A 56,860-nucleotide genomic window follows, 5' to 3' on the forward strand; every position below is an offset into this window, starting at 1 on the left:
GAGAATATCGAGTGAGCCCAGCGTGCGGGCGGCGCGTACGGTAATCAGGTCAGATGCCCCCGGCCCGGTGCTCAACGCATATAATTTCCCCGTCATGCGGCTTCTCCCAGGGTTTCGTTAAGTGCCTGATGCAGATGCTTCACAAACATCGCCCGCACCTCCGGGTTTTCACCCAGCCCACACAACCACGGTGTGGCGGGGATCCCGGCGGCGTTAAATAAGGTTTTCCAGGAGTCTTCTTCATCAGAAGCCATGTCGTTAATCGCATGATCGCCCGCGACCAGCATCAGCGGCATCAGGTGAACCGCACTCACGCCTTCGCGTTGCATGCTGGCAATCAGACCGTCCACTTCCGGGTAACTCTCAACCGCGCCGACGCGCGCAGGAAATTGCTGCGCGGTCATCATATGGTCGAGACAGGCATAGGCGGCAAAGGCATGGTGGCTGGCACCGTGGCCCATAAAGACGACTTTCTCTTTCGCGGTGAGCGCGGGCATTTGCAGGCGTAACGCTGACATCAGCTCAACGTAGTCATCGTGAGTGCTCAGCAAAGGCGCGCCCAGCGTCAGGCGGGAAAATAGCGGGCGCAGAGATTGCACTTCGCTGGCAATCTTTTCGTACTCATCACCGTTGATAATATGCAGCGATTGAATCGCCACATCCTGATATCCCTGCTCTGCCAGTTTTTGCAACGCCTGTAACGGGGTGTCAATTTCGATGCCGTCGCGCTGTTTCAGCTTGCGGATAATCATCCCGGAAGTGAAGGCGCGAAACAGGTCGCGATCCGGGCAACTGGCGGCGAGCTCACGCTCGCAGGCTACGATATTTTTCTCGCAGGTTTCGGGATAGCTGGTGCCGAAGCTGACGACCAGAAGGGCTTTTTTCATCGATTCTCTCCTTCCGCCGTCGCCAGCCAGCGTACAATACGCCGCTGCACATCGGCGCGGTTTTCCAGTAGTTCCTCCCCCGACACCAGCGGTGCCGGGCGCGTAATCACGATGCAGGGAATGCCCGCATCCAGACAGGGCTGTACTTTTTCCTGATAACCGCCCTCAGCGCCTGAGGATTTGGTAATCACCACATCGGCGTGGCACTGGCGGTAAAAAGCGGCGTTAAACTCCGCACTGAACGGGCCGCAGAGAGCGAAAATCTCGCCCACACCGAAACCCAGTTCGACACACTGGTTTATCACTTCAGGCACCGGTAATACGCGGGCCAGCAGCGTTTTCTCCGGCAGGCCTGCGCGCCACAGCGCTAAATCTTTACTGCCGGTGGTGAGCACTACGCGCTCGCCAAAACGCTTCGCCACGTCGCACGCCTGGCGGATATCTGGCACAAAATGAAGCAACGGATGGGTGAGATCGCGGAGCTGTTCCGGGCGCTGATAGCGGCTCAGCACTACGCCCGCCGCTTCGCAGGCGCGCAGTACGTTACGGCTCACGACTTCGGCGTAAGGATGCGACGCGTCGATCACCCAGCGCGTGTTGTTTTCCTTTAACCACGTCACCATCTGCGCCAGCTCCAGCCGCCCGCAACGTACCTGGCCGCGAATATCGCCCGCCAGTTGCTGCCCGGTTGGCGTAGCAACGGAAAGGGTGTAATGCACATTCGCGGCATCCAGCAGCAGGCAGATCATCCGCGCATCGCTGGTGCCGCCAATGACCAACACATCGCCGAAACTCACAGCACATACCCTCGCGGCGTGATCATCAGGCCATCCTGCACATAGGTGGTTTTATTGCCGACAATCACCAGGCTTGTCATATCCACCGGCGTGAAATCCATCTCGCCAAGCGTGGTCACCCATTTTTCCTCTTTCTTACGCCCCGCCGATTTCACTACCCCCACCGGCGTGTCGGCACTTTTACTGCCCGCCAGCAGCTCAAACGCACGCGCCAGATGCCCTTCGCGGCCCCGGCTGCGCGGGTTATAGAAGCAGATAACAAAGTCAGCCTCTCCGGCGGCGATAATGCGTTTTTCAATGACCGGCCACGGTGTCAGCAGGTCGCTCAGGCTGATGTGGCAGAAGTCATGCATCAGCGGCGCACCAAGCAATGATGCCGCCGCAATACTGGCGGTCATGCCGGGAATCAGGCGCACTTCCACATCACATTTCTGTTTGCTGACCAGCTCCAGCACCAGCCCCGCCATGCCGTAAATACCGGCATCGCCGCTGCTGATAAGCGCCACTTTGTGCCCCGCTTGCGCCAGGTCAATAGCTGTCTGGCAACGCTCAATCTCTTTGCACATCCCGGTTTTGATCACCTGCTTTTCACCGGTAAAGGCTTTCACCAGGTGGGTGTAGGTTTTGTAGCCGACGATGATTTCTGCGGCCTGCAAGGCTTCCACCGCTTCCATGGTCATCATTGCCTGCGATCCAGGGCCAATTCCAATAACGGTTAACATCAGTGTGCTACTCCCAAAGTGATGGTGACGCCCTGTTCACGCAGGGTCTCTCCTGAGATATTTCCCTCGCTCAGCAACCAGGCCGACGGGCCAGAGACGCTGCCGACGCCCACCGTCTGGCGGACAAAATCAGAGGAGGTAAATCGGTGTTCGTGTTCGCGCAACGCCTCAGCGCTGAAGGTGTAAAACGGCACGCGGTATGCGGTAGCCAGCGCATTGAGCGCCGGTTCCTCTTTTTTCAGTGAGATGCTGCCAATCGCCTTTAGCGCCAGCGGGTCAACACCGTACGCCGCCATCTGGCGGGCGAATAACGTTGCCAGCAGCGCCGAATCGGTATCGCGACGACAGCCAATGCCCGCTACGATCCGCTGCGGTACCAGCTTCCAGTGCGCAATGGCGATGTCGGGAAGCTCGCGTGCCAGCGTAATGCAAACCACCCCGTCCAGCGGCGGTAGCGACTGCAACGACGCCACGGGGATAAACCCGCGCACATCACACTGATTAAGCGCCTCGCGAAATTCCGGCTCGCACCACAACCCCACGCGTTTTCCACTAACCAGCATCTGATTAACCGTTTTTACCGCCGCGCGAAAATCCTTCATGCGCGCATTCAGCGCAACGGCCAGCGTGTCGAGTGCAGCCAACTCGTTAACATCGGTTGCAGTGGTAATGACCGGGTCAGCCCCCAGCAAACCCGCCAGCTTACGCGTCAGCGCGTTCGCCCCACCCATGTGACCGGAGAGCAGGCTGATCGCGTGCTGACCGCGCTCATCAATGACGACCACTGCCGGATCGCTGAACTTATCTGCGATCGCCGGGGCCAGCACGCGCACGGCAATGCCGGTCGCGCCGATAAAAATCAGTGCGGAATCGCGCGCAAACGCCGTACGCGCCGCGTGGGCAAAACCGCCGTCAAAGGGCAAAAAACCCGGTTCCAGCAATTCGTCGCGGGTAAAGCAGGTCATCGGCAACAGGGCCGACAGCCGTTTCGCCAGTTCAACACCGCCGGGCGTCAGGCAAAACAGCGCGATGGATTCAGGCTTTGCGGTATTCATGGCTGAATTCCGCGTCATAGAGTTTTGAGTAGTGATACTCCTCGCCCAGGAACGCGCCCACGAGGATGAGCGCCGTTTTGCGTATATCCGCTTCGCGCACTTTGTCCGCAATATCCGCCAGCGTACCGCGCACGGTCTGGCTTTCCGGCCAGGTTGCTTTGTAAATCACCGCAACCGGGGTGCTGGCAGGATAGCCGCCCTCAATCAGGCGCTCGGCGACGCGATGGATGCGCTGAACGGAGAGATAAATCGCCATTGAGGTCTGATGCTGAGCAAAAGATTCGAGCTGTTCGCGTGCGGGTACCGGGGTACGGCCTTCCAGGCGCGTGATAATCAGGCTTTGCGAGACTTCCGGTACCGTATATTCGACGCCGAGTTCCGCCGCCGCGCCAAGAAATGCGCTGACGCCCGGGACAACCTGCCAGGCGATACCACGGCGGGTGAGTTCTTCGCCCTGTTCGCGCACCGAACCATACAGCGAGACATCGCCCGTTTGCAGGCGCACCACGGTTTTGCCCGCTTTTATGCCCGCTTCCATCACATCGAGAATTTGCGCGAGATGCAGTTCCGCGCTGTCGTAGTACTCCGCTTCCAGTGGGCAGTACTCCAGCAGTTCGGTGTTAATCAATGACCCGGCGTAAATCACCACCTGCGCCTGCTGTAACAGACGATAGCCTTTGAGGGTAATCAGTTCCCGGTCACCAGGGCCTGCGCCGACAAACCAGACGCAACGGGGATCGAATGTTTCAGACATGCGCTTCTTCCTTCTGACAGGCGATGACATAGACGGGGTTGTTGGCTTTGAAATAGTGGCCGCTGCCGAGCGGACTCAGGGCCGAAACCTGAATCTGTTGGCAATCAAGCGGAGCAATGCCGCGCTGTTGCAGATGTGCCAGCGCGCTATTGAGGTTTTCCTGCAAAATAAAGGTCATCACCAGACGCCCTGCGGGATGCAGCTGTTCAAGCGCCCAGTCAATCAGCAACGCCAGGTTCCCGCCGCTGCCGCCGATAAAAATAGCGTCGGCTTTTTCGTCCACCACCACAGGCGCATCGGCCTGAATGCGCACAATATTTTCGCAAGCAAAATGGCGGCAGTTTTGCGCCATCAGTGCCAGCGCCGCCGGGTTGCGCTCGATAGCGGTCACCTTTAACGCCGGAAAGTGCAACGCGGCTTCAATGGAGACGCTACCGGTGCCCGCCCCCACATCAATAAAATGGCGCGCGTGATGTAAATCCAGTTTCGATAAGGCCAGCGCACGCACGGCCTCTTTGGTCATTGGCACCTTCTCGCCGCGCAGAAACAGTTCATCTTTCATCGAGGATCACCACCGTGTTCATGCCGTAGTCGGCATTGACCTCACTGACGCGCAGCCAGTGGATCTGTTCATTTTCCATCGCCAGATGTTCCCCAATCACCATCCAGCGGTGCCCTTTTCCTCTTGCCGTAAGCTGTTGCGCGATGTCGCGCGGGCCACAGCGGCTATCGGTCACCATCGCCACTTTGCGGTGTCGGGCCAGTTCATCAAACGACACATCGCGCCCGTGGCTACTGGTGAGCCACATCTCATTCATGTCTACTCCTGCGCGGGCGCACAGGTATTGCACCGCGCTGATCCCCGGCACGATGCGCACGTTTTCGCGGCCAAAGTAGGCCACCATTCGCGTGCCGATGCCGTAAAAAAGCGGGTCGCCGGAAGCCAGCACCACGATATTTTTATGCCGATGCGCGGTTATCCACGCCAGCAACTGAGGGATATCGGCATCAAGCAGACGCTGCTCGCCCTTAAACGCAGGAAACTGCGCCAGATGGCGTTTGGCCCCGACCAGCACCTGCGCCTGTGCGATAGCCTCGCTTGCCAGCGGGGTGATAAGCGTTAACCCGGCAGGCCCCATCCCCACGACCGTTAACATTGCAGCGCCTCCACGATCTCTTCGACCGGGCGATTGCTCCCCAGCACCTGGTTGTCAAAGGCAAACATGATGGCGTCGCATACGGGCGGCGTTTTGGTAAAGCGCAGTTTTTGCTGCACGCGAAGACAAATACGTTCGGCAAGATGGTTGTAGATGCGCTGATAACCAAAGGCGTCGATGTGCTCCATCGCCGCCTCGGTGGTATCGCAATCGCTCACCTGCGTCAGCAGATCCAGCGGCGCGCCAAGCAGCGCCAGATGCGCCACCAGCGTTTCCATCCGCGCATCGGCAATATGGCTATGGGTATGGAAAATCCCGGCGGCAATTTTGATCAGTTTTCCAGGGTGACCAATCAGCACAATGTGCCGGAACCCAAGGCGCACGGCCTCATCCAGCATATAGCCGACAAAGTTGCTCATGGTGACCACCACGTCGCTATCGATGCCGAGTTGCTCGCGGACAAAACGTTCACCATGATTGCCCGGCACCAGTACCACGCGGGTGAGGCCCGCAGCGCGCTTGATTTCCAGTTCCAGCGACAGGGAGCGTTTCCAGCTCTCCTCCGACATGGGCGTGACGATACCGGTCGTGCCAAGAATCGAGATCCCGCCCAGAATACCGAGCCGGGCGTTGTAGGTTTTCTGCGCCCGCGCTTCGCCTTCCGGGGCAAAAATCTCGACCTCTGCGCCGCGCGCCGGGCCAATCGCCTCGCGAACGGCAGCTTCGATGGTCTGACGCGGGGTGCGGTTAATCGCCGCGCTGCCGAGCGGCAGGCCCACGCCTTTGCGAGTCACGGTGCCCACGCCTTCCCCGCCGCGTAAGACAATTTCGCCGCTGTCGTTGAGCGTCACGCGGGCAAAAATCAACATGCCGTGCGTGGCGTCAACATCATCGCCGCCGTCTTTACGGATTGCCGCCACAGCCTGTTGCCCTTCAATTTGCGGCAATTCAACGTTCAGATTGAGCGTCACGCCAGAGGGCGTCACGATCGAGACCTGATGAATAATGTGCTGACGCAGCACCATCAGCGCCGCCACTTTCGCGGCGGCAGTGGCGCAGGAACCGGTGGTGTAGCCTTTGCGCAGCGGTTTACCGTTGTGCCAGACCGGGGCGTCAAACGCGGCGTCGCTCATTTTGCATCCCGCAAGTGGTAGAGAATGGCGTTCACAATCGCCGCCGCCACGTTACTGCCGCCCTTACGCCCCAGCGCGGCAATGGCGGGCAGTGCACTATGAGTCAGCGCGTCTTTGGATTCCGCGGCACCGACAAAACCAACCGGTACGCCAACCACACCGCTGACCGGCACGTTCAGCTCCAGCAGGCGGAACAGCGCGGTCGGCGCGTTGCCGAAGACAAAGACTTTCTCACCCTCTTCGCGCACGGCGATATCCACGGCGGCCATCGAACGCGTCATGCCCTGCGCTTTGGCTTCGCGCACCACGCGCGGGTCGCTGATGTAGCAGCGGCATTCGCCGCCAAAGCTTGCCAGCAGCGGTTTGTTAATCCCCGATAGCGCCATGGTGGTGTCGGTGTAGAGCGTGCAAGGGCGACTCAGGGCTGCCGTCAGACGCGCCAGCGCATCCGGAGAAAACCACAGAATATCCAGCCACTCGAAATCAGCAGTGGTATGAATGACGCGCTTGACGATGGCTTCGTGTAGCGGACTGGCAAACTGACAATCGGGCCGCGTTTCGCGAATAATCTCGCCGATAATGTCAAAGCTTTTAGCCTCAATGGCCTGCGGCTGGCGAATGTAATCCATGTGCTACTCCTCAGGCCGCGCCCATCACCAGCCACCGGACTGCCATAAACAGCACCAGCGCCAGCGTGGAAGCAACCCACATCAGTCGAATCGTTCGGGAAATATCGTCTACGGCAATGTCGCGTTGCTCGTCACCGATCCACGGCTTCTCAACGCGCTCACCAAAATAGTCATTCGGCCCGCCCAGGCGGATGCCCAACGCCCCGGCGACGGTCGCTTCAGACCATGCGCAGTTGGGGCTGCTGTGGTTATGGCGATCGCGCCAGCCAATGCGGAACGCGGCAGCGGCGTTGTCGCGGCAAAGCAGAGCGGCGGCGCTGAGCAGCAGCCAGCTCAGGCGCGCGGGAATGAAGTTGGCGACGTCGTCCAGCCGGGCGCTCACCATACCAATCGCGCGGTATTTTTCATGTTTGTAGCCGACCATGGAGTCCAGCGTATTCACCGCTTTATAAGCCATCGCCAGCGGCGCACCGCCGAGCAGCAGGAAGAAGAGCGGCGCGATGATTCCGTCGACGCTGTTTTCGGCGACGGTTTCAACCACCGCACGGTTGATTTGCGCAGGTTGAAGTTGCGAGGTATCCCGCCCCACAATCCACGACAGTTTTATCCGGCTTTGTGCTAAATCACCCGCGCGTAGCGGTTGTTCAACGTCGCGGGCCGCATTCGCCAGACAGCGCCCGGCCAGTACCGTGAAGATCATCCAGACCTCCACTGCCCAGCCTAGCCACGGATGTATCGCGTAAGCCAGCGCCAGTACGCCCCAGGCGACAGCCCAGCTCAGACCGACCACCACCAGCCACATCACACCGCCGCCAATCCGCAACGCGCGGTCACTGTGGCAATAGCGGCGCACCGTTTTTTGTACGCGGGTGATAAGGGAGCCTATCCAGCGCACCGGGTGAGGCCAGCTTTGCGGGTCACCAATAAGCAGGTCGAGTATCCAGGCGATACACCAGGCAAGCAGGGTCATTGGGCGCTCCTTGCCGCATTCAACCAATGCGCGAGCATCATCGGGCGCTGGGCGAAATGAATATGCAGATAGCTGGCGAAGGTGTTACCCACCTGCCAGCCACCGGACCAGGTTTGCAGGATTTTCCCGTCGCGTACTTTGCGGCAATCCAGCACTGCCGGCGTTTCCGGCGTGAAATCGGAGTAGTGAAATTCGTGCCCGCGAAGCCATTCCCCCGCCGCCGCCAGCAGCGTATTTTCCCGCGCCTGCGCCTCGCAGTAGCCAAAGCGCGTCAGCCGTTTGCCCATTTTGCTGTGACCGGGAATGATATTCGCCATGAGATGAGTTGTACCCTGCGCATCTTCCAGCGAGCTGCCCAGATACATCAGGCCGCCGCATTCGGCGTAGATAGCCACGCCGCGTGCATGTGCCTTGCGCAACTGATTGAGCATCGGCTGATTTGCCGCCAGCGCCTTCGCGTGGATCTCCGGATACCCGCCGCCGAGCCAGATCATCTGGCATTCCGGTAGCACGTTATCGTGAAGTGGGCTAAAGCGGACGATGTCGACGCCTGCACGTTTAAGCAGCGCAATGTTGTCCGGGTAGTAAAAATTGAAGGCTTCATCATCGGCCAGCGCAAGCGTCAGACGCTCACCTTCGCCCACCGAGGGTATTGGCGGCCATTCGCCCTGCGGCAGGGTTTTCATCTCGCTCAGGGTCAGCAGTTTTTCGATATCGAGCGTGCGTCCCAGCGTGTCGGCAAAATCTTGCCACGGTTGCTGTTCAACAACCGACTCCCGCGCCGTCACCAGCCCGAGATGCCGCTCCGGCAACGCGACGCCCGCCACGGTGGGCACATAACCCATGACCGGCAATGTGCAGTAGCGCTCAATGGCGGATTTGAGAAGCTGGAAATGGCTGTCGCTGTTGACGCGATTGACAATCACGCCAGCGATATTCAGAGAGGGATCGAAGTGCTGAAAACCCAGCACGGTTGCCGCAATCGAGGTTGAGACCGCTTTGCCGTCCACCAGCAAAATGACCGGGCAACCGAGCTGTTTTGCCATCGCAGCGGTGCTGCATTGATTGGGGTCGATACCGAGGCCATCGTACAGCCCCATCACGCCTTCAATCACCGCGATATCGGCATGCTGCATCTGTTCGCTGAACAAGGCGTTCAGCGCAGGCGCGGGGATCATGAAACTGTCGAGATTACGCGACGCCACGCCGGAAATCGCCGTATGCCAGCCGGTGTCGAGGTAATCGGGCCCGACTTTCCACGGCTGCACTCGCCATCCGCGCTGTTTCAGCACATTCAACAAGCCAAGCGTTACCGTGGTTTTACCACAGCCGCTACCGGTGCCTGCCAGAATAAATGCGTGATGCTTTGCCGCCATGCCCTGATCCTGCTCAGGGTGGTAGGGGTACGTCGAGATGCGCGTGTTCCCGGTCTGCCGACCGCACGCTTCTGAGCAACCCACTTCCCACCGAAGTTGTTGAGATGTACCGACAGGCAGGTCTTCTGGCTTAGCGTCGTTCTCGCCCGTCCTTCCCAATCTCACGATCAGTGGTATTTACGGGTTCGTCAGCATTACAGCAGCGGGGGCTGCGAGGGATTTACACCCTCTTCCCTGACACATTACGTGTCTGACCTATCGGCTTAATTACGGAGTCAGTGTAGCGCTCATACTCCGTTGCAATTTTGCGCTAAAACAATCTATTGCGCCGCAGCGGTTTATTCAATTTATAATACCGACCTGGAAAATAGGGCTAATAAGGTGACAGCGTGGCCGTTGCACAATGCCCCGCATCCTGCGGGGAACTGATTCAGGGCTGGATCCAGGGAAGTGAGAAATTAATCTCCTGCCCGGTTGGGCTTTACAGCACCGTGGAAGTTAAAGCCGGTAAACCGGCTGATGATGAACGTCCGCTGACGCGCGCAATGGTCAATCAGTTGCTGGCTCTGTGGGAACTTCCGGCGGAGTGGAGCCAGCAGTTGCGCATTAATCTGCACTCATTCATTCCGGTCGCCAAAGGGATGGCCAGCAGTACGGCAGATATTGCCGCCACCGCTGTCGCCACCGCGCGCTATTTTGATAAAACACTCTCTGAACAGACGCTGGCACAGCTTTGCGTTAACCTTGAGCCCACCGATAGCACGCCTTTTCGCCAGTTGACGCTGTTCGATCATAATCAGGGCCATGCGCAAACCGCCGGTTCGCAACAACCGCAGCTCGATATTCTGGTGCTGGAAAGCCCACATACGCTACAAACCGCAGACTATCACCGCCTCGACAGGCATGCGGCACTGCTTACCGGCGCACCCCAACTGGAGCAAGCCTGGCAAAAAACCCGTCAGGCATGTGAAACAGGCTGTGCCAGCCTGCTGGGGGAAGCCGCGACGCTTAGCGCTATCGCCAGCCAGTTAATTTTACCGAAACCGGGTTTTCAGCGCGTGCTGGATATTGTGGCGCGTTTTTCACTGTATGGCGTGAGCATCGCACACAGCGGAAGCGTGATGGGATTAATGCTCGACAGGACGAAACACGATGTAGATGCCGTGATGGTTGAGCTGGAGAGAAACGAGGGCAATACGTTGTGGCCGAAAAAGTATTTGCTGCCCATGGTGGAAGGCGGCGTCAGATAGCATTCAGGCGGCACGGAGGCCGCCTGATGAAAAAATTACTCAGCTTTCGGCTCAGCAACCTTCTGTTCGCCCATCGCTTTCAGCTTTTTAGAGATGTCGCGACGTTCTTTAGAAATTTCGGCATTTTTGATGATGTAATCATCAACGCGATCTTCGTAATCGCTCTTCATGCTGGCAATGATGCCCTGAATCGCTTCAACGCTCATGCCCGGTTTGATGTAGTCGCTAAGGTTGTCCAGCAGCAGTACGCGCTTCTGGTTGTCACGGATCTTTTTCTCAACGTCCTGAATTTCACGCTGCAGTTTGTTTTTACGACGGAACAGACGAACAAACTCCAGTACATCCTGAAATGAAGGCTTAGTTGTTTCCATTTTTACACCCCTGATATTTGAGACTCGGATTCGTAAATACAACGACTATAAGACTATATATACGTATAGGCGCTGCTAATGACAATGGTTTTTACCTGTCCCTCATCATAACCCTAAACGCTGCTGAATCGAAACAACCCAAGGTCAAAGGTGTTGCATTCGTCGCTTATTTACGCAGCGCACGGCAGATAAGCAGGGATAATAGCTCAAGCTGACGCGCCAGCTCCATGCTTAGCCAAACGTAGCCATGAATGGGCGTTTCCACCAAATGAGTGCTTTTATGCTCTGTCAGCAACTGGCGTAGCTCATCGACGATCTCGTTGAGTTTTTCCGTGTTCGCTTTAACCGGCTGGGGGTTACCCTCGTACAGCGCGTGGGCGATGGTTAAGAGCGTTTGCTGCGTCATCTGCTGCGTTTCGCGCAGCGTATGGGCGTTAAGCATTAAAAAGTGGCTTTCGCGAGACGCCCAGTGCGCGTTGATTTGCAGCTCGAGCATGCAAACGAGGTTGCGGCTCACGGTCTGAATACCTTCAAATACCGATTTCTGGATATGTGTTTCTTTGCTGGCAGGTGTAATCAGCCCACGGATTTTCACCACATCGTTGAGCACCGTTTGCAGGTGCTTTTCCAGATGCGGCCGCTCCACCAGGTTGGGTGAAAACCCGGCCTGATAGAGACGATTAAACTGGGTCACAAATGTCGCCATCTGGATGCGCCAGTGGATAAACGCCCGCTGCGGCCAGACGCCAGTGAAAAGCATCGCCAGCAGCGAACCGAAGATAACGTCGCCGCTTCGCCACAATGCAGTGTGCAGGTCTCCCGGCGGCGCGCCGACGACCACGCCCAGCGTAATGCCAATCAACAGTGCCTGATAGGGCCGTTTCCCGAGCGTCAGCCAGCCGCACAGGAACATTGCCCCGGCGCACCACATCAGCATCAGCGGTAAAGAAATGAGTTCAAGCTTAAGCGCAATCAAACCCAGCGCCGAGCCGAGGATAGTGCCGCCAATACGCTGGAAGGCGCGCGGCACCACGTTTCCCCAGAACGAGATGGGCCCCATGATAACCACGAGAGTAATCAGCGGCCACGACCCTTCCGGAATGTCAAAAATACGTACAATCAGAAAGGCCAGCACAAATGCCAGGGCGATACGAATGCCGTGCACCACACGATAATTGCGGTATAGCCGAATTTCAAAAGGACTGAGTGACTTATCAGGACGCAAACCGGTTCTCCGGCAGAACGAAAGAGCGCAATTGTACCTGCTTTTGCCCGGCTCGCATCATGGGGCGAAAAAAATCTTTCACCTTCATTTTCAGGCCGCGTTTCGCGCCACCGCAACGTACATCTCAATATCCCAGTAGCCGTCCTGATTGCCGTCGTTGAGATAGCGTTCGAAGCAGGGCTTGCCATCAATGTGATACGCATTGTCTTTCAGCAACGCGTCAAAGAATTGCAGCCACGGCGTGGAAAAATCATGCTCAACCACCCGGGCGCTGGCAACCGCGTACTCGCCGCCATCAATATGGGTGAGGATGACGCCCTCGCTATTGGGCGGCAATGTGAAGTCGTCAGCCACCGTCACTACCGTATTGCAGCGCAGTTTTTCAGGCGGCACTTCATCGGGGTTATCAAAATAGACCGCTATCCACTCCTTCGCCGGAATTGACTGGCCGTCTACCCACATCATCAGTTGCTCAAAACCTTGCTTAACGGTGTCTTCCCACGGGCCAACCATATGGAAACCGGCGACGGTACGGGCATGAACATGTTCGATACTGTAGTGCATAGATCCCCCTGAGACGGAATTTACTGTATATAGATACAGTAAAATATAGCAGTGCCTTACCTGATAGTATGTGCACTGCTTCACATTGTCGCCAGGGGAATGACGGTGATGTCAGCGTTACGCTTTGTGATGGAAATAGTCGCTCAGGCGCGAGAACATCCCGCCCTTTTTGACGCTTTCCAGCGTGACCAACGGCCAGTGGGCGACGATCTTATCGCGGTCGTAAAGCTGAATTTCCCCCACGCGCTGATGCGCGGCGATAGGCGCTTCCAGCTCTTTGCCGTCCAGCACGTATTTCGCCTTAATGTTGGGAATTTCCTTCTTCGGCAGCGCCAGCCAGAAATCCTGATCGGTGCCGAGCTCAATCGTCTCTTTATCACCGTACCAGATGCGTTCAGTGCCCACTTTTTTACCGTTTTGCAGCACCTGCACGGTGTCGAAATTCTGTTGTCCCCAGTGCAGCAACGTGCGCGCCTGTTCTTCACGCCCTTTCGGGCTATCTGCGCCCATGACCACCGCAATCAGCCGGCGTTTGCCGTCTACCGCCGAGGCGATCAGGTTAAAGCCCGCGCCGGAGGTATGCCCGGTTTTCAGGCCATCAACGTTCATGGTTTTATCCCACAGCAGCCCGTTACGGTTCTGCTGCGTGATACCATTCCACGTCAGGCTTTTCTCGCTGTACATGTGATAAAAATCAGGCTCGCCGTGAATGATCGCACGTGACAATACGGCAAGATCGTAAGCAGAACTGTGCTGCCCTGGCGCATCCAGGCCGTGAACCGTTTCAAAATGGGTATCGCGAAGTTTCAGCGTTTCCACATAATGATTCATCATGGCGACGAACTGCGGCTGGCCTCCGGCGATATAATCCGCCAGCGCGACGCAGGCGTCGTTCCCGGAATCGACAATCAGGCCACGACTCAGATCGTGCACGCTGACGCGATCGCCCTCTTTCAGGAACATCAGCGACGAACCATCAAATACCGGATTACCTTTCGCCCAAGCATCACGGCCCACGGTGACGATGTCATCCGGCGTAATGCGGTGGCTGTCGATGGCGCGATCCACCACATAACCGGTCATCAGTTTGGTGAGACTCGCCGGATTGCGCTGCTGGTGCTCATTTCCAGCGGTCAAAATTTGTCCGGTGGTATAATCCATTAATACCCAGGAACCGGCTTTAATCGCCGGCGGCGTGACGGGAGGAACCGCGCTGTCAGTAGCAAAGGCGCAAGAAATACTCGAAGCGAGCAAAGATACAGCAATAAACAAACGGGCTTTCAACAGCAAATCCTCAGCAATTTCAAAATCGTCGTCCTTTTTACGGAATCTCCCACTTTCATACAGCCATTAATTGCAAGAAAATATGACATAACCTGAATCGGCCTCGAAAAACCGCCCTTCTGATGGCCCTGTAAATCGTTTACCATGGTGTTAATTCGCCCGCTCGCTTATCAGGGATTACGTTAAGACCATGCAAGAACCTGCCAACACCCCCGGATTCCTTTTCCACGATTACGAAACCTTCGGCACCAGCCCGTCGCTGGATCGCCCGGCTCAGTTTGCCGCCATTCGTACCGATAACGATTTTACTATCGTCGGGGAGCCCGAGGTCTTTTACTGTAAACCGGCAGACGACTATCTGCCGCAGCCGGAAGCGGTGCTCATTACGGGCATTACCCCACAGGAAGCGCGCGCGAAGGGCGATAACGAAGCTGCGTTCGCTCGCCGCATTCACGATCTGTTCACCGTCCCAAATACCTGCGTGTTGGGCTATAACAATGTACGGTTCGATGATGAAGTCACGCGTAATATCTTTTACCGCAACTTCTACGATCCTTACGCCTGGAGCTGGCAAAACCATAACTCGCGCTGGGATCTGCTGGACGTAATGCGCGCCTGTTACGCCCTGCGCCCGGAAGGGATCAACTGGCCAGAGAACGCAGACGGCCTGCCGAGCTTCCGCCTGGAACATCTGACCAAAGCCAACGGTATCGAACACAGCAACGCTCACGACGCGATGGCCGATGTGTATGCCACCATCGCCATGGCGAAACTGGTGAAAACCCAGCAGCCGAAGCTGTTTGACTATTTATATGCCTATCGCAGCAAGCAAAAACTGACCACACTGATTGACGTGCCACAGATGAAACCGCTGGTGCATGTGTCGGGGATGTTTGGCGCCTGGCGCGGTAATACCAGTTGGATTGCCCCGCTGGCCTGGCATCCGGACAACCGCAATGCGGTGATCATGGTGGATCTGGCCGGCGATATCTCTCCGCTGCTGGATCTGGACGCCGATACTCTGCGTGAACGCCTCTACACGCCGAAAGCCGAGCTGGGTGATACCTCACCGGTTCCGGTGAAACTGGTGCATCTGAATAAATGCCCGGTGCTGGCCGTCGCGAATACCCTGCGCCCGGAAGATGCTGAACGCCTGGGCATTAACCGCCAGCACTGTCTGGATAATCTTAAAGTGCTGCGCGAAAACCCGCAGGTGCGCGAAAAAGTGGTGGCAATCTTCGCCGAAGCCGAGCCGTTCGTGCCCTCACCGAATGTCGATGCGCAACTTTATAACGGCTTCTTCAGCGATGCCGATCGGGCCGCGATGAAAATTGTGCTGGAAACCGAGCCGCGCAACCTGCCCGCGCTGGACCTTACCTTTGCCGATGCGCGCATAGAGAAACTGCTGTTTAACTATCGGGCGCGTAATTTCCCCGGTTCGCTGGATGAGCAAGAGCAAATGCGCTGGTTAGAGCATCGCCGCGATGTCTTTACGCCGGAATTTTTGCAGGCCTATATGCAGCAACTGGAAGCGCTTTACGCGCAGTATGAAGGGAACAGTGAGAAACTGGCGCTGCTGAAAGCGCTTTATCAGTACGCGCAGGAAATTGTTTAACGAAACGCCCCGCACTTGCGGGGCGCACTCTATCAGGCTTTCTGAACGGTGATGCTCCAGGCGGCATCGCCCGCCTGCTGGAAATCAGTCACGGTGTGCCCCTCTTCCGCCGCCCACTGAGGAATCGCTTCCGTCGCCTGGGTGCAGTCGAATTCAATCACCAGCTGGTCGCCGCTGGCCATTTCTGCCATTGCTGCTTTTGCTTCAATCAATGGGAACGGGCACACCTGGGTGACCACATCGAGTTTTTTTACCGTCATCTTTTTTACTCCTGTTATGCCGTAGCGGTTTTCAGCTTCGCTTTACGCTGCGGACGCACATACAACATCCACGACGCGGTCCACACGCCGAGGATCATAAATACCAGGCCAATCCAGCCCTGCCAGGTCATCATCGCGGTCATCACCAGGCCGTTACCGATCGAGCAACCGCCCGCAATGCTGGCGCCGAAGCCCATCAGTACGCCGCCGGAGGCACTGCGCAGCGTGGTGCTGGCATCGGCGGCACGCACGCGGAACTCGCGGCTACCTTTGGCTGCGATAAAGGAACCGAGGAAAATACCCAGCACCAGGAAAACGCCCCAGTTAACGTATTTGCTTTCACCAGAAACGAGGAATTGCAGAATGTTGGCGGTCGGCGAGGTGATGCCCAAACCGAACATACGCCCGGTGGCTTCGCTCAGCGGCCATGCCAGCAAAGCAATAAACCCAATCAATACGGCGGTGACAAACGGATGCCAGCGTTTTTCAAACAACAAATGCGCCAGCCCCGTACGGCGTGACGGCAGTGACGCAACCTTCAGCTTCGGCTTGCGTAACTCTTTGCTGACCAGCCAGAGGGTGGCGATCAGCAGCACCGCAATCAGCGGCCAGACGGAGATATTAAGGGTTTCCGCAATGCCGTTATGCGCAGTGGTGTGCTGCCCCAGAAACGCGTTCAGACCGGCTGCGTGCGGCGAGCGCATCACCGCGCTCATCACCATATAGGTGACCAGCGCAATCCAGCTGCCAATCAGCCCTTCCCCGGCGCGATACCAGGTTCCGGTCGCACAGCCGCCCGCATAGACGATACCAATACCAAAGACAAAACCGCCCACCACGGTGCCGAGCCACGGGAACGCGCCCGCGTCATACTGCACCAGCCCGGTTTGAATCAGCGCGAAGACGCCAAGGCTTTGTACCGAAATGGCAATCAGTAAGGCATAAAACATGCGATTGTTTTTCGCGATATACATATCGCGGAAACCGCCGGTCAGGCAGAAGCGACCACGCTGCATCACAAACCCCAGCAACGCGCCACAAATTATTCCGCTCACGATCATCTGCAACATAAAAATTAATCAACCTGGAAAATATCAGTGCGTAAATTATTCCAGTCACACCTGCCAGGAACCAATAACCAAAACCTCTATGATATTCCGTTTGGTTATTTATCGATTATTTTTAGAAACCGCGTGAAATTAGGGCATAAAAAAACCGGAGGCATTTAGCCTCCGGTTTTCAGCGAATCTTAAAGATTACGCAACGTCTTCATACTGCGGAACCGGGTTGCGGAAGCTTTTGGTCACGCACGCCAGGTAGATCAGGCCGATAGCCGCCCAAATCAGCCCCAGAACCATTGAGCTCTCTTCCAGGTTAACCCACAGAGCGCCAACGGTCAGCGCGCCACAGATTGGCAGGAACAGATACTGGAAGTGGTCTTTCAGCGTTTTGTTACGTTTCTCGCGGATCCAGAACTGTGAAATCACGGACAGGTTCACGAAGGTGAACGCCACCAGCGCACCAAAGTTAATCAGCGCCGTTGCCATGACCAGGTCGAAGTTGATTGCCAGCAGAGCAATCGCGCCCACCAGGATGATGTTCATCGCCGGAGTACGCCATTTCGGGTGTACATAACCGAAGAAGCTTTTCGGGAACACGCCGTCACGACCCATAACGTACATCAGACGCGCAACGCCTGCGTGCGCCGCCATACCGGACGCCAGAACGGTAATGGTGGAGAAGATCAGTGCGCCAACCTGGAACGCTTTACCTGCTACGTACAGCATGATTTCAGGCTGTGACGCATCCGGATCTTTAAAGCGAGAGATATCCGGGAAGTAAAGCTGCAGGAAATAGGTGGAGAAGATGAAGATCAGGCCACCGATCAGCGCAGTCAGGAAAATCGCTCGCGGAATCACACGCTCAGCGTCTTTCGTCTCTTCAGACAGGTTGCTGATGCCGTCAAAGCCGGTAAACGAGAAGCACAGAATCGTTGCCCCGGTAATCATCGGGATCACGTGCGCATCGCCAGACCAGAACGGACGCGTGCTGGTCAGCGTACCCGCGCCTTCACCGTGGAACAGACCATAAATGATCATGCTCAGGATAACGGCAATCAGCACCACCTGGAACACCACGATAACGGTGTTGAAGTTGGCGACAGATTTAATGCTGCGCAGGTTAAAGGCGGTCATGAAGGCCACCAGCGCAATCACGAATACCCACGACGGGATAGACGGCACCAGTGCTTCAAAATAGATTTTCGCCAGAAGGATGTTGATCATCGGTGCGAACAGATAGTCGAGCAGCGACGACCAGCCCACCATAAAGCCTACGGTCGGGCTGATGGATTTCTGGGCGTAAGTATAGGCAGAACCCGCAGACGGGTAGCGACGTACCAGCTTGCCATAGCTCAGCGCGGTGAACAGAATCGCCACCAGTGCAAAGCCGTAGGCAGTCGGCACATGACCGTCTGTCAGACCAGATACGATACCGAACGTATCAAACAGCGTCATTGGCTGCATATAGGCAAGGCCCATCATGACAACCGGAATCAACGTAAGCGTTTTACGTAATTCCACGCGAGAGGTGTTTGGAGTAGCGTTATGCGACATGGTTATTCTCCTTACGGGTGAAAACCGTCGCAAAAACAAAAAATTGCCCCATTTTTTTGATTTCCTCAGCGACAACAACTGTCGTTTTTTAAGTAAGTATCTATCCGGTACGAAGCCCGGCCTCTTTTATTGAATGATTTGTTTGATGCAAAAAAATAACCGACGCGTATTAAAACGTCGGTTAGTCTCATATTTTGCAAGCGGCACATTCTGCATCAAATTGACATAAAAATACAAGAGAATGTGAAGCCGATCGGCCAACTTCGCTATCTAACCGATTGATTATTCAACAGCGGTCGAATTATAGACCGCAGCTATAGCACTATTTGCTAAAACAGCATCCCGCCACCATGCACTGGCGAGCCCGGAGGTCTGTTCATTCCAGCCAATCCAGACCGGTTCAAAGAGGATATGGGCAACGACAGATTTTTCAACCAGCGCCCCACTTTCGAGGAAGCGTTGCGCGAGATATCGGGGTACATAACCACACCCTAACCCACTGATTTGTAACTCAAGTTTGGTTTTGAAATCGAAGACCGTGATCGCTTGCTGATCGTCAAGAAGTTGCTGAAATGTGGCGCATTCTGGAGAGGTGTTATCACCGACAACAATCGCGCGAAAACGCTTAATGGTGCGACGTGATAAAGGCTCTGGCATTTGCGCCAGCGGATGATGCGCCGCGACGACAAAAATCTGCTCCAGTTGACCAAGCGGCAGAAAGCCAAAACCACTCTGCGGCGGCGGTTCACGTAATGCGCCGACGATAATATCCGCGTTGCCTTGAATTAATGCCTGCCATGAACCACCCAGTACGCCATTAATAAATTTCAGCCGGGTAACACTGTGATGTTGATAAAAGGTTTCAATTAATGGCGCCAGCAGTGAAAAAGGAAATGTATCATCCACGCCAATCACCAGTTCATTTTCCCACCCTTCATGCAGTTTAACCGCCTGCTGCTCCAGCTCGCGCACCGTGTGCAGCACTTCCCTGCCTTTTTCCAGCAGCATCTGTCCGGTGCGGGTGAACGTCGCCCGGTGGCCACTGCGGTCGAGAAGTTGAATATTGAGGTCGCTTTCCAGCTTATGAACGGTGTAACTGAGGGCTGACGGCGTTTTGTAGAGCTTTGCCGACGCCGCGGCAAAGCTCCCTTCTTTATCTAATGCATCAAGAATAATCAGCACATCGAGCAAAGGCTTCATTGTCGTCCCCTTGCATCAGGCTGAACGCCGAGGTGGGTTATTCCATCGGCATTAACAGCGGATCAGGATGCTGGTATTCGAAACCCAGCTCATGGCAAATACGGTTGCCATCAATAAGTTTGCCCGTGCCGCTGCCCGCATGCTGCGAAAACACCGGCGTCTCCAGACCCAGCTCGCGCGCCATTTGCGGATAAAAAATTTCGCGGGCCGGATGGAGGGGCGCACATATATTATAGATATGTCCACCTTTCGGAGCCTGCAATAGCAGCGTAATCGCTGAAATCACATCCTCCAGATGCACCAGATTCACGCCATGCTGGCCGTCCGGCGCGGATTTCCCGGCGAAGAATCGGCCAGGATGACGCCCCGGCCCCACCAGCCCCGCCAGACGCAAAATATCAACAGACGTCCCCGGCAGATGATGCAGCCAGTCTTCCAGCTCTTTCAGGACCTTGCCGCTCGATGTGACGGGGTCGCGCGGCGAACTCTCTTTAATCGTCCCCTGCGCGTTACCGTACACCGAGGTTGAGCTGGTAAAAATAATGCGCGGGATATGACGCGCGAGCGCGGTATCCACTATCTCCTGCACCGCCTGGCGATAAAAATCCTCACCCTCGCCGCTGCGACGCGCCGGTAAGGTAATGACCAGTGCGTCAACATTCATCAGCGCGTCTAAATCTTCCGCTTCGCAAACCAGTTGCGGTTCAAGGCGTAACGGGTAGCTGTCAATCCCGCACATCCGCGCCGCTTCCACCCCATCCTGCGTCGTTTTGCTGCCGGTAACCTGCCACCCACGCGCCGTCAGCGCCAGCGCCAGCGGCATGCCCAACCAACCTAATCCGACAATCGCGACCTTTTTCATGCCTGCTCTCCTGGTTTCTGGCTATCCTTCTTCTATAAGGCTACGCCAGCCTGCGGGAACTGACAATTTATAGTGTGAATATGAAATGATTTAAAGATTGAAAAAACCCCTTGCCTTCAACGGTAAAAGTGGGCTAGGTTAAAAGACATCAAGTGAATACTCATTCAACGAGAAATTAATTATGTGCGTTCAATTTAAACACCACCATCATCACCATCATCCTGACTAGTCTTTCAGGCGATGTGTGCTGGGAGACGTCTAGATCTTCCAGTGGTGCATGAACGCAAGAGAGCCCCCGGAAGATTTCTTCCGGGGGCTTTTTTTTGAACTAAATTCAGCAGGGTAAGAGGAAATCAGAATGTTAGATAACAGCCGTTTACGCATAGCTATGCAGAAATCAGGTCGCCTGAGCGATGATTCACGCGAATTACTCGCCCGTTGCGGCATTAAAATCAATCTCCACACCCAGCGCCTGATCGCGATGGCGGAGAACATGCCTATCGATATTCTGCGCGTGCGTGACGACGATATTCCGGGGCTGATTATGGATGGCGTGGTGGACCTCGGCATCATCGGCGAAAACGTGCTGGAAGAAGAGCTGCTGAGCCGCCGCGCGCAGGGCGAAGATCCGCGCTACTACACCCTGCGTCGTCTTGATTTCGGCGGCTGTCGTCTGTCGCTGGCTACCGCCGTGGACGAAGCCTGGGACGGCCCTGCCGGTCTGGACGGCAAACGTATCGCCACCTCTTATCCGCACCTGCTCAAACGTTATCTCGACCAGAAAGGTATTGCGTTTAAATCGTGCCTGCTGAACGGTTCCGTTGAAGTCGCCCCGCGTGCTGGCCTCGCCGATGCGATTTGTGACCTGGTCTCCACCGGCGCAACGCTTGAAGCCAACGGCCTGCGTGAAGTGGAAGTGATTTACCGCTCCAAAGCCTGTCTCATCCAGCGCGATGGCGAGATGAGCGAAGCCAAACAACAGCTGATTGACCGCCTGCTGACCCGTATTCAGGGCGTGATTCAGGCACGCGAATCGAAATACATCATGATGCACGCCCCAACCGAACGTCTGGATGAAGTGATCGCCCTGCTGCCGGGTGCCGAACGCCCAACCATTCTGCCGCTGGCGGGGGACCAACAGCGCGTGGCGATGCACATGGTGAGCAGCGAAACCCTGTTCTGGGAAACAATGGAAAAACTGAAAGCGCTGGGTGCCAGCTCGATTCTGGTGCTGCCAATTGAGAAGATGATGGAGTAACGACCATGAGCTTTAACACCCTGATCGACTGGAATGGTTGTAATAAGGAAGAGCAGCAGGCGCTGCTGATGCGCCCGGCAATTTCGGCTTCCGACAGCATTACGCGCACCGTCGCGGAGATCCTGGATAACGTTAAGCAAAACGGCGACCGTGCCCTGCGCGAATACAGCGCGAAGTTTGATAAAACCGAAGTGACGGCGCTGAGAGTCACCGAAGAGGAAATAGCCCAGGCCAGCAGCCGCCTGAGCGATGAACTGAAAGCCGCGATGAACGTCGCGGTAAAAAATATCGATACCTTCCACACCGCGCAAATTCTGCCAGGTGTGGATATCGAAACCCAGCCGGGCGTGCGCTGTCAGCAGGTTACGCGCCCTATCGCCTCGGTGGGCCTTTATATTCCGGGCGGCTCCGCGCCGCTTTTCTCCACCGTATTAATGCTGGCGACACCGGCGCGTATCGCCGGTTGCCAGAAAGTGGTGCTCTGTTCTCCGCCGCCGATTGCTGATGAAATTCTTTATGCCGCACAGCTATGCGGCGTGAAAGAGGTGTTTAAAGTGGGTGGTGCGCAGGCCATCGCCGCGCTCGCGCTCGGCACCGAATCGATTCCGAAGGTGGATAAAATCTTTGGGCCGGGCAACGCTTTTGTGACTGAAGCCAAACGCCAGGTTAGCCAGCGCCTTGATGGTGCAGCGATCGATATGCCTGCTGGCCCGTCCGAAGTGCTGGTGATTGCCGACAGCGGCGCGACGCCGGACTTTATCGCCGCCGATCTTCTTTCGCAGGCGGAACACGGCCCGGATTCGCAGGTGATCCTGCTGACGCCGGATGCCGACATCGCGCGTGGCGTGGCGGAAGCCGTGGAATGTCAGCTTACGGAGTTATCCCGTGCCGACACCGCGCGTCAGGCGCTTTCTGCCAGCCGTTTGATTATCGCTCGCGACATCGCTCAGTGCGTGGAGATTTCCAACGCCTACGGCCCGGAGCACCTGATCATTCAGACCCGCAACGCCCGTGACCTGGTGGACAATATCACCAGCGCAGGCTCCGTTTTCCTCGGCGACTGGTCGCCGGAATCGGCAGGCGATTACGCCTCCGGCACGAACCATGTGCTGCCGACGTACGGTTACACTGCAACCTGCTCCAGCCTGGGGCTGGCGGATTTCCAGAAACGCATGACCGTGCAGGAGCTCTCCCGCGACGGTTTTGCGTCTCTCGCCGCCACCATTGAAACGCTGGCCGCAGCCGAACTGCTGACCGCCCACAAAAATGCCGTCACCCTGCGCGTAAACGCCCTGAAGGAGCAAGCATGAGCATTGAAGAATTAGCCCGCGAGAATGTGCGTAATCTGACGCCATACCAGTCCGCTCGCCGCCTGGGCGGCAAAGGCGATGTCTGGCTCAATGCCAACGAGTTCCCGACGCCGGTCGAATTTCAGCTTACCGCGCAAACGCTGAACCGCTACCCGGAATGTCAGCCTAAAGCGGTGATTGAAAACTACGCCGCCTATGCGGGCGTAAAGCCGGAACAAGTGCTGGTCAGCCGTGGCGCAGATGAAGGCATCGAACTGCTGGTGCGCGCGTTTTGTGAACCGGGTAAAGATGCAATTCTTTACTGCCCGCCGACTTACGGCATGTACAGCGTGAGCGCGGAAACCATCGGCGTAGAGTGCCGCACCGTTCCGACGCTGGAAAACTGGCAGCTCGATCTCCCCGCCATCGCTGACAAGCTCGACGGCGTGAAAGTGGTTTACGTATGCAGCCCGAACAACCCAACCGGGCAGCTGATTAACCCGGAGGATTTCCGCACGCTGCTGGAGATGACGCGCGGCAAAGCGCTGGTGGTTGCCGATGAAGCCTACATTGAGTTTTGTCCGCAGGCGACGCTGGCGGGCTGGCTGAACGAATACCCGAATCTGGTGATCCTGCGCACGCTCTCCAAAGCCTTTGCGCTCGCCGGTCTTCGTTGTGGTTTTACCCTGGCGAACGAAGATGTTATCGCCCTTCTGTTGAAAGTGATTGCCCCTTATCCGCTCTCCACGCCGGTTGCTGATATTGCCGCGCAGGCGCTGGCGCCGCAGGGCATCACCGCGATGCGCGAACGCGTGGCGCAAATTCTGGCCGAGCGTCAATACCTGGTGGCGAACCTTGAGGGTATTCCGTGCGTGGAGCAGGTCTTCGACTCTGAAACCAATTACATTCTTGTGCGTATTAAAGCTTCCAGCGCGGTGTTTAAATCTTTGTGGGATCAGGGCATTATCTTACGAGACCAGAATAAACAACCTTCTTTAAGCGGCTGTTTGCGTATCACCATCGGCACCCGCGAAGAGAGCCAGCGCGTTATTGACGCTTTGAATGCGGAGAATGTATGACCCAGAAGTTTCTCTTTATTGACCGCGACGGCACCCTGATTGCAGAGCCGCCAAGCGATTTCCAGGTTGACCGTTTCGAGAAGCTGGAATTTGAACCGGACGTTATTCCGACGCTGCTGACCCTGCAAAAAGCAGGTTATAAGCTGGTGATGGTCACCAATCAGGATGGGCTGGGCACAGATAGCTATCCGCAGGCTGACTTCGATGGCCCACATAATCTGATGATGCAGATTTTCACCTCGCAGGGCGTTAACTTCGAAGACGTGCTGATTTGCCCACACTTCCCGGCGGATAACTGCGACTGCCGCAAACCGAAAACAAAGCTGGTCACCGCCTGGCTGGCCGAAGGCGTGATGGATAAAGCCAACAGTTACGTAATTGGCGATCGCGCCACCGATATCCAGTTGGCAGAAAACATGGATATCATCGGCCTGCGCTATAACCGCGAAACGCTGAACTGGGCGACGATTGGCGAGCAACTCACCCGCCGCGACCGCTACGCGCACGTTGAGCGTAAAACCAAAGAAACGCAGATCGACGTCAAAGTATGGCTGGACCGTGAAGGCGGCAGCAAAATCAGCACCGGCGTCGGTTTCTTCGACCACATGCTGGACCAAATCGCCACCCACGGCGGCTTCCGCATGGAGATTGCCGTGCAGGGCGACCTGTACATCGACGATCACCACACGGTGGAAGATACCGGGCTGGCGCTGGGCGAAGCATTAAAAATGGCGCTCGGCGACAAACGTGGCATCAACCGTTTCGGCTTTGTACTGCCGATGGACGAATGCCTGGCACGCTGCGCGCTGGATATCTCCGGGCGTCCGCACCTCGAATATAAAGCCGAATACACCTATCAGCGCGTCGGCGATCTGAGCACCGAGATGATCGAGCACTTCTTCCGCTCGCTCTCCTACACCATGGGCGTGACGCTGCACCTGAAAACCAAAGGCAAAAACGATCACCACCGCGTGGAGAGCCTGTTCAAAGTCTTTGGTCGCACCCTGCGCCAGGCGATCCGCGTGGAAGGCGATACCCTTCCCTCCTCAAAAGGAGTGCTGTGATGAACGTCGTTATCCTCGATACCGGCTGCGCCAACCTGAACTCGGTGAAGTCCGCTATCAGCCGCCACGGTTACGATCCGGTCGTGAGCCGTGACCCGGACGTGGTACTGCGCGCCGACAAACTGTTTCTGCCGGGCGTCGGCACCGCGCAGGCGGCGATGGACCAGATTCGCGAACGTGAGCTGGTCGAGCTGATTAAAGCCTGCACCCAACCGGTGCTGGGCATTTGCCTCGGGATGCAAATCCTCGGCAGTCGCAGCGCAGAAAGCAACGGCGTCGATCTGCTGGGCATTATCGACCAGGAAGTGCCGAAAATGACCGACTTCGGCCTGCCCTTGCCACACATGGGCTGGAACCGCGTCTACCCAAAAGCGGGCGACCGACTGTTCCGGGGTATCGAAGATGGCGCGTACTTCTATTTCGTCCACAGCTACGCCATGCCGGTGAACCCGTACACCATCGCGCAATGTCATTACGGCGAACCGTTCACCGCAGCGGTGCAGAAAGATAACTTTTACGGCGTGCAGTTCCACCCGGAACGTTCGGGTGCGGCCGGGGCGCAACTGCTGAAAAACTTCCTGGAGATGTAATGATCATTCCAGCTTTAGATTTAATTAATGGCACGGTAGTGCGTTTGCATCAGGGCGATTACGCCCAACAGCGCGACTACGGTAACGACCCGCTACCGCGTTTGCAAGATTACGCCGCTCAGGGCGCACAGGTGCTGCACCTGGTCGATTTAACCGGCGCGAAAGACCCGGCGCTGCGCCAGATCCCATTGCTGAAACAGCTGGTTGCGGGCGTGAACGTGCCGGTACAGGTTGGCGGCGGCGTGCGTACAGAAGAAGATGTTGCCGCATTGCTGGAAGCCGGTGTTGAACGCGTGGTCGTCGGATCGACGGCGGTAAAATCCCCGGACATCGTCAAAGGCTGGTTTACCCGCTTTGGCGCGGAGCACCTGGTGCTGGCGCTGGACGTGCGCATCGACGAACAAGGTACGAAGCAAGTCGCGGTTAGCGGCTGGCAGGAAAACTCCGGCGTCACGCTGGAAGAACTGGTTGAAACCTATCTGCCGGTTGGCCTGCAACACGTACTGTGCACCGATATTTCGCGCGACGGCACGCTGGCGGGCTCTAACGTCTCGCTGTATGAAGAAGTCTGCTCCCGCTACCCGCAGGTGGCATTTCAGTCTTCCGGCGGCATTGGCTCGCTGGCTGACATCGCCGCCCTGCGCGGCACCGGCGTGCGCGGCGTGATTGTCGGCCGCGCGCTGCTGGAAGATAAATTCACCGTAACGGAGGCCATCCAATGCTGGCAAAACGGATAATCCCCTGCCTGGACGTGCGTGATGGTCAGGTGGTCAAGGGCGTGCAGTTCCGCAATCACGAAATCATCGGCGACATCGTCCCGCTGGCAAAACGCTACGCCGACGAAGGCGCGGACGAATTAGTGTTTTACGATATCACCGCCTCCAGCGATGGTCGCGTGGTCGATAAAAGTTGGGTTTCCCGCGTCGCGGAAGTCATCGATATTCCCTTCTGCGTGGCCGGTGGCATCAAATCCATCGACGACGCGGCGAAGATCCTCTCCTTCGGCGCGGACAAAATTTCCATCAACTCCCCGGCGCTGGCCGACCCGGAGCTGATCACCCGCCTGGCGGATCGCTTTGGCGTGCAGTGCATCGTGGTCGGGATCGACACCTGGTTTGACGCCGACAGCGGCAAATATCACGTCAATCAATACACTGGCGACGAAAGCCGCACCCGCGTCACCCAATGGGAAACCCTCGACTGGGTGCAGGAAGTACAAAAACGCGGTGCGGGTGAAATCGTCCTCAACATGATGAACCAGGACGGCGTGCGTAATGGCTACGACCTGGAACAACTGAAAAAAGTGCGTGAAGTCTGCCACGTTCCGCTGATTGCCTCGGGCGGCGCGGGCACAATGGAACACTTTCTCGAAGCCTTCCGCGATGCGGATGTCGATGGTGCGCTGGCCGCCTCGGTATTCCACAAGCAAATTATTAATATTGGTGAATTAAAAGCGTACCTGGCCGCACAGGGCGTGGAGATACGGGTATGTTAACTGAACAACTGGACTGGGAAAAAACCGACGGACTGATGCCCGCCATCGTACAACACGCGGTCTCCGGCGAAGTATTAATGCTGGGCTATATGAATAAAGAGGCGCTGGCGCAAACCCAGTCGTCCGGAAAAGTGACGTTTTACTCCCGCACAAAAGAACGCCTGTGGACCAAAGGCGAAACCTCCGGCCATTTCCTGAACGTGGTGAGCATCACGCCCGACTGCGACAACGACACGCTGCTGGTGCTGGTCAACCCGATTGGCCCAACCTGCCACAAAGGCACCTCCAGCTGTTTCGGCGACGCCAGCCACCAGTGGCTGTTTTTGTATCAACTGGAGCAACTGCTGGCCGAGCGTAAAACGGCTGACCCGGAAAGCTCTTACACCGCGCGCCTGTATGCCAGTGGCACCAAGCGTATCGCGCAGAAAGTGGGTGAAGAAGGCGTAGAAACTGCGCTGGCAGCAACGGTGAAAGACCGCTTTGAGCTGACCAATGAAGCTTCTGATCTGATGTATCACCTGCTGGTGCTGTTGCAGGATCAGGAACTGGATTTAACCACTGTGATTGAGAACCTGCGAAAACGTCATCAGTAAATTTTCAACAGGCGTAAAAAAACCGGGCGAGCCCGGTTTTTTATTATCTGGCTTAAGCGTTATGCTTTGGCTTTATAGTTACGCAGCGCGTTGCGGCCCAGCACAACACCGGCACCAATCATCCCACCCAACAGCACCGCCAGCACCAGCGTCAGGCCACGTTTAGGGCTGTCACGACGGATTGGCAGCGTCGGCTTCATCACGTAGCGGTAGACGTGAATGGTTTTTGGGTCGACTTTCAGTTTCTCGATATCGAGCAGATTTTTCTTCAAACCGTAGTAGCCCGCACCAAAGGTCAGTGGTCGGCTAGCTTCGTTGGCTACCATTGCGCCCAGCGCTTCGGTACCTAACAGGAACATGGTTTCCTGGGTAACATCTTGCGTTTGCTGAAGCTGCGGTTTGGTGACGTTACTTTTCTGCGCATATTTCAGGGATTCGGTGATCTGCTTAATACGCAGGTCTTTTTGTTCCTGAGCAACGGTTTCCTGGTTTTCCAGGTCATCCTTAATGTTCATCACACGCAATTTAATGGTGTCGTTAAGGTCAAGCTCAAGTTCATCGGCGATTTGCTCGTCGATTTTCTGGATGTATTCGGCTACGCCGCGCTGGGCGGACTGCGCTGTATCACTCACGTAAGTTACGGTAAGTGGCAGTTGCTGTCCTTTAACAGACGGCTCAATAGTCAGTTTTTCAGGCTCTTCCTGATTATCCAATGCTTCCGTCAAAGCAATAAATGCGGAGTTGAAACGGTTTATCACCTGGTTTTGAACATCGGACAAGGTAATCGAAGAATCCAGCGTGTTTATCGCGTTATGGTAGGTCGCTATCTGCGCGGCATCCGGACGCGTGATTGTCGCGGTCGAGGTCCATTTCTCTTTCGCTAAAAAGACATAAGCCAAAGCAATAGCTATAGCGACGATGACACATACGATGATCGTCAACTTGCCACGCCAAAGTTGCATCAACAAATCGATAAGGTCGATCTGCTCCGGCTCACGCTCATACCCATTGCGCCCGTTATTGTTATCTTGAATCATATAAACCTTAGTGACATCCGAACAGAAATACCCACGAGGGCATCAGTTTACCTGGACCATTCCGAATTTCTATAGGATTTTCACCAAAAACAGAGAAACCTGAAAAGAATAAGAAAAAAGGCTGAACGCCCGTCGCGTAAGGCATTCAGCTTGTCAATAATTTGAGTTAGTCGTTGCCAAAAAGATCGCGCGTGTAGATTTTCTCTGCTACGTCCGTTAACTCTTCGGCCATACGGTTAGAAACGATAACATCCGCTTCCTGTTTAAACGCCTCCAGATCACGAACCACGCGTGAGCTGAAGAATTCATCCTCCTTCATCACCGGTTCGTACACAATCACCGTTATCCCCTTCGCTTTCAGACGTTTCATGATGCCCTGCACGGAGGAGGCACGGAAGTTATCGGAGCCGCTTTTCATAATCAGGCGGTAGATACCGACAACTTTCGGTTTACGCGCCAGAATCGCATCAGCGATAAAGTCTTTACGCGTGCGGTTAGCGTCAACAATCGCGGAGATGATGTTGTTAGGCACCGACTGGTAGTTCGCCAGCAGCTGCTTGGTATCCTTCGGCAGGCAGTAGCCACCGTAACCAAATGAAGGGTTGTTGTAGTGATTACCGATGCGAGGGTCCAGGCAGACACCTTCGATGATTTGGCGGGAGTTGAGGCCAAGGCTTTCAGCATAGCTATCTAATTCATTGAAGTAAGCTACACGCATTGCCAGATAGGTGTTGGCAAAGAGTTTAATCGCTTCAGCTTCCGTCGAATCGGTAAACAGCGTAGGTATGTCTTGCTTAATGGCACCCTGCTGGAGCATACGAGCAAAGCGTTCCGCACGCTCTGAACGCTCACCAATCACGATCCGCGAAGGATGCAGGTTATCGTAAAGCGCCTTACCTTCACGCAAAAACTCTGGCGAGAAAATAATATTATCGGTGGCATATTTTTTCTTCACCGAATCCGTAAAACCAACCGGTACCGTTGATTTAATGATCATGACGGCCTGCGGATTAATCTCAATGACATCCTGAATAACCGACTCAACGCTGGACGTATTAAAATAGTTAGTTTTAGGGTCGTAATCCGTTGGCGTCGCGATAATAACGTAATCAGTATTCTGATAAGCAAGGTATTTATCAGTGGTCGCGGTGAAACGCAGCTCTCCTGAGTTCAGATACTGCTGGATCTCCTTATCCACAATAGGCGAGACACGCTCATTGAGCATATCCACACGTGAAGGAATGATGTCCAACGCCACGACGTCGTGGTGTTGCGCAATCAGCAGGCCGTTCGAGAGGCCGACATAGCCTGTACCAGAGATGGTAACTTTCATTGTACTCTCTCAGAATAAACTTAATTATTTATAATGTGATATCACATCAATACGTTTAAAATTTTTTAACTCGTAAGCGCATTCACTGCAATAGAATTACAAACAATTCGGACTTTCTTCAGAAAGAATAAACGGTTGATATTAAGTTAATATTAAGACGGGACCATAAAGCAATAAGAATTTAGCGCAAAAAAAACCCGGCATCGCCGGGCTTTCCATATTAATTTAGGATTAGTCCAACCATTCGGTATGGAATACGCCTTCTTTATCAGTACGTTTATAAGTATGCGCACCGAAGTAGTCACGCTGAGCCTGAATCAGGTTAGCCGGCAGTACCGCTGAACGGTAGCTGTCATAGTAGGCAACCGCAGCGCCGAAAGTCGGCACCGGAATACCGTTCTGTACAGCGTAGGCAACCACATCACGCAGCGCCTGCTGATACTCATCAGCGATATTTTTAAAGTACGGCGCCAGCAGCAGGTTTGCGATACCGGCATTTTCAGCGTAGGCATCGGTGATCTTTTGCAGGAACTGCGCACGAATGATGCAGCCAGCACGGAAGATCTTCGCGATTTCACCGTAGTTCAGATCCCAGTTGTATTCGTCAGACGCGGCACGCAGCTGAGAGAAGCCCTGCGCGTAAGAAACGATTTTACCGAGATACAGCGCACGGCGTACTTTCTCAACGAACGCAGCTTTGTCGCCAGCCAGTTCCGCTTTCGGGCCAGAAAGCACTTTAGAGGCTGCAACACGCTGATCTTTCAAAGAGGAGATATAGCGCGCGAATACGGACTCGGTGATCAGGGACAGCGGCTCACCGAGATCCAGGGAGCTCTGGCTGGTCCACTTACCGGTGCCTTTGTTGGCTGCTTCATCAAGAATCACATCAACCAGATAGTTACCGTCTTCATCTTTTTTGGTGAAGATATCTTTAGTGATGTCGATCAGATAGCTGCTCAGTTCGCCTTCGTTCCACTCGGTGAAGGTTTTCGCCAGCTCGTCGTTAGACAGGTTCAGGCCACCTTTCAGCAGAGAGTACGCTTCTGCAATCAGCTGCATATCACCGTATTCGATGCCGTTGTGAACCATTTTCACATAATGGCCAGCACCATCAGCACCAATGTAGGTCACACACGGCTCACCATCTTCCGCAACTGCAGCGATTTTGGTCAGGATTGGGGCAACCAGCTCATAGGCTTCTTTCTGACCACCAGGCATGATGGATGGGCCCTTCAGTGCGCCCTCTTCACCGCCGGAAACACCGGTACCGATGAAGTTAAAGCCTTCAGCCGACAGCTCGCGATTACGACGAATGGTGTCCTGGAAGAAAGTATTACCACCATCAATGATGATGTCACCTTTATCCAGATACGGTTTCAGAGAATCAATAGCGGCATCGGTACCCGCACCGGCTTTCACCATCAACAGGATACGACGAGGGGTTTCAAGAGATTCGACGAATTCCTGTACCGTGTAATAAGGAACAAGTTTTTTGCCTGGATTCTCGGCAACAACTTCTTCAGTTTTTTCACGGGAGCGGTTGAAGATGGAGACGGTATAACCACGGCTTTCGATGTTGAGCGCCAGATTGCGCCCCATCACTGCCATACCGACTACGCCGATCTGTTGCTTAGACATTACATACTCCTGTCAGGTGTGGTCACCGCGAGATATGCGCGGCTTGAATGTTATCAGATATTAACTCAGTTTGCGCATGGGGAGATAGCAGAAGATGCGAAAGATCTCTCAACTATATTAGATAGGATAAAAAGAGAAATGTTATAAAAACTGCACTATCACTTTTTACTCATACACTTTTCCATGATATAGCGTGCAATGTCAGAACAATTCCCTGAAGCTTGTGTGTTTGTAATAGTTCTTATTTTTAACCTTTCCTGCCGGTAATCAGTATTATCTGCTAAAATAAAATCTTCCAAATCTTTTTCATTATATATTTTCGGCCCCGGTGTGAAATCATTATATGGATAACAAAAACCCACATTTTTTTCATATAGAGAGTAATCATATGGAATGAAGGCCATCTTATTATCGGTAACTAAATAATCAATGTAAATACTTGAATAGTCAGTAATCAGGCCATCAAAACTAGCCAAGTAATCACATATTTCTGGAGCAATATTCGAGTTAAATATAATTATATTTGCTAAAGACTGAATTTCATCTGAGAGATGAGATGGATAGAACGGGTGAGACCTTACAAAAATGTATGTATTAGTTGATGTTAAGAGCTCTTCAAATCTTTGGAGATTAACATTAAAAGGAAAAAAAAGGGTTGTATCATAAGGTCGCCATGTTGGTGCATACAATATAAATTGTGCATCAATAGCAGCACCTGATATCTTTGACAAAAAAGCACGAACAGATTTGTCATTACTGTTTAGATTGTCATTTCTTGGTTGCCCTAAAAAAAGGTAATTCGCTTCTTTATTTGCGAACGTTTTGATCATGTTATTTTTTAAATGATCAGAATAACTAACTATATCTGTAAACTGTCTGGTTCTTATTAGCCTATTTATTTTTTTAAAAAAAGATATATTTTCTTCGTTGAGACCAATTTTTTTTAACGGAACACCATGACCAAGATGAAGTACGGTGCGTCTGTGATCTTTAATTAAAGAGTTCACGGGGATCTCGAAAGTTGAACTTACCCAGCATACAGCATCAAGACAAAAAAAAGCTCCAACTAATGACTTCGACTCGATAAAATGATCTTTACTATATTTCTCGTTTAATATTTTACGCTTCTCATCATCATTTATGACATAGTAAATATCATAATCTTTCCAATCATTATTACTAACTAAGTAATCGAAAAGATATTTACTATTGAAATTGAATGAAACATTATGAGTTGAAGTTATGATAACCTTTTTCTTATTTATTCTTTTTATTAAAGCAAAAGAAGCTAATAGTGTGTTGATACAAATATTAAAAAACTCAGTAATATATGTCATTTAAACCCTTAATTTGATATAGGATTTTACATCTTGGTCCAGACCAATTTTTAAAAAATAGTCTACGGTAAATTATAAAATACGAAAATCATTACCCTCTTTAGATAAATTCGCTTAAAGAGAAGTGATATATTGCTTCTGCTACACTACGAGATTCAACCTAGAAGTATAAATCATAATATCCCGCTGGGGATATATCAAGTTCTCATCAAGACAACATGGATTATTCTCCTGACATGCCAGGCATTTAAACATCAGAAGCATTCTCTCCCTTGACTTCTTCTAAACCAATATTATCTGTAATACTAATTTTATTTAGTGTCGGTTGAAAAAATTGATAAGTTAATATTATATCCCCACTTTTCTTTTGTTCTATCACTCATATTAAAAAAAGAAAGGAATACCACAGAATCACCTAATCGCTACAATTTTTTCTTTAAATATAAACCATTCTATCTTTCGATTATTTTTTTGACAATAAAACAAACCGCTTTTATTGCCAAAACTGGGTGTTTGCATAAGGTTGTAAAATATTTAATTATACCCTTAAAATCAGCTTGTTGAACGCTGAGGAATAATAAAGTTATTGCCCAATTATTAGTGAACTTGTGTAAAATCAGCTCTTTTTCGATATTATCATATGTATACGAAAGTGTATGATACACGTTTTTATAGTAAGTAGAATCTCGATTACGACTCACGCTATTACTACCGGAGTGGTCATAAACATATGTGGGAAAAGTAATTTCGTGATACGAGGCTTTTTCCAGGAATTTGCGCCAAAATAGCATTGCGTCCCCCCATCTGAAATCTGCATTGAACCCTTTTGAATCAATAAAAGCCTTCCGTTTGAATATATAGGTTGGTTTCCCAGGATAGTGTAATGGATATTGAAGTATATACTCATATAAACTATCATTCATTTTTTCGTGACCAATTGAAAAAACCTCTGTTTCACTCTCATTTTTTTTTATTATAACACTCTTTGAGAAAATGAAATCATAGCTTTGAGTAGCTTTTTCTTTAATAAAATCTAATAATTTATCTACATTGATTAAATAATCGTCACTATCGAGAAATATAATATAATCACCACAAGCATGCATTGCGCCGTAATTCTTAGCATCTCCCGCCCCACCATTTTCTTTATAAAAATACCTGACATTTTTATTACTCAGGTATGAAGATATTTTTTCTAACGGGTTATCATTTGAACCATCATCAACAATAACAATCTCCACGTTATTTTCTTTGGCAATGTCGATGACGCTGTCAAGAGCTCTCACGACCAATTCTTTTCGATTATATAAAGTTATGATTATACTTAAAATCATTATTATCTATCCATATCTATAGCACGATCGATTCGTAAGTCACCCTTGTATTCAGGCGAAATACTATTTTCGCTATTAAGAACACTGTTATAGGGTATAAAGACAGTTCTATTAGAATCACTTTTAAATATATTTATGTAACTGAAAAGGGAATATGCGCAAATCACAAAATAAACAAACAGTTTATCAACGGATCTGAAATAATTAAATATAGCTAAGTAAACAAATACATTCAATGCTACGAAGTAAAACCTTAACCTATCATATAAAACAGTTATTTCATAGAAAGCAAAATAGATAAAAATATAAAAAATAAAAAACCTCAAAAGTATTAGGTTGTTATTACTTTGAGTCTTTTTATAAATATATAGCATCACAATAAACGTCACTATTTTTTCTATTACACCAATACCAATATCGCGACTTTTACCAAATCGCTCACTATCTAGATACATGTTTATCTTATAGGAAATTTCATGTGGGAATAATGGTGAAACAATTCCAAATGATGATTTAAGCCAATGGATTTGAGCAATATAAACAAGCAAAGCCCCCCCAACTACCACATAAAATATTTTATTAGAGATTTTGTTTTTATTTGAAACAAGCAATATTGGGAGCATAATTATTAGCGAAAAGTGGAACAAACAACCTATCAAAAGATATATAACTGAACTCTTTTTCTGATTATCAAACAATGAGGAAACAGCCATATATAAGAATGCGACAGCAATTCCTTGACGAATTACTGACATGTTTAAAAAAAGATAACAAGTAGAAAAATATACAAAAACAAACAGCAATTTTGAATTTTCTTTTCTAATCGCTTTATTAATGATAATTAAACATATTAGCGAAACAATAAATTGAAAACCATAGAAGTCCAACCCACATGATTTTGATAACATCATCAACAGCTTGAATCCTGGCTCAAAATAAATAGATTGAAAAACCTCAATATTGCTAAAATAATTATCAATCGTTGGCATTAAATCGTAATAATAGTTATATCCCTTATAATCCCAACCAGTGTCAAATCTCAAACCTGCAAACAATATTAAGATTATCATAGCAACGAAATAGAAATATTTATCTAGAATAAGTATCGCGCTTTGATCTTTTCTGAGTAAATCACTAATTGAAAATATCAGAAGAATGAATAGTATACTAAAATATATCATGTCATTTCCAAAATTTATACTTCATCAATAGGCAACAAAAATAAACTCTCCCTTTTATACTGAGAGGTAAAAACAAAATCTGTGATACTCTAAAATATCTTCTATTTTCTCTAATCGAATCAATAATTATTTTTTTGTCATATTTATTTGTTTTATTCAAATGCTTAAGGGTTTGATAGAGGAAAAACTCCATATACATCCGTTCAATCATTCTTTCTTTATTCTTCATACCGGAGAACAGAGTTTCGATTCGTTTAATTACAGCTAATCTACTGAGTAGATTCTCAGAGTTATAGGATTTTGTTACTGACGAACTATTCTGTTTATAATAATAAAAACCAGAGTTAATTATTGTTATTGATAACCCACACAAACACAATTTTATATTAAAAAGAAAGTCTTCTGCAATTTTAAATTTTTCAAAATAGATTTTATTACGCGTTATAAAAGTACGTTTGTATAACTTCCCCCATACGTATTTCATCACTTTATTGCCAATCGCAAAATTCAAATCATTCGCGCTATCTATATGAGCAATCTTCGGCCATTCAACTTTATGTGTTCCATAGTCGTCGACAACACCATTAATTATGACCATCGAAAATGGATTAAATCTTTTTTTCGTTATATCGTCTTCTAAAAAGTCAAAGTAATCATCTGAAATAGAATCATCGGCATCTAAGAAAAAAATCCACTCACCTTTTGCATGTGCTATTCCTTTATTTCGTGCGACTGAAACACCTTGGTTTTTTTGATCTATTACGGTATACCGATAGTCTTCAGACGTTTCTCTAAGCAGCTTGTGGTAGGTATCATCTGTGGAACCATCATTGATGATGATGACTTCATAATCTTTGAAATTTAATGATCGAATAGCCTTTAAAAGGCTATCGACAAATATGCTACCATTATAAATTGGGACAATAATGCTTAGTATAGGTTTCATATGCGCGACTTTGTTCTTATGGTCGTATAAATTTTATTGATGACACTACGAAAATCTTTCGCTGCTAAAAATATAATTGTAACTGAGATGATAACAAAAAATGAAGTTATACAAGTGTTAAATGTCCACTGAATAAAGTTTTCTGGCTTACGCCAGTATTTTTCACAACAGATTACAATTAAAATTGATGTGAGTGTAAGAGTAGTCGGTAAAATCATTGATTTTAAATATTCTGTATAATTTCTCTTAAGGACTCGTTTGTATAAATACATAGGTTTAGCTAAACATATAATTACCACATTTGAAATTGTGGTTCCTATGATGACACCTAAAAATCCAATCTTAGTTACAAGTATTACTGAAATTATAATATTAATTACACCCTCAATAATGGGTAAATAAATATCACCAAACTCACCTGATGCATTTTTTAAAATATCTAATGATATGCGACTTATCAGAATAAATAAATTAAACATCATGAAATATAATGTGACATTATTTACTATATATGCATCCCCAATCCATAAACTAACAAAATCTACAACAGTAATCATTGTTATGAGAGTTATACATGTAGAAATATAAAAAAAGAGAATTATGATAGAATTCCATAATTTTATTTTTTCATTTATGTTTTTTTGGGTTAAATAATCACCTACACTTGCAGTTACTGAATTCCCTAATATGTTGACTATCATTACAAGAGCTTGATATATCATCATATAGCTAGAATATAATGTAACTGTTGATAGTGTTAAGAATTTAGAAATTATTATATAATCAGTATTAAAAACAAGGACTGCGCCAATTTTATGAAAAAACACGTTTTTGATTCTATTTTTTACTTTTCTAAATTCTTCTCCAATCGGGGGGGGTGAAATTTCAAATAAATATGAGTATTCTTTTTTTATTTTATTGTTAAACAATAAATATTGAATCATTAAAGATAATGATTCACATAAAATATAAATATAGAAGTTTTTATAGACAAAAATAACAATTAGCTGGGTAATTATACATCCTATTTTCACTCCACCTTGAATTGCACGTGTAGAATGATATTTCTGATCCGCTGTCAACAATATTAAGTACTGGGCAAACAAATATGAGGCAGCAGTATTAACAACATACATCAGCCAAAATATTTGTGCTCCTTTTATTTCAGAAACAGACGTAACTGATTGGTAGACAATTACTCCAGTTATAATCCCTATGATAAACACTATAAATGAAATATACTTATATATCTTTGCAGCACTTGCTATTATTTTACGTACAGATGAAAAATCATTATCGCTAAGAGGCTTATATAATAAACTTGCTGTTGCAGTCCCTACCCCCATTTCAGCGATATTTATCATTCCGATTAGTTGCACAAATAGTAACATAAGCCCAGTAAAATCGGCACCCATGTAGTCAATGAATACTTTTCGTGAAATAAAGCCTAATGCAACAATTGAAAAAGTTATTAAAAGATCTACCCTGATATTTCGTAACGTTTTTTTACTTCGCATTTAATTACCTACTTTTGACTACTTCAATTATTTCAGTCGTCGAAATCGAAGGCGTCCTTGGTAAATAAATAACCTCACACTCATTTTTCACCCAATCGAAGCGACCTTCCCAATCATCGCCCATAACAAGTAAGTCGGCATTATATTTCCTTATATACTCAAGTTTTAATTCCAAAGATTCCTCTAGAAAAACCTCATCAACAAATTTTAATGAACTTATTATTTTAAGCCGATCGGTTTCTTTATATATTGGATAACGTTTTTTTTTACTATAATTCAGAGCATCAGAAGACACTCCTACAATAACGTAGTCGCCAAGTTTTGACGCGCGTTCAATCAAATTAATATGACCAACATGGAAGACATCATACGTCCCAAATGTAATTACTCTTTTCATCTACTTTAACTCTCGTTGTGTTTTATAAATAAATCTCAAAATTGGTGCAGGTAATAATCTAGGAATAGCGCGCATACAAAATACAGCAACATTGCCAATGAGTGGTTGCAATTTTAATTCTCTTTTTAATTTGAATAATTTATATTCACTTCCTATGTAATTTATGCCGCTCCGTCTTCTAAGCATTGATTCACCTGCACGTGCTTTAACAAGTACAGCATCCAAATTATTAACGAAATAATTGCTGGCAATCATTCGTAGCCATAGGTTGTAATCCTCCATCAAAGCATGATGCTGATAACCACCAACAGACACAACTGCCGATTTTCTAAAAGCCACAGTCATGTGATTGAATGGACTCTTCATGATGGCTCTTTTTCTTATTTCTTCATTACCAATTGGTACCATTCTTTTACCAAGTAAAAGATCAAAACTTTCATTGTATTCTTCAATATGTCCACCCAATAACATTAACTTTTCATCTTCTTCAAATGCCTGTAATTGAAGAGCAAATCTGTTGGAATAGCAAATATCATCAGTATCCATTCTGAAAACCAAATCATAAGTACAGACTGATAGTCCTTTATTAAGTGCTTGGCCCAATCCAACATTTTTTTCAAGTTGCAATGTTTTTATTGGCAAGCAATTCCTCCAATTGTCAATTACTTTGTGAAGGCTATCTCCTACTGGGCCATCAATAACGATAACGACTTCACTTGCCTGTATGCTCTGATCTTTTATGCTTACTAAGCATTGCTCAAAATATTCAGCATTTTCTTTATAATATAATGACAATAGAACGGTGAACTTCATAAAAATCTCTTTAACTTGTAATATAAAGTCAAAAATTATCTGTTAATATTTTAATGCTATTATTCCAATAGTCACAATTGGATAAAATATATTACAATCATCGCATCTGTAATAAGCGATAAGCAGTATCGGCATTTTAAAATTATAATTAAATAACTAAAAACCAATTTCTTAATCGAGAACTTCTAATGCGATTTTGATCAACTTGATAATTTAGATATAACTGAAATTTAGGCACGCTACCGCCCCTGGCTCAACAGCTACCAGAGCACTGCTCAGTATCCATAGTGCGGCAATAAAACACTCGCATAGTCTTGAGTTTACGATGCCTCTAACGCTCTATTTTGGGCGCAATCCCTGTGTAAGACAAGGAAAAATCCGGCATTTTTTGTCAAAAAACACCGCGCAATCACTAATTTTAGTTGTTGTTTTTAAAAGCAAAAACGGCAGCTGCTGTGAAATGAGATGTTCCTCAACCACAATCAACTGCCGTTCTGTTACATCACCAACATTCCGTGTTGTTGCGTAGAGTCTTATTCCGAAAGCAGTTTCTCAATTCCTTTACGGAACTTCGCGCCTTCTTTCAGGTTGCGCAGCCCGTACTGGACAAACGCCTGCATGTAACCCATTTTCTTCCCGCAGTCGTAGCTGTCGCCGCTCATCAGCATCGCGTCAACGGACTGTTTCTTCGCCAGCTCGGCGATAGCATCCGTCAGCTGAATACGTCCCCAGGCACCAGGGGCAGTTTTTTCCAGTTCGGCCCAGATGTCAGCGGAGAGCACATAGCGCCCTACTGCCATCAGGTCGGAATCCAGCGTTTGCGGTTGGTCCGGTTTTTCGATGAACTCGACGATACGGCTCACCTTACCTTCTACAGTCAGCGGCTCTTTGGTCTGAATAACCGAGTATTCAGAAAGATCGCCCGGCATACGTTTCGCCAGCACCTGGCTGCGGCCCGTTTCGTTATACCGTGCCACCATCGCAGCAAGGTTATAACGCAGTGGGTCGGCGGATGCGCCATCGAGAATGATATCGGGCAGAACAACCACAAACGGGTTATCGCCAACGATCGGTCGCGCGCAAAGAATTGAGTGGCCCAGGCCCAGCGGCTGTGCCTGACGCACGTTCATGATAGTTACGCCCGGTGGGCAAATGGACTGAACCTCCGCCAGCAGCTGACGCTTAACGCGTTGCTCCAGCAGAGCTTCCAGTTCGTAGGAGGTGTCGAAGTGGTTTTCCACGGCGTTTTTAGAGGCGTGGGTGACCAGGACGATTTCTTTGATCCCTGCAGCAACAACTTCGTCGACGATGTATTGGATCATCGGCTTGTCAACGATCGGTAGCATCTCTTTAGGAATGGCCTTGGTGGCAGGGAGCATATGCATGCCCAGCCCGGCTACCGGAATGACTGCTTTCAAATTAACCATTATCGTGTCCACCTATATACGGTTGATGAATTATAGCTATTAAACATGTTTGATCCACTATGTTTTCTCATAGTATCGGGTAAATACCGCTAAATCTCTGGATACAATCCGAGAATGCGTCTGAAGAGGTGGATTCGGCTAAAAATTCAGCGTTTAGGCAGGGTGAAATTCAGCGCATCAACATTGACAACGTGCTGATCAATACGGTCAATATCCACCGATTGCTGGCCGTTTTCATTGATCGCATGAATATTTGACATCGAGAGCAGCGTCTCCTGTTTGGCCATAAACTTCCCGCGAACATCCTTGCGTAAGTCGAAGTGGAGCTGTAGCGCCGGCCCGCGCGAAGAAGGTTGTATCACCTTGATATTACGCATAAAGATGTGCTGTGGTTTGTTGTGAATCTCCAGCGATGAGTGGTTAAGATCGAGGTTGGTCAGCGCAACAAACGACGGCGCATTCCCCGAGGAGATCTGTATCCCACGAAGCTTTAGCGTTAATTGGCGATTATCCATCCGCACATTATTTACCCTGAAGTTCTGCGGTATCGACAGATATTTCCCTTTGATAACACCATAGCCAATTAGCATACCAGCGCTATTAACCATATCCACACCATCGATAACGAAATTATCACATCCATATATTGCTACCGTGGCGTTATCAATTCCTGCTTTCTTACTGTATTCCGGGGTGATATTTCGTGCCTTAATATTACGGATAATAAAATGTTTACCGTTTTCGACGTGAACCAGCTGTCGGCAGTGGCTGCCGGTGATATTGGCGACGACAAAGTTTTTCACCGCCTGGTGCTCCGGATAGTCGTTATCGTAGGTGCTGCCTGCGAGCCCAATACCGATGCCCCAGTTGGTCTTGCCATTGGTGCAATCGATATGGTCAATCACATGATCGGAGATGAGGATATTCTTGTCGTTAATCGCGACGTTCCATTCAATGGCATCGCCCTGAAGATGGCTAAATTTACTGTGGGTGATTTTTACCCCGTCGAGTTGATTATGGAATCCCTGGCGTAAAATACCGTAGTTGGCCTGGCTGACATTAATCCGCGTGATGGTGAGATTGCGCATCGTCCTTTTTTCTTTGCCGCCGATGTAAATTTGCGCCACAGGGCCAAAGCCACTCATCGCCAGCCCTTCGATGGTGCAGTCAGATCCGCGCACGTCGAGGGTAATATTATTGAGGCTCCCCTCCCCCACCACTTTACAGCCATCCTGCAACGCAAAACGCCCACGACCATTGCCTTTCAGGCTGCCGTTAACCTGCAGCGTTTTACCCGGCGGCATGATGATGCCGGTGTTGATATTGTCGCAAATCACGCCTTTGGGGACGTCGATAATGTCGGCGTCGTCAAACGCCTGACGAAATGCGCGGATCCAGTCATTACCGACCAGATAGTTGCGGATATCGACGGCGTTATTGCGCCCCAGCGCACGAGCGGCGGGGCTGTGGAGCAGAGGAACAGCGGCAAGCGCAGCGCCTGCCGACAGGAAGCGACGTCGGGAGAATTTTTTATCCATGCAACCTCAATAGCAAAGGGTTTGCAGCAGGCTCGCGAGCTGGCGGTTAATCACCTGCTGATTGAACTCGGTTTCAACTTTTTCGCGAGCGCGTTGGAGCACCGGGCGCAGCGCTTGTTCATCAAGATGGCGCAGTTCGCTGAGTTTGCCCGCCAGTGCCGGGGCATCGTTCTCCGCCACCAGCCAGCCGGAGGCATTGGCGTCTATCAGTTCCGGAATACCGCTATGCTCGGTAGAAAGCACCGGAATGCCCACCGCCATCGCTTCCATCAGCGCCACGGGAATGCCTTCCATATCGCCATCCGCGCCGGTAATTGACGGCAGCAGGAACACATCCGCGTCGTCGAGCATCGCTTTTACCTCGTGGCTGGGCTTGAAGCCCGGCATTTCCACGAACCCTTCCAGTTGATACTGTTCGATCAGCGTGCGCAGGCGGCGTTCCCACGGGCCAATGCCGAGGATGCGGTAATGAAATGCGACCCCGCGCTCTTTCAACTGGCGGCAGGCTTCAATCGCCACGTGCAGACCTTTTTTCTCGGTCAGGCGGGCCACAGAGATAATTTGCAGCGTCTCGCCCGGCGCTTTCGTTGGGCGCAAGGCGAAGCGCTCCATGTTGACGCCCATCCGCGAGACGGCGATTTTGGCGCTCGGGCAGCCCATGCCCTGTAATCGTTTCGCCCACAAATCACTGATCGGTAACATCAGATCGCCCCGCCGGAACAGTTGCTGATATTCCGGCGTATAGTGGCTGAGAACATCGCGGCTGGAGATATCAATCCCGTGAAAAACGGTGGCAATTTTTCCGCGAATCACGCCCAGTTCGCGCAGTTTCGCTGCTGTTACACCCGCCGGGCCGAAGTGGGCGATAAAGACATCGGCGCTAAACGGCTGTGCGTTATTGCCGCAAATGGCCGAGAGGATCAGGTTGCGTGCTTCGTGGCCGTAGCGCTTCATATTGAGCGCCTGCCACGTTGCCGGGCGATGTAACCCGCGCAGCGTGCTGACTGCGCGATGACGAAACTTCGCGCCCGTACTCACCGGTTCATCCTGTAACCAGCGGGTTTTCGCCGCGAGGTCATATTGGGTGTACGCCGCGTGGGTGTTGGTCATATCGCCCTTTTGCAGGGCGATAATTTCGACCTCGTGGCCCATTTCGATAAAGGCCACAATCTGGTTAAGCACAAACGTTTCAGACGACAACGGGAATTTCAGTAAGAAGAAACCAACCTTCATTTTCCCTCCCCGATGCGCGTTAAGACCGATTCCACCATCGCCAGCCCCGCCGCACGTTCCCGCGCCACCGCCTCGTTCAGGCGCGGCACCAGGGTGGAGAGTTGGCCCAGGGTGTCTGCCGCCATCGCTTCCAGGTCGCCGTTCAGCAGATGACGAATATCCACCGCCATCTCCGGCATACCCAGCTGCTGCATAATGCCCGCTGACTTGTGCTCGTAGTTAATGGCGATGGCAGGCGTACCAAAGTTCATGGAGATAATCGCCGAGTGCAAACGCGTACCGACCGTCAGGTCACAGGCACCCAGCAGTTTACCCATTTCCAGATCGTTAAGTTCATCCATGACCACGTGATAGCGCGACGGGTCCTGAATGTGGTCACGCAGGTTTAGCGCCACCATGCGATCGTCTTTGTTGTAGCTGTCGATACCCGTGCAGGTAGAGAGTGCCATCACCTGCCAGCCGCTGGCGATAATACGGTTGACTACGCCCGCAAACGCTTTTTCGTAGGCTTCCTGCGTCGTGCCCAGACGCTTATCAAACGGCGCCAGTTCGCGCAGCGTAATCGCGACGGTTTTCTGCTGCTGCGCCACGTTCAGCCAGTGTTGAACGGCGTAGCTCGCATCAAAGCTGTCATTGTGGTGATCCACCAGCCAGGCGGTATCAACGCCCTTCTCCACTTTCGAGGTGTCAATGTCGCTGCGCTTCATCAGGTCAAGACTCACCGATTCGCGCAGGAACAGCGCGTCACAGTGGCCGAAGACATAGTTTGCCATCTGGTTAAACGCCGGTGCCTGGAATGGCCCGACGCTGTGCCCCACCATATAAATCGGCTTTTTCGCCATAAAGGTGCACAGCGCGTGCTCAAACTGCGTCACACCATACAGGTCAACGAAGAACGATCCGCCTACCTGAATAATCGCATCGTAGCCTGACAGCAGGCGTACAAAATCGGTAAAGCCCTGAGCAATCGCGATATTACGCAGCTTGCCGCTGTCGGTGACGCGCGAGAGCAGCACCTGGTGCTGATAGCGACGGCGCAGTACTTTCTTCACTCGCCCGACCATGCCCGGCGCATTGTTGTGCGCTTTCATCTGCAAATAGAGCGGGTCGCCCATCACCGGGCGATTTAACAACCAGGAAGAACTCACCGGATATCGGCTCATCACATCCACTTCAGCCTCAGGCGACAGCGTGTTGATGGCATCTAAAAGCCCGCGCAGAATGGCGCTATCGCCACGGTTGCCGCAGGTGTGGTTGCCAAGAATCAATAATTTCATAATGACCTCAAAAAATTAGCCTGCGCGAAGCAGCGTTTTCATTTTCTCGTTACGGCACAACTGGCGCTTCATCTCCACCACCAGCGGGTGGCGGGAGAGCACAATCATCGCCCCAAAGGCCAGTACGCCCGCGGCAATTTGCACTGCCAGCAGTAACGCCAGCGACAGTTGACCGTTCAGCGCCCACCCCAGGCCGTAGCTCACCGCGAGCGTGGGCAAAGAGAGATAGAACGGCAGCCACAGGCTGAGAATGTATTCACGGTAGCTGGAGCCCAGAATGGGTTTGATCAGCACGAAATAGCTCAGAATGGTGTTGATAATCTGCACCAGCAGGAAGCCCAGCGTGACGCCAATGGCGCCGCCCAACTGGCCGCCGACGATAATCGCCGGAATAAACAAGCAGGTTTTAAAGACGTTGAATTTAAAACTGATATCGACGCGCGCTTTCGCCATCAGCAGCGAGCCAATCGGGTTACCCACCGAACGTAGTAGCCCCACCACGCACAACAGTTGCAGCACCGGAATGATGCTCACCCACTTCTCACCAAAAACCAGCGGCACAAAGTTGTTGCTCACCACCATCAGCCCGAGCAGCGCCGGGAAGTTGATAATGCCGACCACAGAAAGCAGCTTGTAGAAGTTGACGCGCAGTTTGGCCGTGTCGTCCTGGATTTTGGCGAACGCCGGGAACAGCACGCGGGTGATAATCGGGTTCAGCTTCATCGGCGGTACCACCGCCACGTTGTAGGCCAGGTTGTAGCCGCCCGCGACGCTCGCCCCCAGAATACGCGCCAGTACCAGCGTCGAGAGGTTGGTGTTCACATAGTTAATCACGCTATCCGCCGTCAGCCAGGCACCGAAGCGCAGGTTAGAGGACACGCTCGCCAGCGCGAAATGCAGCCCAGGTCGATAAATTTTGCGGCCAAAATAGCCAAACAGCAGCGTGCGCACTGCGCTATTAACCAGATAACCCAGAATCGCGGTCATGGCTAATGGCCAGAAATGCGCCGACACCACGGTGAAGGTAAAACCCGCCAGCACCGAGCTGGTTTCAATCAGGCCAATCTTGTTGAACTCCAGCTCTTTTTGCATCAGCGCGCGAAACTGCTGCCCGTGGGGGATAACAATAAACGCCAGCGATAAGGTCTGAATCAGCGGCTGTAAATCCGGGTTATGCAGCACGCTGGCAATCGCCCCGCTCAGGGCAAACACCGCCCCGCAAACCACCACGCCCAGCCCGACGTTCAGCCAGTACAGGGTGGTCAGTTCAAGGTGACTTATCTCTTTGCGCTGAATAATCGAGTTCGCAATACCGAAATCAGACAGCGTATCGGCCAGCGCGATAATCACCAGTGAAACGGTCAGCAGACCGAACTGGTGGTTATCGATGATGCGCGCCAGCACCGTCATCTGCACCAGCCCCAGGCCGATGATGATCACGGTCGCCATGGCCGACCACTTCGCACCGCTGATGGTTTTTTCTCTCAGGCTCATACCTGTTCCTCAATACGCCGTTTTACTGACGAAGCCTTTAAACACCGTCAGGAAAACAATTTTGATATCGAACCACAGGCTCCACTCGCGAATGTATTCCAGGTCGAACTCGACGCGTTTTTCCATTTTTTCCAGCGTGTCGGTCTCACCGCGCCAGCCGTTAATCTGCGCCCAGCCGGTAATGCCCGGCTTCACTTTGTGGCGCAGCATGTAACCTTCAATCAACTGACGATACTGTTCGTTATGCGCCACCGCATGAGGACGCGGGCCGACGATCGACATGCCGCCGGTGAGCACATTGATAAACTGCGGCAGTTCATCGAGCGAGGTGCGGCGCAGGAAGTTTCCAACGGGCGTCACGCGCGGGTCGTTCTGTGTCGCCTGAGTGACCACCGCGTCGTTTTCCATCACTTTCATGGAGCGGAATTTCCATACTTTGATAGGCTTACCGTCCATGCCGTAACGGGTCTGGCGGAAAATGACCGGCCCGGCGGAAGTGAGTTTCACTGCCAGGGCAATGCAGCACAACGCAGGTGAGATCAGCAGCAGGATCATGCTGGCCAGCACAATATCTTCCAGCCGTTTGATGATGCGGTTCACGCCAGACAGCGGCGTGTCGTACAGCGGCACCACCGGTACGCCATTCACCTCTTCAATACGCGAGTGAAGAATGTTGAAGGTAAAGACATCAGGGATGATCAGCACCGAGCAGGTGGTGTCCGCCAGCTCGCGCATCAGTTTTTTGATCAGGCTTTCTTCCTGCATCGACATCGCGATATAGACGTTATGAATTTTGCCCGCGCGCGCGTCATCCAGCAGTTGCTGGATATTGCCCGCCCAGTCGGCGCTGACGCCGCCCGGTTTGGCGTCATGGTAAGTGCCCACCACTTCATAACCGAGCCACGGCTGATTGCGAAAACTCTCCAGCAACGCTTGCCCCTGTGGAAGATCGCCCGCCACCGCCACAAAACGGGTGTTATAGCCGTGATTGCGCAGCACACCGGCGCCGTAACGAATAAACGCCCGGCTGGCCAACATGCCGCAGGTAGTCAGTAAGTACCACCCCAGCCAGACGCTGATATTGGTGCTGAAATCATCATCGAACGCCAGCAGCCCGGCGCTGAACACCAGGCTCAGGGTCCAGTTCTGTAGCAGCAAGAGCAGTTCGGTGGTAATGCGCACGCCGCGCCATGAACGGTAGAAATCGGTGATCCCACCGATCATCTGGAACACCACCAGCGTCACCAGCGCCATCAGCAGGTGCAGATATAAAAACGGCAGCGCCGCGGCTTTGCACACTACCCATAGCCCGCCGAGCATAATGGTGATATCCGAAAAACGCTGCACCATTGAGATTAACGATGCATTCGTTTTGGCTCGCTCGCGCTTTTTTAGAGTCGTCATCGTTGTTCCTTTTTAATAATCCCCCTCACCCCGCCCTCTCCCCAAGGGAGAGGGCGAAAACCGCACACACTTAACCCGTGGCGCGATCGGTTCCCTCTCCCTGAGGGAGAGGGTTAGGGTGAGGGTCTACTGCTTAAGCAGCGCCAGAATATCCTGCGTTCGCGCCTGCATCAGCGGCGTGTCGCCGCGCGATTCCACGTTCAGACGCACCACCGGTTCGGTGTTCGAGGAACGCAGGTTGAAGCGCCAGTCGGCAAACGCCAGGCTGATGCCATCGGTGCGGTCAATTTCCAGCGCCTCATTAGCAAAATGCTGCTCCACGCGGGCAATCGCCGTAGCAGGCTCCGCCAGTTTGCTGTTGATCTCGCCACTTGCCGGGAAAGCCGCCATGCGGTCACGCACCAGTTCGCCCAGCGTTTTTCCTTTCAGGCACAGCAGTTCGCTGACCAGCAGCCACGGGATCATCCCGCTGTCGCAGTAAGCAAAATCACGGAAGTAGTGATGGGCACTCATTTCGCCGCCGTAGATGGCGTCGTCTTTACGCATGCGTTCTTTGATAAAGGCGTGCCCGGTTTTCGACATCACCGGCGTGCCGCCCGCCGCCGTTACCACATCCACCGTGTTCCACGACAGACGGGGGTCATGAATGATTTTGGCGCCCGGATTTTTCTCAAGGAAAGCTTCCGCCAGCAGACCGACAATGTAGTAACCCTCGATAAACTGCCCGGTTTCATCGAACAGGAAGCAGCGGTCGAAATCGCCGTCAAAGGCGATACCCATATCCGCACCGTGTTCAATCACCGCGTTGCGGGTGTCATCGCGGCACTCGGGTAACAGCGGGTTAGGAATACCGTTGGGGAAATTGCCGTCCGGGGTGTTGTGCACTTTAACCAGCGTCACCGGCACATTCAGCGCGTTAAAGCGGGCTTCCAGCGCATCAATCACCGGGCCTGCCGCGCCGTTGCCGGAGTTCACCACCAGCTTGAGGGGCGTCAGATTTTTGACGTTGATGTACTGCAACAGGTGATCGATATACGCATCGCGCAGATCAATTTTCTGATAGCTGCCGCGCTGACTTTCATCCACCGGCGGGAAGTCGTTGGCTTCTGCCAGCCGCTGCACATCGCGCAGCCCGGTATCACCGCTGATTGGGCGCGCGCCTTCGCGCACCAGCTTCATGCCGTTGTAATCCATCGGATTATGACTGGCGGTGACTTCAATGCCGCCGTCGATGCCAAGATGGAAGGTCGCAAAGTAAATCTCTTCTGTGCCGGAAAGGCCAATATCGAGCACATCGACGCCCGCATCGCGCAGGCCGCGCGCCAGCGCCAGCTTCAGCGTTTCGCTGGTCAGACGCACATCGCCGCCCAGCACAATGGTTTTTGGTTGCAGAAACTCGCCATAGGCGCGGCCAATACGCCACGCAATATCTTCATTCAGCTCTTCGCCTAATTTGCCGCGAATGTCATAGGCTTTAAAACAGGTTAACGTTTTCATGTTTTTACCTTTCTTCAGGCAACAGTTGGCCCTGACCGGTGAGGGTCATTATTTTCAGTGTCGTGAATTGCCGGATGGCGCTGCGCTTATCCGGCTAACAAAACGCGCTACACGCGCCCGTAGCGGTCCGCGAAGCGCACCACATCGTCCTCTTCCAGATACGAACCGGAACGGACTTCAATTAAATCGAGCGGGATCTTGCCGGGGTTTTCGAGGCTGTGCGTCGCGCCAAGCGGAATATAGATAGATTCATTTTCACCCAGCAGCTTGATCTCATCGTTGATGGTGACTTTGGCAGTGCCCGCCACCACAATCCAGTGTTCTGCCCGGTGGTGATGCATTTGCAATGAAAGCCCCTCGCCCGGTTTCACGGTGATCCGCTTCACCTGATAGCGATCGCCGGAATCAATGGAGTCATATTTCCCCCACGGGCGATACACTTCGCGGTGAATATGATGCTCATGGCGACCATCGGCTTTAATCTGCTCGACGACTTTTTTGACGTCCTGCACCGCGCTGCGATCGGCGATCAGAACCGCGTCTTTGGTTTGCACCACCACCAAATCCTTTACACCGACGGTCGTCACCAGGCCGGATTCGGCGTACACATAGCTGTTTTCGGTTTTGTGGCTGATCACGTCACCGTGATGCACGTTACCTTCTGGCGTGTGGTTGCTGATTTCCCACAGGGAGGACCAGGAACCCACGTCGCTCCAGCCCGCGTCCATCGGCACCACCACCGCATCGGCGGTTTGTTCCATTACCGCGTAATCGACAGACTCTTCCGGGCAGGCAACAAACGCCGCTTCATCAACACGGATAAAATCCAGATCCGGATCGGTGACGTTCATGGCTTTTTCGCAGGCCTCGAGAATGTCCGGGCGATATTTTTTCAACTCTTCGAGGAAACGTCCGGCGCGGAACAGGAACATGCCGCTGTTCCAGTAATATTCACCGCTGGAGACATACGCCTGGGCGGTATCAAGATTCGGTTTTTCGACAAACTGGGCGACATCAAAGGCCACTGCGTCTTTTTCGCCAGGGCTGACATCACCCCGACGAATGTATCCGTAGCCGGTTTCCGGCATATCGGGCACGATACCAAACGTGACCAGCTTTCCGCTTTCTGCGTACGGCGTCGCATTGCGCACCGCTTCACGGAACGCTTCTTCATTCTGAATCACGTGGTCGGCTGCCAGCACCAGCATCAGCGGGTCGCAGCCGGTATCACGACGTACCGCCGCCAGCGCCGCCAGGGCAATCGCCGGGGCGGTATTGCGCCCGACAGGTTCGAGAATGATATTCTCGGTCAGCTTATTCATCTGGCGCAGTTGCTCGGCCACGATAAAACGGTGCTGCTCATTGCAGATAACCACCGGGCTTTCACACTCCACGCCGTGCAGGCGGTTAATCGTCGCCTGCAACATGGTCAGCTCGCCTTTCAGGCACAGGAACTGTTTGGGATAAAGCACTCGGGACAGCGGCCACAAACGGCTGCCGGAGCCACCGGCCATTACTACCGGAAAAAGTGTTGATTGACTCATCGTTTAACCCCGAATATCAGCAATAAATTGGCTCAGCACGTTCTCTTTTTCGAGCGTGCGTTCCGCGTAGGCCAGCGCCTGCACGTTGCGTTTCGGCATCAATAGTGCCTGTTCGATACCGTCCATTAACGCCGGAACCGATTCCGGCTCGACGCACACGGCGATCCCCGGTTCATTGAGGCACAACTGCCCCAGCTCGGTTTCGGCTTCAGCAGTGATCACCGCATTACCGCCCACCGCCAGAATATTGGTCAGTTTGGACGGCAGTACCGCATCCGCCGCGCCGCGTTTTTGAATCACCAGATGGCAGTCGGCCATCGAGAGCAGCGCAGGCAGTGCGTCGTAAGATTGCAGCGGGAAGAAGCGGACATTATCCAGACCTCGTTCCTGCGCCAGTTTTTCCAGCCGCGCTTTCCCGCCGCCCTGGCCGACAATCACAAACAGCCACGGCTTGTCACGCAGCAAGGCAGCGGCTTCAATCACACTTTCCAGCCCCTGCTTCTCGCCGATATTGCCGGAGTAAAGAATCAGTTTGCGGTCGGCTGGCAGGCCAAGCTGCTCGCGTAGCACCGCAACGTGGGTGCCGTTTACCTCACGGAAGCGATCCACTTCCGACCAGTTCGGGAAGAAAATCACCTTCTCTTCCGGTACGCCTTTCTCGCAGGCTTTGTTCATCATTGAGCGCGAGATAGTCGAGACGTTATCCACGTTATGCAGGCCGCTGCGCTCAAAGGCACTGGCGAGCTTCGCCACTTTGCCCGGTTTACCCTTACCCGCCATCCCCAGGCCAAGCATCGCATCGACTTCGTAATCCTGAATATGCAGTAAGGTTCGTGCGCCAGAGAGTTTTGCCAGCAAACGCATCCCCGGCGTGCAAAAGAGCGTAGGCACCACGCCAATGATGCGATCCGGCTTCCAGCGACGCTGGGCCAGCAGCGGGAAAAAGCTGCTGACGGCAAAGCTGCCCAGATGAATCAGGCGCTTCAGCGTGGAGGGCTGTTTAGGCACATACAGCGGGCAGCGCCAGACGGTGACCGCGCCCTCTTCCCGGCGATAGCGCCAGGCGGAGTAGTGCTCGCCCACCTGCCACTGCGGGTAGTACGGCGGCGCGGTGATCACCCGGACTTCATGCCCCTGGCTTGCCATCCACTCGACCATCTCGCCGGTGTATTTGCCGATGCCGGTCAGCTCCGGAGAATAGTTAATGCCGTAGACCAGTATTTTCATAACCCTGGTACCTCGGCCCGCTTCCCTTCGAGGAAGTAAGCGCGGCTGTTGGCATGCACATTGTCCGCAGCCAGCAGCGCCGACGGCGTCAGCCAGAGGTAATCGTTGTGCTGCTCATCCGGAAGCGCCAGGTCGCTTGCTTCCACGCGCAGGCGGAAGCCCAGCACGATGTAGTGGGTCGAGAAATCCGCTTCGGAGAAGTTGTCATCATAAAAATGCTGCCAGACGCCGTAGAACTGGCCTGCCGATATCGGCAGGCTCAGGCCCAGCTCCGCCTGCGTTAAGCGGGCGAAGGCGTCGGCAAGCGTTTCATCTTTCTGCACGCGACCGCCAGGAACAAACCAGAACCCCTGCGCCGGGCGGTTGGTGCGTTTGCCAAGCAGATATTCGCCCTGTGCGTTCTCCACAATCAAATCGATTGAGATAAGCGGCGTCGAACGCACTACGGTGGCAAAATCCTGCGTGCTCAGAAACATCGGTTACCCCCGAAAACGCTGCTGGTTTTGCAGAAACCACTGGTAAGTACTGGCAAGTCCTGCTTCCAGAGTGATTTCGTGATACCAGCCCAGTTGATGCAGGCGAGAAACGTCGAGCAGTTTGCGCGGCGTGCCGTCCGGTTTCGACGCATCGAAAACCACGCGCCCCCTGAAGCCCACCACTTTCGCCAGCGTTTGCGCCAGTTCGCGAATGGTGCAGTCGATACCGGTGCCAACGTTGATATGCGACAGCATCGGCTTGGTGTTCTCCTGCCACACGTCGCGATCCAGCTCCATCACGTGGATGCTGGCAGCCGCCATGTCGTCCACGTGGAGGAACTCGCGCATCGGCGTGCCGCTGCCCCACACCACCACATCAGATGCATTCTGCTGGGCGGCTTCGTGGAAACGGCGCAGCAGCGCGGGAATGACGTGCGAATTGCTTGGGTGGAAGTTATCGTTCGGCCCGTACAAGTTCGTTGGCATCACCGAGCGATAGTCGCGGCCGTGCTGACGGTTATAAGATTCGCACAGCTTGATCCCGGCAATTTTGGCGATGGCGTACGGCTCGTTGGTCTCTTCCAGCGTGCCCTGCAGCAGCTCACTTTCGGCCATCGGCTGCTTCGCCAGCTTCGGATAGATGCAGGATGAGCCAAGGAACAGCAGCTTATTCACGTTATGCACATGTGCGGCGTGAATAATGTTGCTTTCAATCATCATGTTTTCGTAGATGAAATCGGCGGGATAGGTATTGTTCGCCACAATACCGCCCACTTTTGCCGCCGCCAGATAAACCTGGTCAATCTGTTCAGTGGCAAAGAATTCATTCACGGCCTGGCTGTCGAGCAGGTTGAGCTCATCGCGAGTACGCAGAATCAGATCCACGTTTTCTCGCTGCTCAAGCTGGCGGACAATGGCTGAACCGACCATTCCCCGGTGGCCCGCCACAAAAATACGTTGTCTGGTCATTCTCAGGACTCCAGCGCGATCGCCACATCGTAGCCGTGGGATTTCAGCAGAGAGTGTTTCTTCGCTGCTTCGAGATCTTTGGCCACCATTTCTGAAACCATTTCCTGAAGAGTGGTTTCCGGTTTCCAGCCCAGTACTTCATGCGCTTTGGTCGGGTCGCCCAGCAGGGTTTCCACTTCCGCAGGGCGGAAATAGCGCGGGTCAACGGCAATGATGATATCGCCCGGTTTCACGCCTGGCGCATCATGGCCGGTAACAGAAACCACAATGCCCTTCTCTTCCACGCCGGTGCCTTCAAAGCGCAGTTTGATACCCAGCTGTGCTGCGGCCATTTCGACGAACTGACGCACCGAGTACTGCACGCCAGTGGCGATCACGAAATCTTCCGGTTTGTCCTGTTGCAGCATCATCCACTGCATTTTCACGTAGTCCTTTGCGTGGCCCCAGTCACGCAGGGAATCCATGTTGCCGAGGTACAGGCAGGACTCCAGGCCCTGAGCGATATTGGCGATCGCGCGGGTGATTTTGCGGGTCACGAAGGTTTCGCCACGGCGCGGGGATTCATGGTTGAACAGAATGCCGTTGCAGGCATACATGCCGTAGGATTCGCGGTAGTTGACGGTGATCCAGTACGCATACAGTTTCGCCACTGCATACGGAGAACGCGGATAGAACGGCGTGGTCTCTTGCTGTGGAATTTCCTGCACCAGGCCGTACAGCTCGGAGGTGGACGCCTGATAGAAACGGGTTTTCTTTTCAAGACCGAGGAAACGAATGGCTTCCAGCAGACGTAAGGTGCCCATGGCATCTACGTCGGCGGTGTATTCCGGGGATTCAAACGAAACGGCCACGTGGCTCATCGCGCCCAGGTTGTACACTTCATCCGGCTGTACTTCCTGCAGGATACGGGTCAGGTTGGAGCTGTCGGTCAGGTCGCCGTAATGCAGGTGGAATTTCGGGTTGCTGGTGTGCGGATCCTGGTAAATGTGGTCAACGCGTTCCGTGTTAAAAGAGGAAGCGCGGCGCTTAATGCCATGCACTTCGTAGCCTTTTTCCAGCAGAAGCTCTGCCAGGTAAGAACCATCCTGACCGGTTACGCCGGTGATGAGAGCGACTTTTGACATGTTTTTATCCTCTGTACTTATCAGAAATTAATCAGTTTCAACGCGTTCGCGTATCACCACTGCGGGGTTGCCACGGCAAATCACGTTTGCCGGAAGCGATTTAAAAACGCTGCTTCGCGCACCAACGACGGTGCCGTCGCCTATTTCAATGCCGGGGGCGACGAACACATCCGTTGCCAGCCAGCATTTCTCGCCAATCACAATCGGTGTGGCGGTAATATCAAAATGTTGACTCTGGAAGTCATGACTTCCGGTACATAAATAACACTTCTGTGACACCACCGAATTTGCGCCGATGGTAATATCGCCCAACGTATATAACACGGCGTCATCCCCTACCCAGGCATAATCACCGAGGGTTAATTTCCACGGATAGGTAATTTTCACTGACGGACGAATTACTACGTTTTTTCCTATTTTCGCGCCAAACAGACGTAACAAAAATGCACGCCAGCGGTAGAGTATTTGCGGTGACCAGGCAAAAAGTGTTGATTGCACCGCCCACCATAATTGCACTTTCACCCCACCCGCACCGCGAAAACCCTGCGGAACAGAAAACCCCGATAAATCTTGCATAGTTTTTCCTTATATTCAGGATTTGTTATATAAGGCTTTTGTTTTGCCGGTGGTGCGCAGACGTAATAAATAAGACAATTCTGTCAGAAGCTTTGGCATGCGTAATATTTCACGCTGAACACTTTTCGCATCCTGACACAACTGTAAATTATTGGTGGTTGACACGCCGCCCATTGAAAATTCAGACACCAGCCCTTTAATTCGTTTAAAGGCATAGCCTGCTTTATACATTTTGGCAGCCAGCGCGTAATCAGATGAAACGCGATATTGCATATCATACGGATTTTGTTTCAACCCCACGCCAGGGAAGAAGATAGCCTGATGGCTGGCGGGCAGGCTATGATAAATATACCAGCCGCTTTTTGCCCGACGGGTTAACTGTGTGCCATCGCCAAAATCGAGCATCGCGTCACCCAGATACATTGCATCATCTTTTTTATTACGCAGCTGACGGACAAATTGTGAGACATCCTGGTGAAACACATCGCCGGAGTTCAGGAACAGGGCAAACTTACCTTTCGCCATCGTGATGCCTTTATTCATCGCATCGTACAGGCCGTTATCCGGCTCGCTGACATAACGTAAGTTGTACTGTCCATTACGTTTTTCCAAAAACTCCGCCGTGCCGTCGGCCGACCCGCCGTCCACCACAATCCACTCAAACTGAATGCTCGGATCGTTCGCCAGATGCGCCAGTGAACGCCAGGTTTTGACGATGCCGTCATGGTTGCGAAACGCGACGGTAATGACACTCAGCAGCATTGTTTTTTCCACCTTATCCGTTGTCTGCCATATTGAGTGCTTTACGCAAAATAAATGGACAGACAATTAAAAATGCATATTCCGGGCTAAATATTGAACCGGTAAAAAACAGCGATATTGGCGTAAAAAGGAACAACTGCACGCGGAAATTGCGATTATTCCCAAAAGCGTTAATTGTCATCTTTCCGACATTAATCATGTACCATGCCGTCAATATCACTGCGAACCACGAAAAATAAATAATGAGCAGATACAAACCATTGTCTATTGTTTTTCCGACGTCCGCACCGTTAAAGATTCCGAATGATGCCACATATTCGTAAAGAGAACCGAAACGCACAATGCCATCAATATGGGTCAGCGAGTAACCGACCATCACCAATGGGCCAATAATACGGTAATAGGATGACGAACCCTCCGTCCCCAAATCACCCAGGCGCTCAGATATATACGGAAAGGCAAACACTAAACCAACCAAAAATACGGCCAGTGAGATAATCGCTAACGGCAGTTTTTTCTTAATGGCGTCTTTGTTCAGATACTGGAAAGCCCACTCCAGTAAATAAAACAGGATAAACGTCATTACCCCGGAAAATGATCCTGAAAGAATAATCCCTGCCAGAATCATAGCATCTGCTTTAGGAGTTTTGATACCAAACTGTTTGATACAGAGCCAAATTGAGAT

At 51.9% G+C, this 56,860-nt stretch carries 58 protein-coding genes, 1 riboswitch and 1 other annotated feature (2 of these 60 running past the window's edge); of the genes, 11 read left to right on the forward strand and 47 right to left on the reverse strand.

The window, feature by feature from the left end; genetic code table 11:
- The 12 genes in view from AC1MKH_RS15650 to AC1MKH_RS15705 are tightly spaced (at most 10 nt apart) and all read right to left on the reverse strand, a layout consistent with a single transcriptional unit that may run on beyond the window.
- On the reverse strand, positions 1–96 hold the start of the coding sequence (locus AC1MKH_RS15650) for a cobalt-factor II C(20)-methyltransferase (RefSeq protein WP_276220421.1). The gene continues 618 nt to the left of window position 1, outside the view; only the first 96 of its 714 coding nucleotides appear in the window; the start codon lies at positions 94–96; its stop codon lies off the left edge, out of view.
- The gene (gene cbiK / locus AC1MKH_RS15655; protein ID WP_276220422.1) at positions 93–887 is read right to left on the reverse strand and encodes a sirohydrochlorin cobaltochelatase; all 795 of its coding nucleotides are present in this window, start codon (positions 885–887) and stop codon (positions 93–95) included. The genes AC1MKH_RS15650 and cbiK overlap by 4 nt, the downstream gene beginning before the upstream one ends.
- On the reverse strand, positions 884–1,684 hold the full coding sequence (locus tag AC1MKH_RS15660; protein ID WP_276220423.1) for a cobalt-precorrin-6A reductase: 801 nt from the start codon (positions 1,682–1,684) through the stop codon (positions 884–886). The genes cbiK and AC1MKH_RS15660 overlap by 4 nt, the downstream gene beginning before the upstream one ends.
- Positions 1,681–2,406: a precorrin-3B C(17)-methyltransferase gene (locus AC1MKH_RS15665; protein ID WP_276220424.1), complete on the reverse strand. Its 726-nt coding sequence runs from the start codon at positions 2,404–2,406 to the stop codon at positions 1,681–1,683. Before AC1MKH_RS15665 ends, AC1MKH_RS15660 begins: the two co-directional genes overlap by 4 nt.
- Positions 2,406–3,461 (reverse strand): cobalt-precorrin 5A hydrolase, encoded by a 1,056-nt coding sequence (gene cbiG / locus AC1MKH_RS15670; RefSeq protein WP_276220425.1) that lies wholly within the window; start codon positions 3,459–3,461, stop codon positions 2,406–2,408. Before cbiG ends, AC1MKH_RS15665 begins: the two co-directional genes overlap by 1 nt.
- The gene (locus AC1MKH_RS15675) at positions 3,442–4,215 is read right to left on the reverse strand and encodes a cobalt-precorrin-4 methyltransferase (protein WP_276220426.1); all 774 of its coding nucleotides are present in this window, start codon (positions 4,213–4,215) and stop codon (positions 3,442–3,444) included. The genes cbiG and AC1MKH_RS15675 overlap by 20 nt, the downstream gene beginning before the upstream one ends.
- Positions 4,208–4,777 carry a decarboxylating cobalt-precorrin-6B (C(15))-methyltransferase gene (locus AC1MKH_RS15680; protein ID WP_276220427.1) on the reverse strand — a complete coding sequence of 190 codons (570 nt, stop codon included), beginning with the start codon at positions 4,775–4,777 and terminating at the stop codon, positions 4,208–4,210. The genes AC1MKH_RS15675 and AC1MKH_RS15680 overlap by 8 nt, the downstream gene beginning before the upstream one ends.
- Positions 4,767–5,372, reverse strand: a complete 606-nt coding sequence (locus tag AC1MKH_RS15685; protein ID WP_276220428.1) for a cobalt-precorrin-7 (C(5))-methyltransferase — start codon at positions 5,370–5,372, stop codon at positions 4,767–4,769. The genes AC1MKH_RS15680 and AC1MKH_RS15685 overlap by 11 nt, the downstream gene beginning before the upstream one ends.
- The gene (cbiD, locus tag AC1MKH_RS15690; RefSeq protein WP_276220429.1) at positions 5,366–6,505 is read right to left on the reverse strand and encodes a cobalt-precorrin-5B (C(1))-methyltransferase CbiD; all 1,140 of its coding nucleotides are present in this window, start codon (positions 6,503–6,505) and stop codon (positions 5,366–5,368) included. Before cbiD ends, AC1MKH_RS15685 begins: the two co-directional genes overlap by 7 nt.
- On the reverse strand, positions 6,502–7,134 hold the full coding sequence (locus tag AC1MKH_RS15695; protein ID WP_276220430.1) for a cobalt-precorrin-8 methylmutase: 633 nt from the start codon (positions 7,132–7,134) through the stop codon (positions 6,502–6,504). The genes cbiD and AC1MKH_RS15695 overlap by 4 nt, the downstream gene beginning before the upstream one ends.
- A gap of 10 nt (positions 7,135–7,144) precedes the next feature.
- Positions 7,145–8,104 carry an adenosylcobinamide-phosphate synthase CbiB gene (gene cbiB, locus AC1MKH_RS15700; RefSeq protein ID WP_276220431.1) on the reverse strand — a complete coding sequence of 320 codons (960 nt, stop codon included), beginning with the start codon at positions 8,102–8,104 and terminating at the stop codon, positions 7,145–7,147.
- Complete coding sequence (locus AC1MKH_RS15705) at positions 8,101–9,480, reverse strand: cobyrinic acid a,c-diamide synthase CobB (RefSeq protein WP_276220432.1); 1,380 nt, start codon at positions 9,478–9,480, stop codon at positions 8,101–8,103. Before AC1MKH_RS15705 ends, cbiB begins: the two co-directional genes overlap by 4 nt.
- Positions 9,481–9,578: 98 nt before the next feature.
- Positions 9,579–9,754, reverse strand: a riboswitch (cobalamin riboswitch).
- Between the two features lie 115 nt (positions 9,755–9,869).
- Between AC1MKH_RS15705 and AC1MKH_RS15710 the strand changes: the two genes are divergently transcribed.
- Positions 9,870–10,730 carry a GHMP family kinase ATP-binding protein gene (locus tag AC1MKH_RS15710; RefSeq protein WP_276220433.1) on the forward strand — a complete coding sequence of 287 codons (861 nt, stop codon included), beginning with the start codon at positions 9,870–9,872 and terminating at the stop codon, positions 10,728–10,730.
- Positions 10,731–10,765: 35 nt separating this feature from the next.
- On the opposite strand, the gene AC1MKH_RS15715 is transcribed toward AC1MKH_RS15710, so the two are convergent.
- The 4 genes from AC1MKH_RS15715 to dacD form a co-directional block, all read right to left on the reverse strand.
- Positions 10,766–11,101, reverse strand: a complete 336-nt coding sequence (locus AC1MKH_RS15715; protein ID WP_015963878.1) for a DUF496 family protein — start codon at positions 11,099–11,101, stop codon at positions 10,766–10,768.
- Between the two features lie 166 nt (positions 11,102–11,267).
- On the reverse strand, positions 11,268–12,326 hold the full coding sequence (locus tag AC1MKH_RS15720; protein ID WP_231826884.1) for an FUSC family protein: 1,059 nt from the start codon (positions 12,324–12,326) through the stop codon (positions 11,268–11,270).
- A 90-nt stretch (positions 12,327–12,416) separates the two neighbouring features.
- Entirely contained in the window at positions 12,417–12,890 is a 474-nt protein-coding gene (gene sbmC / locus AC1MKH_RS15725; protein WP_276220434.1) for a DNA gyrase inhibitor SbmC, read from the reverse strand.
- A gap of 117 nt (positions 12,891–13,007) precedes the next feature.
- Positions 13,008–14,174, reverse strand: coding sequence for a serine-type D-Ala-D-Ala carboxypeptidase DacD (gene dacD / locus AC1MKH_RS15730; protein WP_276220435.1), 1,167 nt, complete (start codon positions 14,172–14,174; stop codon positions 13,008–13,010).
- A gap of 190 nt (positions 14,175–14,364) precedes the next feature.
- Here dacD and sbcB point away from each other — a divergent pair, with 190 nt between their 5' ends.
- On the forward strand, positions 14,365–15,789 hold the full coding sequence (gene sbcB / locus AC1MKH_RS15735) for an exodeoxyribonuclease I (RefSeq protein WP_276220436.1): 1,425 nt from the start codon (positions 14,365–14,367) through the stop codon (positions 15,787–15,789).
- Between the two features lie 32 nt (positions 15,790–15,821).
- On the opposite strand, the gene tsuB is transcribed toward sbcB, so the two are convergent.
- From tsuB to AC1MKH_RS15765, 6 genes are all read right to left on the reverse strand, one after another.
- Complete coding sequence (tsuB, locus tag AC1MKH_RS15740; RefSeq protein ID WP_015963873.1) at positions 15,822–16,049, reverse strand: thiosulfate utilization sulfurtransferase TsuB/YeeD; 228 nt, start codon at positions 16,047–16,049, stop codon at positions 15,822–15,824.
- A gap of 14 nt (positions 16,050–16,063) precedes the next feature.
- The gene (tsuA, locus tag AC1MKH_RS15745; RefSeq protein WP_276220437.1) at positions 16,064–17,119 is read right to left on the reverse strand and encodes a thiosulfate utilization transporter TsuA/YeeE; all 1,056 of its coding nucleotides are present in this window, start codon (positions 17,117–17,119) and stop codon (positions 16,064–16,066) included.
- Between the two features lie 186 nt (positions 17,120–17,305).
- Positions 17,306–18,664 carry a putrescine/proton symporter PlaP gene (plaP, locus tag AC1MKH_RS15750; RefSeq protein ID WP_015963871.1) on the reverse strand — a complete coding sequence of 453 codons (1,359 nt, stop codon included), beginning with the start codon at positions 18,662–18,664 and terminating at the stop codon, positions 17,306–17,308.
- A complete protein-coding gene (gene yoeI / locus AC1MKH_RS15755) occupies positions 18,654–18,716 on the reverse strand; it encodes a membrane protein YoeI (protein WP_108475379.1) in 63 nt (20 codons plus the stop codon). Before yoeI ends, plaP begins: the two co-directional genes overlap by 11 nt.
- A gap of 230 nt (positions 18,717–18,946) precedes the next feature.
- Complete coding sequence (locus AC1MKH_RS15760) at positions 18,947–19,864, reverse strand: LysR substrate-binding domain-containing protein (protein WP_276220438.1); 918 nt, start codon at positions 19,862–19,864, stop codon at positions 18,947–18,949.
- 37 nt (positions 19,865–19,901) lie between these two features.
- Positions 19,902–20,726, reverse strand: coding sequence for an SDR family oxidoreductase (locus AC1MKH_RS15765; RefSeq protein WP_276220439.1), 825 nt, complete (start codon positions 20,724–20,726; stop codon positions 19,902–19,904).
- A gap of 178 nt (positions 20,727–20,904) precedes the next feature.
- Here AC1MKH_RS15765 and hisL point away from each other — a divergent pair, with 178 nt between their 5' ends.
- From hisL to hisIE, 9 genes are all read left to right on the forward strand, one after another.
- On the forward strand, positions 20,905–20,955 hold the full coding sequence (gene hisL, locus AC1MKH_RS15770) for a his operon leader peptide (RefSeq protein ID WP_113857321.1): 51 nt from the start codon (positions 20,905–20,907) through the stop codon (positions 20,953–20,955).
- Positions 20,931–21,051, forward strand: a sequence feature (His leader region). Its footprint overlaps the gene before it by 25 nt.
- Positions 21,052–21,084: 33 nt before the next feature.
- On the forward strand, positions 21,085–21,984 hold the full coding sequence (hisG, locus tag AC1MKH_RS15775) for an ATP phosphoribosyltransferase (protein WP_015963868.1): 900 nt from the start codon (positions 21,085–21,087) through the stop codon (positions 21,982–21,984).
- Positions 21,985–21,989: 5 nt separating this feature from the next.
- Entirely contained in the window at positions 21,990–23,294 is a 1,305-nt protein-coding gene (gene hisD / locus AC1MKH_RS15780) for a histidinol dehydrogenase (RefSeq protein WP_276220440.1), read from the forward strand.
- Positions 23,291–24,352 carry a histidinol-phosphate transaminase gene (hisC, locus tag AC1MKH_RS15785; RefSeq protein WP_276220441.1) on the forward strand — a complete coding sequence of 354 codons (1,062 nt, stop codon included), beginning with the start codon at positions 23,291–23,293 and terminating at the stop codon, positions 24,350–24,352. The genes hisD and hisC overlap by 4 nt, the downstream gene beginning before the upstream one ends.
- Complete coding sequence (gene hisB / locus AC1MKH_RS15790; protein ID WP_276220442.1) at positions 24,349–25,416, forward strand: bifunctional histidinol-phosphatase/imidazoleglycerol-phosphate dehydratase HisB; 1,068 nt, start codon at positions 24,349–24,351, stop codon at positions 25,414–25,416. The genes hisC and hisB overlap by 4 nt, the downstream gene beginning before the upstream one ends.
- The gene (hisH, locus tag AC1MKH_RS15795) at positions 25,416–26,006 is read left to right on the forward strand and encodes an imidazole glycerol phosphate synthase subunit HisH (RefSeq protein ID WP_001572813.1); all 591 of its coding nucleotides are present in this window, start codon (positions 25,416–25,418) and stop codon (positions 26,004–26,006) included. Before hisB ends, hisH begins: the two co-directional genes overlap by 1 nt.
- A complete protein-coding gene (gene hisA, locus AC1MKH_RS15800) occupies positions 26,006–26,743 on the forward strand; it encodes a 1-(5-phosphoribosyl)-5-[(5-phosphoribosylamino)methylideneamino]imidazole-4-carboxamide isomerase (RefSeq protein ID WP_001572814.1) in 738 nt (245 codons plus the stop codon). Before hisH ends, hisA begins: the two co-directional genes overlap by 1 nt.
- Entirely contained in the window at positions 26,725–27,501 is a 777-nt protein-coding gene (gene hisF / locus AC1MKH_RS15805; protein WP_001572815.1) for an imidazole glycerol phosphate synthase subunit HisF, read from the forward strand. The genes hisA and hisF overlap by 19 nt, the downstream gene beginning before the upstream one ends.
- Positions 27,495–28,094 carry a bifunctional phosphoribosyl-AMP cyclohydrolase/phosphoribosyl-ATP diphosphatase HisIE gene (gene hisIE, locus AC1MKH_RS15810; protein ID WP_276220443.1) on the forward strand — a complete coding sequence of 200 codons (600 nt, stop codon included), beginning with the start codon at positions 27,495–27,497 and terminating at the stop codon, positions 28,092–28,094. Before hisF ends, hisIE begins: the two co-directional genes overlap by 7 nt.
- Positions 28,095–28,153: 59 nt before the next feature.
- On the opposite strand, the gene wzzB is transcribed toward hisIE, so the two are convergent.
- The 25 genes from wzzB to wcaD all read right to left on the reverse strand — a co-directional run.
- Positions 28,154–29,128 carry an LPS O-antigen chain length determinant protein WzzB gene (gene wzzB / locus AC1MKH_RS15815; protein ID WP_442961927.1) on the reverse strand — a complete coding sequence of 325 codons (975 nt, stop codon included), beginning with the start codon at positions 29,126–29,128 and terminating at the stop codon, positions 28,154–28,156.
- 169 nt (positions 29,129–29,297) lie between these two features.
- On the reverse strand, positions 29,298–30,464 hold the full coding sequence (gene ugd, locus AC1MKH_RS15820; protein WP_276220445.1) for a UDP-glucose 6-dehydrogenase: 1,167 nt from the start codon (positions 30,462–30,464) through the stop codon (positions 29,298–29,300).
- A gap of 231 nt (positions 30,465–30,695) precedes the next feature.
- The gene (gene gndA / locus AC1MKH_RS15825) at positions 30,696–32,102 is read right to left on the reverse strand and encodes an NADP-dependent phosphogluconate dehydrogenase (protein WP_001572820.1); all 1,407 of its coding nucleotides are present in this window, start codon (positions 32,100–32,102) and stop codon (positions 30,696–30,698) included.
- A gap of 158 nt (positions 32,103–32,260) precedes the next feature.
- Complete coding sequence (locus AC1MKH_RS15830) at positions 32,261–33,439, reverse strand: CDP-glycerol glycerophosphotransferase family protein (RefSeq protein WP_276220446.1); 1,179 nt, start codon at positions 33,437–33,439, stop codon at positions 32,261–32,263.
- A gap of 452 nt (positions 33,440–33,891) precedes the next feature.
- Entirely contained in the window at positions 33,892–34,773 is an 882-nt protein-coding gene (locus AC1MKH_RS15835; RefSeq protein WP_276220447.1) for a glycosyltransferase family 2 protein, read from the reverse strand.
- Positions 34,774–34,775: 2 nt separating this feature from the next.
- On the reverse strand, positions 34,776–35,954 hold the full coding sequence (locus tag AC1MKH_RS15840; RefSeq protein WP_276220448.1) for an EpsG family protein: 1,179 nt from the start codon (positions 35,952–35,954) through the stop codon (positions 34,776–34,778).
- A 1-nt stretch (position 35,955) separates the two neighbouring features.
- The gene (locus tag AC1MKH_RS15845) at positions 35,956–36,900 is read right to left on the reverse strand and encodes a glycosyltransferase family 2 protein (RefSeq protein WP_276220449.1); all 945 of its coding nucleotides are present in this window, start codon (positions 36,898–36,900) and stop codon (positions 35,956–35,958) included.
- Entirely contained in the window at positions 36,897–38,417 is a 1,521-nt protein-coding gene (locus AC1MKH_RS15850) for a lipopolysaccharide biosynthesis protein (protein ID WP_276220450.1), read from the reverse strand. The genes AC1MKH_RS15845 and AC1MKH_RS15850 overlap by 4 nt, the downstream gene beginning before the upstream one ends.
- 4 nt (positions 38,418–38,421) lie before the next feature.
- A complete protein-coding gene (locus AC1MKH_RS15855; protein WP_276220451.1) occupies positions 38,422–38,814 on the reverse strand; it encodes an FAD synthase family protein in 393 nt (130 codons plus the stop codon).
- Complete coding sequence (locus AC1MKH_RS15860; RefSeq protein WP_276220452.1) at positions 38,815–39,627, reverse strand: glycosyltransferase; 813 nt, start codon at positions 39,625–39,627, stop codon at positions 38,815–38,817.
- 533 nt (positions 39,628–40,160) lie between these two features.
- Entirely contained in the window at positions 40,161–41,054 is an 894-nt protein-coding gene (gene galF / locus AC1MKH_RS15865) for a GalU regulator GalF (protein WP_001572832.1), read from the reverse strand.
- 146 nt (positions 41,055–41,200) lie between these two features.
- Positions 41,201–42,592 carry a colanic acid biosynthesis protein WcaM gene (wcaM, locus tag AC1MKH_RS15870; RefSeq protein WP_276220453.1) on the reverse strand — a complete coding sequence of 464 codons (1,392 nt, stop codon included), beginning with the start codon at positions 42,590–42,592 and terminating at the stop codon, positions 41,201–41,203.
- Between the two features lie 6 nt (positions 42,593–42,598).
- On the reverse strand, positions 42,599–43,825 hold the full coding sequence (gene wcaL, locus AC1MKH_RS15875) for a colanic acid biosynthesis glycosyltransferase WcaL (RefSeq protein WP_276220454.1): 1,227 nt from the start codon (positions 43,823–43,825) through the stop codon (positions 42,599–42,601).
- Entirely contained in the window at positions 43,822–45,102 is a 1,281-nt protein-coding gene (gene wcaK / locus AC1MKH_RS15880) for a colanic acid biosynthesis pyruvyl transferase WcaK (protein WP_276220455.1), read from the reverse strand. The genes wcaL and wcaK overlap by 4 nt, the downstream gene beginning before the upstream one ends.
- 15 nt (positions 45,103–45,117) lie before the next feature.
- Complete coding sequence (gene wzxC / locus AC1MKH_RS15885; protein WP_276220456.1) at positions 45,118–46,596, reverse strand: colanic acid undecaprenyl disphosphate flippase WzxC; 1,479 nt, start codon at positions 46,594–46,596, stop codon at positions 45,118–45,120.
- A 9-nt stretch (positions 46,597–46,605) separates the two neighbouring features.
- Positions 46,606–48,000, reverse strand: a complete 1,395-nt coding sequence (gene wcaJ, locus AC1MKH_RS15890; RefSeq protein WP_276220457.1) for an undecaprenyl-phosphate glucose phosphotransferase — start codon at positions 47,998–48,000, stop codon at positions 46,606–46,608.
- Between the two features lie 126 nt (positions 48,001–48,126).
- Positions 48,127–49,497, reverse strand: a complete 1,371-nt coding sequence (cpsG, locus tag AC1MKH_RS15895; protein ID WP_276220458.1) for a colanic acid biosynthesis phosphomannomutase CpsG — start codon at positions 49,495–49,497, stop codon at positions 48,127–48,129.
- Between the two features lie 107 nt (positions 49,498–49,604).
- Positions 49,605–51,041 (reverse strand): mannose-1-phosphate guanyltransferase, encoded by a 1,437-nt coding sequence (cpsB, locus tag AC1MKH_RS15900; RefSeq protein ID WP_276220459.1) that lies wholly within the window; start codon positions 51,039–51,041, stop codon positions 49,605–49,607.
- A gap of 3 nt (positions 51,042–51,044) precedes the next feature.
- Positions 51,045–52,268, reverse strand: a complete 1,224-nt coding sequence (gene wcaI / locus AC1MKH_RS15905) for a colanic acid biosynthesis fucosyltransferase WcaI (protein ID WP_276220460.1) — start codon at positions 52,266–52,268, stop codon at positions 51,045–51,047.
- The gene (locus AC1MKH_RS15910; protein WP_276220461.1) at positions 52,265–52,744 is read right to left on the reverse strand and encodes a GDP-mannose mannosyl hydrolase; all 480 of its coding nucleotides are present in this window, start codon (positions 52,742–52,744) and stop codon (positions 52,265–52,267) included. Before AC1MKH_RS15910 ends, wcaI begins: the two co-directional genes overlap by 4 nt.
- A gap of 3 nt (positions 52,745–52,747) precedes the next feature.
- The gene (gene fcl / locus AC1MKH_RS15915; protein ID WP_276220462.1) at positions 52,748–53,713 is read right to left on the reverse strand and encodes a GDP-L-fucose synthase; all 966 of its coding nucleotides are present in this window, start codon (positions 53,711–53,713) and stop codon (positions 52,748–52,750) included.
- A 2-nt stretch (positions 53,714–53,715) separates the two neighbouring features.
- Entirely contained in the window at positions 53,716–54,837 is a 1,122-nt protein-coding gene (gene gmd / locus AC1MKH_RS15920; protein ID WP_276220463.1) for a GDP-mannose 4,6-dehydratase, read from the reverse strand.
- Positions 54,838–54,864: 27 nt separating this feature from the next.
- Positions 54,865–55,413, reverse strand: a complete 549-nt coding sequence (wcaF, locus tag AC1MKH_RS15925; protein ID WP_276220464.1) for a colanic acid biosynthesis acetyltransferase WcaF — start codon at positions 55,411–55,413, stop codon at positions 54,865–54,867.
- 15 nt (positions 55,414–55,428) lie between these two features.
- Positions 55,429–56,175, reverse strand: a complete 747-nt coding sequence (wcaE, locus tag AC1MKH_RS15930; RefSeq protein WP_276220465.1) for a colanic acid biosynthesis glycosyltransferase WcaE — start codon at positions 56,173–56,175, stop codon at positions 55,429–55,431.
- Positions 56,176–56,188: 13 nt separating this feature from the next.
- On the reverse strand, positions 56,189–56,860 hold the 3' portion of the coding sequence (gene wcaD, locus AC1MKH_RS15935) for a colanic acid polymerase WcaD (protein ID WP_276220466.1). It continues 552 nt past the right edge of the window; the window shows 672 of its 1,224 coding nt (coding positions 553–1,224); its start codon lies beyond the right edge, outside the window — the gene reads right to left on this strand; it ends in the stop codon at positions 56,189–56,191.

This window comes from Pseudocitrobacter sp. CD920760 (assembly GCF_057782505.1).

What these genes read in the sequence shown, in the direction of transcription:
- cbiK (WP_276220422.1), bottom strand. Translation starts at nt 887, where the DNA reads ATGAAAAAAGCCCTTCTGGTCGTCAGCTTCGGCACCAGCTATCCCGAA.
- AC1MKH_RS15665 (WP_276220424.1), bottom strand. Translation starts at nt 2,406, where the DNA reads ATGTTAACCGTTATTGGAATTGGCCCTGGATCGCAGGCAATGATGACC.
- cbiG (WP_276220425.1), bottom strand. Translation starts at nt 3,461, where the DNA reads ATGAATACCGCAAAGCCTGAATCCATCGCGCTGTTTTGCCTGACGCCC.
- AC1MKH_RS15675 (WP_276220426.1), bottom strand. Translation starts at nt 4,215, where the DNA reads ATGTCTGAAACATTCGATCCCCGTTGCGTCTGGTTTGTCGGCGCAGGC.
- AC1MKH_RS15680 (WP_276220427.1), bottom strand. Translation starts at nt 4,777, where the DNA reads ATGAAAGATGAACTGTTTCTGCGCGGCGAGAAGGTGCCAATGACCAAA.
- AC1MKH_RS15685 (WP_276220428.1), bottom strand. Translation starts at nt 5,372, where the DNA reads ATGTTAACGGTCGTGGGGATGGGGCCTGCCGGGTTAACGCTTATCACC.
- cbiD (WP_276220429.1), bottom strand. Translation starts at nt 6,505, where the DNA reads ATGAGCGACGCCGCGTTTGACGCCCCGGTCTGGCACAACGGTAAACCG.
- AC1MKH_RS15695 (WP_276220430.1), bottom strand. Translation starts at nt 7,134, where the DNA reads ATGGATTACATTCGCCAGCCGCAGGCCATTGAGGCTAAAAGCTTTGAC.
- cbiB (WP_276220431.1), bottom strand. Translation starts at nt 8,104, where the DNA reads ATGACCCTGCTTGCCTGGTGTATCGCCTGGATACTCGACCTGCTTATT.
- AC1MKH_RS15705 (WP_276220432.1), bottom strand. Translation starts at nt 9,480, where the DNA reads ATGGCGGCAAAGCATCACGCATTTATTCTGGCAGGCACCGGTAGCGGC.
- AC1MKH_RS15715 (WP_015963878.1), bottom strand. Translation starts at nt 11,101, where the DNA reads ATGGAAACAACTAAGCCTTCATTTCAGGATGTACTGGAGTTTGTTCGT.
- sbmC (WP_276220434.1), bottom strand. Translation starts at nt 12,890, where the DNA reads ATGCACTACAGTATCGAACATGTTCATGCCCGTACCGTCGCCGGTTTC.
- sbcB (WP_276220436.1), top strand. Translation starts at nt 14,365, where the DNA reads ATGCAAGAACCTGCCAACACCCCCGGATTCCTTTTCCACGATTACGAA.
- tsuB (WP_015963873.1), bottom strand. Translation starts at nt 16,049, where the DNA reads ATGACGGTAAAAAAACTCGATGTGGTCACCCAGGTGTGCCCGTTCCCA.
- tsuA (WP_276220437.1), bottom strand. Translation starts at nt 17,119, where the DNA reads ATGTTGCAGATGATCGTGAGCGGAATAATTTGTGGCGCGTTGCTGGGG.
- plaP (WP_015963871.1), bottom strand. Translation starts at nt 18,664, where the DNA reads ATGTCGCATAACGCTACTCCAAACACCTCTCGCGTGGAATTACGTAAA.
- AC1MKH_RS15760 (WP_276220438.1), bottom strand. Translation starts at nt 19,864, where the DNA reads ATGAAGCCTTTGCTCGATGTGCTGATTATTCTTGATGCATTAGATAAA.
- AC1MKH_RS15765 (WP_276220439.1), bottom strand. Translation starts at nt 20,726, where the DNA reads ATGAAAAAGGTCGCGATTGTCGGATTAGGTTGGTTGGGCATGCCGCTG.
- hisG (WP_015963868.1), top strand. Translation starts at nt 21,085, where the DNA reads ATGTTAGATAACAGCCGTTTACGCATAGCTATGCAGAAATCAGGTCGC.
- hisD (WP_276220440.1), top strand. Translation starts at nt 21,990, where the DNA reads ATGAGCTTTAACACCCTGATCGACTGGAATGGTTGTAATAAGGAAGAG.
- hisC (WP_276220441.1), top strand. Translation starts at nt 23,291, where the DNA reads ATGAGCATTGAAGAATTAGCCCGCGAGAATGTGCGTAATCTGACGCCA.
- hisB (WP_276220442.1), top strand. Translation starts at nt 24,349, where the DNA reads ATGACCCAGAAGTTTCTCTTTATTGACCGCGACGGCACCCTGATTGCA.
- hisH (WP_001572813.1), top strand. Translation starts at nt 25,416, where the DNA reads ATGAACGTCGTTATCCTCGATACCGGCTGCGCCAACCTGAACTCGGTG.
- hisA (WP_001572814.1), top strand. Translation starts at nt 26,006, where the DNA reads ATGATCATTCCAGCTTTAGATTTAATTAATGGCACGGTAGTGCGTTTG.
- hisF (WP_001572815.1), top strand. Translation starts at nt 26,725, where the DNA reads ATGCTGGCAAAACGGATAATCCCCTGCCTGGACGTGCGTGATGGTCAG.
- hisIE (WP_276220443.1), top strand. Translation starts at nt 27,495, where the DNA reads ATGTTAACTGAACAACTGGACTGGGAAAAAACCGACGGACTGATGCCC.
- ugd (WP_276220445.1), bottom strand. Translation starts at nt 30,464, where the DNA reads ATGAAAGTTACCATCTCTGGTACAGGCTATGTCGGCCTCTCGAACGGC.
- gndA (WP_001572820.1), bottom strand. Translation starts at nt 32,102, where the DNA reads ATGTCTAAGCAACAGATCGGCGTAGTCGGTATGGCAGTGATGGGGCGC.
- AC1MKH_RS15830 (WP_276220446.1), bottom strand. Translation starts at nt 33,439, where the DNA reads ATGACATATATTACTGAGTTTTTTAATATTTGTATCAACACACTATTA.
- AC1MKH_RS15835 (WP_276220447.1), bottom strand. Translation starts at nt 34,773, where the DNA reads ATGATTTTAAGTATAATCATAACTTTATATAATCGAAAAGAATTGGTC.
- AC1MKH_RS15840 (WP_276220448.1), bottom strand. Translation starts at nt 35,954, where the DNA reads ATGATATATTTTAGTATACTATTCATTCTTCTGATATTTTCAATTAGT.
- AC1MKH_RS15845 (WP_276220449.1), bottom strand. Translation starts at nt 36,900, where the DNA reads ATGAAACCTATACTAAGCATTATTGTCCCAATTTATAATGGTAGCATA.
- AC1MKH_RS15850 (WP_276220450.1), bottom strand. Translation starts at nt 38,417, where the DNA reads ATGCGAAGTAAAAAAACGTTACGAAATATCAGGGTAGATCTTTTAATA.
- AC1MKH_RS15855 (WP_276220451.1), bottom strand. Translation starts at nt 38,814, where the DNA reads ATGAAAAGAGTAATTACATTTGGGACGTATGATGTCTTCCATGTTGGT.
- AC1MKH_RS15860 (WP_276220452.1), bottom strand. Translation starts at nt 39,627, where the DNA reads ATGAAGTTCACCGTTCTATTGTCATTATATTATAAAGAAAATGCTGAA.
- galF (WP_001572832.1), bottom strand. Translation starts at nt 41,054, where the DNA reads ATGGTTAATTTGAAAGCAGTCATTCCGGTAGCCGGGCTGGGCATGCAT.
- wcaM (WP_276220453.1), bottom strand. Translation starts at nt 42,592, where the DNA reads ATGGATAAAAAATTCTCCCGACGTCGCTTCCTGTCGGCAGGCGCTGCG.
- wcaL (WP_276220454.1), bottom strand. Translation starts at nt 43,825, where the DNA reads ATGAAGGTTGGTTTCTTCTTACTGAAATTCCCGTTGTCGTCTGAAACG.
- wcaK (WP_276220455.1), bottom strand. Translation starts at nt 45,102, where the DNA reads ATGAAATTATTGATTCTTGGCAACCACACCTGCGGCAACCGTGGCGAT.
- wzxC (WP_276220456.1), bottom strand. Translation starts at nt 46,596, where the DNA reads ATGAGCCTGAGAGAAAAAACCATCAGCGGTGCGAAGTGGTCGGCCATG.
- wcaJ (WP_276220457.1), bottom strand. Translation starts at nt 48,000, where the DNA reads ATGACGACTCTAAAAAAGCGCGAGCGAGCCAAAACGAATGCATCGTTA.
- cpsG (WP_276220458.1), bottom strand. Translation starts at nt 49,497, where the DNA reads ATGAAAACGTTAACCTGTTTTAAAGCCTATGACATTCGCGGCAAATTA.
- cpsB (WP_276220459.1), bottom strand. Translation starts at nt 51,041, where the DNA reads ATGAGTCAATCAACACTTTTTCCGGTAGTAATGGCCGGTGGCTCCGGC.
- wcaI (WP_276220460.1), bottom strand. Translation starts at nt 52,268, where the DNA reads ATGAAAATACTGGTCTACGGCATTAACTATTCTCCGGAGCTGACCGGC.
- AC1MKH_RS15910 (WP_276220461.1), bottom strand. Translation starts at nt 52,744, where the DNA reads ATGTTTCTGAGCACGCAGGATTTTGCCACCGTAGTGCGTTCGACGCCG.
- fcl (WP_276220462.1), bottom strand. Translation starts at nt 53,713, where the DNA reads ATGACCAGACAACGTATTTTTGTGGCGGGCCACCGGGGAATGGTCGGT.
- gmd (WP_276220463.1), bottom strand. Translation starts at nt 54,837, where the DNA reads ATGTCAAAAGTCGCTCTCATCACCGGCGTAACCGGTCAGGATGGTTCT.
- wcaF (WP_276220464.1), bottom strand. Translation starts at nt 55,413, where the DNA reads ATGCAAGATTTATCGGGGTTTTCTGTTCCGCAGGGTTTTCGCGGTGCG.
- wcaE (WP_276220465.1), bottom strand. Translation starts at nt 56,175, where the DNA reads ATGCTGCTGAGTGTCATTACCGTCGCGTTTCGCAACCATGACGGCATC.